The organism is Pseudomonas sp. 8BK (assembly GCF_902506475.1).
Classification (GTDB): Bacteria; Pseudomonadota; Gammaproteobacteria; order Pseudomonadales; family Pseudomonadaceae; genus Aquipseudomonas; species Aquipseudomonas anguilliseptica.
The window spans coordinates 2254413-2309685 of record NZ_LR733252.1 but is presented as its reverse complement, the minus strand read 5'-3'; the positions used below and the strand labels follow the sequence as shown (position 1 = coordinate 2309685).

The 55273-nt window shown below is 62.2% G+C and carries 50 protein-coding genes (1 of these 50 running past the window's edge); 26 read left to right on the top strand and 24 right to left on the bottom strand.

What is annotated here, in order from left to right; genetic code table 11:
• Positions 1-427: the 5' portion of a MarR family winged helix-turn-helix transcriptional regulator gene (locus ACIN8IBEIGE_RS10635; RefSeq protein ID WP_090387122.1), read on the bottom strand. It extends 17 nt beyond the left edge of the window; 427 of the gene's 444 nt are visible here — the first part of the coding sequence; its start codon is at positions 425-427; its stop codon lies off the left edge, out of view.
• A 111-nt stretch (positions 428-538) separates the two neighbouring features.
• On the opposite strand from ACIN8IBEIGE_RS10635, the gene ACIN8IBEIGE_RS10630 reads away from it, so the two are divergent.
• The 10 genes from ACIN8IBEIGE_RS10630 (at position 539) to ACIN8IBEIGE_RS10585 (ending at position 18277) form a co-directional block, all read left to right on the top strand.
• Positions 539-1696, top strand: a complete 1158-nt coding sequence (locus ACIN8IBEIGE_RS10630; protein ID WP_090387120.1) for a PLP-dependent aminotransferase family protein — start codon at positions 539-541, stop codon at positions 1694-1696.
• 34 nt (positions 1697-1730) lie between these two features.
• On the top strand, positions 1731-2333 hold the full coding sequence (locus ACIN8IBEIGE_RS10625; protein ID WP_160014591.1) for a glutathione S-transferase family protein: 603 nt from the start codon (positions 1731-1733) through the stop codon (positions 2331-2333).
• Positions 2334-2447: 114 nt separating this feature from the next.
• A complete protein-coding gene (locus ACIN8IBEIGE_RS10620) occupies positions 2448-4382 on the top strand; it encodes a DEAD/DEAH box helicase (RefSeq protein WP_160014590.1) in 1935 nt (644 codons plus the stop codon).
• A 273-nt stretch (positions 4383-4655) separates the two neighbouring features.
• Positions 4656-5828 (top strand): isochorismate synthase MenF, encoded by a 1173-nt coding sequence (locus tag ACIN8IBEIGE_RS10615; protein ID WP_218579703.1) that lies wholly within the window; start codon positions 4656-4658, stop codon positions 5826-5828.
• Positions 5825-7465: a (2,3-dihydroxybenzoyl)adenylate synthase gene (locus tag ACIN8IBEIGE_RS10610; RefSeq protein ID WP_160014588.1), complete on the top strand. Its 1641-nt coding sequence runs from the start codon at positions 5825-5827 to the stop codon at positions 7463-7465. Before ACIN8IBEIGE_RS10615 ends, ACIN8IBEIGE_RS10610 begins: the two co-directional genes overlap by 4 nt.
• Before the next feature lie 13 nt (positions 7466-7478).
• Positions 7479-8351, top strand: a complete 873-nt coding sequence (locus ACIN8IBEIGE_RS10605; protein WP_160014587.1) for an isochorismatase family protein — start codon at positions 7479-7481, stop codon at positions 8349-8351.
• Positions 8348-11449 carry a non-ribosomal peptide synthetase gene (locus ACIN8IBEIGE_RS10600; RefSeq protein WP_160014586.1) on the top strand — a complete coding sequence of 1034 codons (3102 nt, stop codon included), beginning with the start codon at positions 8348-8350 and terminating at the stop codon, positions 11447-11449. Before ACIN8IBEIGE_RS10605 ends, ACIN8IBEIGE_RS10600 begins: the two co-directional genes overlap by 4 nt.
• Before the next feature lie 9 nt (positions 11450-11458).
• Positions 11459-12223, top strand: coding sequence for a 2,3-dihydro-2,3-dihydroxybenzoate dehydrogenase (gene dhbA, locus ACIN8IBEIGE_RS10595; RefSeq protein ID WP_160014585.1), 765 nt, complete (start codon positions 11459-11461; stop codon positions 12221-12223).
• A gap of 10 nt (positions 12224-12233) precedes the next feature.
• A complete protein-coding gene (locus tag ACIN8IBEIGE_RS10590) occupies positions 12234-16796 on the top strand; it encodes a non-ribosomal peptide synthetase (RefSeq protein ID WP_160014584.1) in 4563 nt (1520 codons plus the stop codon).
• On the top strand, positions 16793-18277 hold the full coding sequence (locus ACIN8IBEIGE_RS10585; RefSeq protein WP_160014583.1) for an amino acid adenylation domain-containing protein: 1485 nt from the start codon (positions 16793-16795) through the stop codon (positions 18275-18277). Before ACIN8IBEIGE_RS10590 ends, ACIN8IBEIGE_RS10585 begins: the two co-directional genes overlap by 4 nt.
• Before the next feature lie 106 nt (positions 18278-18383).
• Here the strand turns inward: ACIN8IBEIGE_RS10585 and ACIN8IBEIGE_RS10580 are convergent, their stop codons facing one another.
• The 6 genes from ACIN8IBEIGE_RS10580 to ACIN8IBEIGE_RS10555 all read right to left on the bottom strand — a co-directional run bounded on the left by ACIN8IBEIGE_RS10580 (position 18384) and on the right by ACIN8IBEIGE_RS10555 (position 25539).
• Positions 18384-19325, bottom strand: coding sequence for an iron-siderophore ABC transporter substrate-binding protein (locus ACIN8IBEIGE_RS10580; RefSeq protein WP_306109728.1), 942 nt, complete (start codon positions 19323-19325; stop codon positions 18384-18386).
• 4 nt (positions 19326-19329) lie between these two features.
• On the bottom strand, positions 19330-20154 hold the full coding sequence (locus ACIN8IBEIGE_RS10575; RefSeq protein WP_160014582.1) for an ABC transporter ATP-binding protein: 825 nt from the start codon (positions 20152-20154) through the stop codon (positions 19330-19332).
• Positions 20154-21197 carry an iron chelate uptake ABC transporter family permease subunit gene (locus ACIN8IBEIGE_RS10570; protein ID WP_160014581.1) on the bottom strand — a complete coding sequence of 348 codons (1044 nt, stop codon included), beginning with the start codon at positions 21195-21197 and terminating at the stop codon, positions 20154-20156. The genes ACIN8IBEIGE_RS10575 and ACIN8IBEIGE_RS10570 overlap by 1 nt, the downstream gene beginning before the upstream one ends.
• A gap of 2 nt (positions 21198-21199) precedes the next feature.
• On the bottom strand, positions 21200-22237 hold the full coding sequence (locus tag ACIN8IBEIGE_RS10565) for an iron ABC transporter permease (RefSeq protein ID WP_160014580.1): 1038 nt from the start codon (positions 22235-22237) through the stop codon (positions 21200-21202).
• 58 nt (positions 22238-22295) lie between these two features.
• On the bottom strand, positions 22296-24257 hold the full coding sequence (locus ACIN8IBEIGE_RS10560; RefSeq protein WP_160014579.1) for a TonB-dependent receptor domain-containing protein: 1962 nt from the start codon (positions 24255-24257) through the stop codon (positions 22296-22298).
• 61 nt (positions 24258-24318) lie between these two features.
• Entirely contained in the window at positions 24319-25539 is a 1221-nt protein-coding gene (locus ACIN8IBEIGE_RS10555; protein WP_160014578.1) for an MFS transporter, read from the bottom strand.
• A 202-nt stretch (positions 25540-25741) separates the two neighbouring features.
• On the opposite strand from ACIN8IBEIGE_RS10555, the gene fhuF reads away from it, so the two are divergent.
• Entirely contained in the window at positions 25742-26488 is a 747-nt protein-coding gene (fhuF, locus tag ACIN8IBEIGE_RS10550; RefSeq protein ID WP_256665100.1) for a siderophore-iron reductase FhuF, read from the top strand.
• 41 nt (positions 26489-26529) lie between these two features.
• Here fhuF and ACIN8IBEIGE_RS10545 read toward each other — a convergent pair whose 3' ends face one another.
• From ACIN8IBEIGE_RS10545 to ACIN8IBEIGE_RS10530, 4 genes are all read right to left on the bottom strand, one after another.
• Positions 26530-27090 carry an NUDIX domain-containing protein gene (locus tag ACIN8IBEIGE_RS10545; protein WP_160014577.1) on the bottom strand — a complete coding sequence of 187 codons (561 nt, stop codon included), beginning with the start codon at positions 27088-27090 and terminating at the stop codon, positions 26530-26532.
• Between the two features lie 86 nt (positions 27091-27176).
• Complete coding sequence (locus tag ACIN8IBEIGE_RS10540) at positions 27177-27620, bottom strand: NUDIX hydrolase (protein WP_160014576.1); 444 nt, start codon at positions 27618-27620, stop codon at positions 27177-27179.
• 26 nt (positions 27621-27646) lie between these two features.
• Positions 27647-28192, bottom strand: a complete 546-nt coding sequence (locus ACIN8IBEIGE_RS10535) for an AAA family ATPase (RefSeq protein ID WP_160014575.1) — start codon at positions 28190-28192, stop codon at positions 27647-27649.
• Between the two features lie 134 nt (positions 28193-28326).
• Positions 28327-28728, bottom strand: a complete 402-nt coding sequence (locus ACIN8IBEIGE_RS10530; protein WP_160014574.1) for a hypothetical protein — start codon at positions 28726-28728, stop codon at positions 28327-28329.
• Between the two features lie 151 nt (positions 28729-28879).
• Here ACIN8IBEIGE_RS10530 and ACIN8IBEIGE_RS10525 point away from each other — a divergent pair, with 151 nt between their 5' ends.
• The 6 genes from ACIN8IBEIGE_RS10525 to ACIN8IBEIGE_RS10500 all read left to right on the top strand — a co-directional run bounded on the left by ACIN8IBEIGE_RS10525 (position 28880) and on the right by ACIN8IBEIGE_RS10500 (position 33505).
• A complete protein-coding gene (locus ACIN8IBEIGE_RS10525) occupies positions 28880-29257 on the top strand; it encodes a hypothetical protein (RefSeq protein WP_256665099.1) in 378 nt (125 codons plus the stop codon).
• A gap of 122 nt (positions 29258-29379) precedes the next feature.
• Complete coding sequence (locus ACIN8IBEIGE_RS10520; RefSeq protein ID WP_160014572.1) at positions 29380-29709, top strand: hypothetical protein; 330 nt, start codon at positions 29380-29382, stop codon at positions 29707-29709.
• Positions 29696-31111 carry a TolC family protein gene (locus ACIN8IBEIGE_RS10515; RefSeq protein WP_256665098.1) on the top strand — a complete coding sequence of 472 codons (1416 nt, stop codon included), beginning with the start codon at positions 29696-29698 and terminating at the stop codon, positions 31109-31111. The genes ACIN8IBEIGE_RS10520 and ACIN8IBEIGE_RS10515 overlap by 14 nt, the downstream gene beginning before the upstream one ends.
• Before the next feature lie 16 nt (positions 31112-31127).
• Positions 31128-32540 (top strand): multicopper oxidase family protein, encoded by a 1413-nt coding sequence (locus ACIN8IBEIGE_RS10510; protein WP_160014571.1) that lies wholly within the window; start codon positions 31128-31130, stop codon positions 32538-32540.
• 12 nt (positions 32541-32552) lie between these two features.
• Positions 32553-33053, top strand: a complete 501-nt coding sequence (locus ACIN8IBEIGE_RS10505; RefSeq protein ID WP_160014570.1) for a plastocyanin/azurin family copper-binding protein — start codon at positions 32553-32555, stop codon at positions 33051-33053.
• 119 nt (positions 33054-33172) lie between these two features.
• Positions 33173-33505 carry a copper-binding protein gene (locus ACIN8IBEIGE_RS10500; RefSeq protein ID WP_160014569.1) on the top strand — a complete coding sequence of 111 codons (333 nt, stop codon included), beginning with the start codon at positions 33173-33175 and terminating at the stop codon, positions 33503-33505.
• Between the two features lie 35 nt (positions 33506-33540).
• Here ACIN8IBEIGE_RS10500 and ACIN8IBEIGE_RS10495 read toward each other — a convergent pair whose 3' ends face one another.
• Positions 33541-33912, bottom strand: a complete 372-nt coding sequence (locus ACIN8IBEIGE_RS10495; RefSeq protein ID WP_160014568.1) for a glutaredoxin — start codon at positions 33910-33912, stop codon at positions 33541-33543.
• A 123-nt stretch (positions 33913-34035) separates the two neighbouring features.
• Here ACIN8IBEIGE_RS10495 and ACIN8IBEIGE_RS10490 point away from each other — a divergent pair, with 123 nt between their 5' ends.
• Positions 34036-34272 (top strand): DUF3820 family protein, encoded by a 237-nt coding sequence (locus ACIN8IBEIGE_RS10490; RefSeq protein WP_160014567.1) that lies wholly within the window; start codon positions 34036-34038, stop codon positions 34270-34272.
• Positions 34273-34400: 128 nt separating this feature from the next.
• Here ACIN8IBEIGE_RS10490 and mqo read toward each other — a convergent pair whose 3' ends face one another.
• The 6 genes from mqo to nhaD all read right to left on the bottom strand — a co-directional run bounded on the left by mqo (position 34401) and on the right by nhaD (position 40218).
• Entirely contained in the window at positions 34401-35996 is a 1596-nt protein-coding gene (gene mqo / locus ACIN8IBEIGE_RS10485) for a malate dehydrogenase (quinone) (protein WP_160014566.1), read from the bottom strand.
• Between the two features lie 385 nt (positions 35997-36381).
• A complete protein-coding gene (folE, locus tag ACIN8IBEIGE_RS10480; RefSeq protein ID WP_160014565.1) occupies positions 36382-36930 on the bottom strand; it encodes a GTP cyclohydrolase I FolE in 549 nt (182 codons plus the stop codon).
• 86 nt (positions 36931-37016) lie between these two features.
• Positions 37017-37574 (bottom strand): Smr/MutS family protein, encoded by a 558-nt coding sequence (locus ACIN8IBEIGE_RS10475; protein WP_160014564.1) that lies wholly within the window; start codon positions 37572-37574, stop codon positions 37017-37019.
• Positions 37575-37636: 62 nt separating this feature from the next.
• Positions 37637-37957, bottom strand: coding sequence for a hypothetical protein (locus tag ACIN8IBEIGE_RS10470; protein ID WP_160014563.1), 321 nt, complete (start codon positions 37955-37957; stop codon positions 37637-37639).
• A gap of 124 nt (positions 37958-38081) precedes the next feature.
• The gene (locus ACIN8IBEIGE_RS10465) at positions 38082-38678 is read right to left on the bottom strand and encodes a cysteine hydrolase family protein (RefSeq protein ID WP_160014562.1); all 597 of its coding nucleotides are present in this window, start codon (positions 38676-38678) and stop codon (positions 38082-38084) included.
• A 310-nt stretch (positions 38679-38988) separates the two neighbouring features.
• Positions 38989-40218: a sodium:proton antiporter NhaD gene (nhaD, locus tag ACIN8IBEIGE_RS10460; RefSeq protein WP_178124349.1), complete on the bottom strand. Its 1230-nt coding sequence runs from the start codon at positions 40216-40218 to the stop codon at positions 38989-38991.
• Between the two features lie 268 nt (positions 40219-40486).
• On the opposite strand from nhaD, the gene prmB reads away from it, so the two are divergent.
• Positions 40487-41413 (top strand): 50S ribosomal protein L3 N(5)-glutamine methyltransferase, encoded by a 927-nt coding sequence (prmB, locus tag ACIN8IBEIGE_RS10455; RefSeq protein ID WP_160014560.1) that lies wholly within the window; start codon positions 40487-40489, stop codon positions 41411-41413.
• Between the two features lie 138 nt (positions 41414-41551).
• On the opposite strand, the gene ACIN8IBEIGE_RS10450 is transcribed toward prmB, so the two are convergent.
• The gene (locus tag ACIN8IBEIGE_RS10450; protein ID WP_160014559.1) at positions 41552-45028 is read right to left on the bottom strand and encodes a PAS domain-containing hybrid sensor histidine kinase/response regulator; all 3477 of its coding nucleotides are present in this window, start codon (positions 45026-45028) and stop codon (positions 41552-41554) included.
• Between the two features lie 368 nt (positions 45029-45396).
• Between ACIN8IBEIGE_RS10450 and ACIN8IBEIGE_RS10445 the strand changes: the two genes are divergently transcribed.
• Positions 45397-45966, top strand: coding sequence for a GNAT family N-acetyltransferase (locus tag ACIN8IBEIGE_RS10445; protein ID WP_160014558.1), 570 nt, complete (start codon positions 45397-45399; stop codon positions 45964-45966).
• Between the two features lie 61 nt (positions 45967-46027).
• Entirely contained in the window at positions 46028-46804 is a 777-nt protein-coding gene (locus tag ACIN8IBEIGE_RS10440; RefSeq protein WP_256665097.1) for an AraC family transcriptional regulator, read from the top strand.
• Here ACIN8IBEIGE_RS10440 and ACIN8IBEIGE_RS10435 read toward each other — a convergent pair.
• Positions 46801-47592 carry a hypothetical protein gene (locus ACIN8IBEIGE_RS10435; protein WP_160014556.1) on the bottom strand — a complete coding sequence of 264 codons (792 nt, stop codon included), beginning with the start codon at positions 47590-47592 and terminating at the stop codon, positions 46801-46803. The genes ACIN8IBEIGE_RS10440 and ACIN8IBEIGE_RS10435 overlap by 4 nt on opposite strands.
• A 64-nt stretch (positions 47593-47656) precedes the next feature.
• A complete protein-coding gene (locus tag ACIN8IBEIGE_RS10430) occupies positions 47657-48652 on the bottom strand; it encodes an alpha/beta hydrolase (protein WP_160014555.1) in 996 nt (331 codons plus the stop codon).
• A 162-nt stretch (positions 48653-48814) separates the two neighbouring features.
• On the opposite strand from ACIN8IBEIGE_RS10430, the gene aroC reads away from it, so the two are divergent.
• The 5 genes from aroC to ACIN8IBEIGE_RS10405 all read left to right on the top strand — a co-directional run bounded on the left by aroC (position 48815) and on the right by ACIN8IBEIGE_RS10405 (position 52619).
• On the top strand, positions 48815-49906 hold the full coding sequence (gene aroC, locus ACIN8IBEIGE_RS10425) for a chorismate synthase (protein WP_160014554.1): 1092 nt from the start codon (positions 48815-48817) through the stop codon (positions 49904-49906).
• Between the two features lie 128 nt (positions 49907-50034).
• On the top strand, positions 50035-51186 hold the full coding sequence (locus ACIN8IBEIGE_RS10420) for an MFS transporter (protein ID WP_160014553.1): 1152 nt from the start codon (positions 50035-50037) through the stop codon (positions 51184-51186).
• Positions 51187-51226: 40 nt separating this feature from the next.
• A complete protein-coding gene (locus ACIN8IBEIGE_RS10415; RefSeq protein WP_160014552.1) occupies positions 51227-51775 on the top strand; it encodes an acireductone dioxygenase in 549 nt (182 codons plus the stop codon).
• A gap of 75 nt (positions 51776-51850) precedes the next feature.
• On the top strand, positions 51851-52042 hold the full coding sequence (locus ACIN8IBEIGE_RS10410; protein ID WP_090385447.1) for a PLDc N-terminal domain-containing protein: 192 nt from the start codon (positions 51851-51853) through the stop codon (positions 52040-52042).
• Between the two features lie 43 nt (positions 52043-52085).
• Positions 52086-52619 (top strand): histidine phosphatase family protein, encoded by a 534-nt coding sequence (locus ACIN8IBEIGE_RS10405; protein ID WP_160016358.1) that lies wholly within the window; start codon positions 52086-52088, stop codon positions 52617-52619.
• A gap of 1 nt (position 52620) precedes the next feature.
• Here the strand turns inward: ACIN8IBEIGE_RS10405 and ACIN8IBEIGE_RS10400 are convergent, their stop codons facing one another.
• From ACIN8IBEIGE_RS10400 to ACIN8IBEIGE_RS21205, 3 genes are all read right to left on the bottom strand, one after another.
• Positions 52621-53118 (bottom strand): methylated-DNA--[protein]-cysteine S-methyltransferase, encoded by a 498-nt coding sequence (locus ACIN8IBEIGE_RS10400; RefSeq protein WP_090385452.1) that lies wholly within the window; start codon positions 53116-53118, stop codon positions 52621-52623.
• Between the two features lie 4 nt (positions 53119-53122).
• Complete coding sequence (locus ACIN8IBEIGE_RS10395) at positions 53123-54007, bottom strand: DNA-3-methyladenine glycosylase (RefSeq protein WP_160014551.1); 885 nt, start codon at positions 54005-54007, stop codon at positions 53123-53125.
• A gap of 108 nt (positions 54008-54115) precedes the next feature.
• Positions 54116-54655 carry a methyl-accepting chemotaxis protein gene (locus ACIN8IBEIGE_RS21205; RefSeq protein ID WP_372240012.1) on the bottom strand — a complete coding sequence of 180 codons (540 nt, stop codon included), beginning with the start codon at positions 54653-54655 and terminating at the stop codon, positions 54116-54118.
• Positions 54656-55273: the final 618 nt, after the last annotated feature.

Here is a 55273-nt window from a genome sequence, read left to right as displayed (position 1 = left end):
TGTTGTGCAGGGTTTGGTTGACCTGCAACCAACCGCTGACGGCGGTTTCCCCGGCTTCGCTGAACGCTCGCTGCAGCAGCTTGGCCTGTTCACGGCGCAGGGCCTGTTCCAGCTTTGCGCCTTCGGCAGTAAAGCCGAGCAGGCGTTTACGCTTGTCGTCTTCGGCGGCAAGGCTCTGTACCAGGTTCATTTCCAGTAGTTGGCGCAGTGGGGTGTTGAGCGCCTGCTTGCTTACACCCAGATAGCCGAGCAGCTCTTTCATGCTCAGCCCTGGGTATTTGGCGATAAAAAACAGAATGCGGTGGTGCACCCGTGACAGCCCCCGGCGCGCCAGCATTTCATCAGCCTTGGCGGTAAACGCCTGGTAGCCGAAGAAGAAGGCTTCCATGGCGGTCTGCTGGGTGGTTGTGTTCTTGAGGTCAAGCATTAAGGTCAAGCCTATTGACGTATTCGGGTTGATCGTCGTAGTTTCAGGCAAACAGAATTTCGGTCAAACAGTTTGACCTATTTTTATTTGCCTTTGCTACTGGTGATATCCATGGCCTTCTCCGAACGTGTTGCCCGCCTGAAAAGCTCCCTGATCCGTGAAATCCTTGCTGCGGCGCAGCGTCCGGAAGTGATGTCGTTTGCTGGTGGCCTGCCGGCCGAGCCGATGTTGCCGAAGGTCGAGTGGGCCGAGATGCCGGCGAGCATGGGCCAGTACGGCATGAGCGAAGGCGAGCCGGCGTTGCGTGAGGCGATAGCTGCCGAGGCCCGTACCCTGGGCGTGCCGTGCGATGCCAGCCAGGTGCTGATCGTTAGCGGTTCGCAGCAGACGCTGGACTTGGCCAGCAAGCTGTTTATCGATCCGGGCACCGAGGTGCTGCTGGAGGCGCCGACCTACCTGGCCGCGCTACAGGCCTTCCAGCTGTTCGGCGCTGATTGCATCGCCGTGCCGCAGGAAGCTGACGGCCCGCAGATTGATGCCCTGCGTCAGCGTCTGCAGAACCACAAGCCGGCTTTTGCCTACCTGATCCCGACCTTCCAGAACCCTTCGGCGGTGCGTTACAGCGAAGCCAAGCGCGATGCAGTCGCGGCATTGTTGGACGAGTTCGGTGTGACCCTGATCGAAGACGAACCCTATCGCGAGCTGGTATTCGATGACGGCAGCGCCACGCCGATTGTCAGCCGCCTGCAAAAGGCCAGCTGGATCTACACTGGCACTGTGTCGAAAACCCTGCTGCCGGGCTTGCGAGTTGGCTACCTGATCGCCACTCCGGATCTGTTTCCTTACCTGCTGCGTCTCAAACAGTCAGCGGACCTGCACACCAATCGCATTGGCCAGTGGCAGGCCCTGCAGTGGTTGGGCAGCGAGAAATACCGTGGCCACCTGGCCGAGCTGCGCGACTTCTATCGCATCCGTCGTGATGCCATGCAAGCGGTGCTGGAAGAGCATTTCAGCGACCTGGCCGACTGGCAGGTGCCTCAGGGTGGCCTGTTCTTCTGGCTGACCCTCAAGCAGCCGCTGGATACGCGCACGTTGCTGGCGCCAGCGCTGGCGCAGAACGTCGCCTTTATGCCGGGCGAGCCGTTCTTTATCGACCCGGACGCCAATCCAGGGCATTTGCGGCTTAACTTCAGCCACGTCGCACCGGAGCGTCTGAGTGAAGGTCTCAAGCGTCTGGCCGAGGTGATTCGTCAGGCGCAGGCAAGCTAGTCAACGCGTTCAAGCAGGTTAGGAGGAGGGCGATATGTACAAGGTTTATGGCGATTACCGCTCGGGCAACTGCTACAAGGTCAAGCTGATGCTGCACCTGCTGGATCAGCCCTATGAGTGGATACCGGTCGATATCCTCAAGGGTGAGACCCAGAGCGATGCCTTTCTGGCCAAGAACCCCAACGGCAAGATCCCGGTGCTGGAGCTGGAAGACGGCACCTGCCTGTGGGAGTCCAATGCCATCCTCAACTTCCTCGCCGATGGCAGCGCGTTTCTGCCCAGTGAGCCGCGCCTGCGCACCCAGGTGCTGCAGTGGCAGTTCTTCGAGCAGTACAGTCACGAACCCTATGTCGCGGTGGCGCGTTTTATCCAGCTGTACCAAGGGCTGCCTGAAGCGCGCCGCAGCGAGTACGAGGAGTGCCATGTGCGCGGCCACAAGGCGCTCAAGGTGATGGAGAAGCAGCTGCAGCGCACGCCGTATCTGGTAGGCGAGCACTTCTCGATAGCCGATATCGCCCTGTATGCCTACACCCATGTGGCGGATGAGGGCGGCTTTGACTTGACGCCGTATCCGGCCATCCGCACCTGGCTGGCGCGGGTTGCCAGCCACCCGCGTTATGTCGGCATGCTCGATTGATAGTCGCCGGGTGAACTGAGTGGTGAGAGGCCCTGCGCTTTCTCACCGCTCAGTCGCCTGCTCGCCGTAAAAAGCACTTATCATTCAACGATCTATCTTCTGCCTGGGTCGCGAATGCCATCTGCTGTTCAGCGTTATAAGCGGCTCTTGTCTGCCGCTCTGGCGCGTTATTTCCCCCATACCACAGCCTATCTGCGCGCCGAGCGTGATGCGGCTGCGCAGCTCAGCAAGCCAGCACCTCGGGCGAAAAAAGCGCCTGCCAAGGGCCAATCGGCTAACACGAAGCGGCCCGCTAAACCGCGCCGCGCTGCGAGCAAGCCGTGCACTCAAGGCATCTACGGACCGGCCATGCTGACGGTCGAGGCCGCGCAGGTCCAGGCCATGCACGAGCAGGTGGCGCGGGCGGTGACGGCCGGGCTGCTCAGTGCGCCTTCGGAAGAGCAGTGGGCGATGATTCTTAGCCATCATCCGCTGACGCGCATCTTCGCCGGAGCCGGCTCGGGCAAGTCCACCACGCTGGTGTTGCGGGTGGCGTTTATGCTCTGCCATCAGGGCATCAAGCCCGAGCAGCTGACGGTGATTTCCTTTACCAATGCGTCCTGCGCCGAGCTGCGCGAGCAGCTGCTCAAGGTATTGGGCTTCTTCAACTACCCCTTCGATGCCGGCCAGGCGCGCCAGTGCGTGCGGACTTTCCATGCGGCCATGGGCAGCGTGGCCAAGAGCGTGCTGGATAATCCGCGCTGGTTCGAACAGCTGGATGACCCGCAGGCGGCGAGTCGCGAACTGGATAACCCGCTGAGCGCCGGGCGGCTGCGACCTGCCCAGCAGCGTCTGCTCAAGCAGGCCTACCAGCAGTGCTATGTCGAGCAGCCGGTGTTTCGCCAGCGGGTGCATAGCCTGCTGCAATTGCCCATGCCGCCAGCTGAGAGCAAGCGTCTGCCGAAGGCGCCGTTGGATGCTTACAAGCTGCCGGGCGAATTCAGTGCTGCGCCGCTGTATGAGGCGTTCTACGTCCAGGCCGGGTTTGCCGAGAACATCGGCATTAATGTTGCGGCCCTGCAGCCGCAGGCACTGACGGGCCCGGCTGCTGTTCGTGAGTTTAGCGAAGCGCTGCTGCTGTTCTGGCCGTACGTCGAGCGTTGCCTGCAGGCGCAGGGGTTGATGACCTTTAATGGCGCCTTTGCCCAGCTGACGGCGCGGCTGAATGCAGGTATGCAGGGCGTCCCGCCACAGCTGCTGGCGCCTTTTGGTCATTTGTTGATCGATGAGTTTCAGGACATTTCGCCGCAGATCGTGCAGTGGCTGCAGGCTGTACAGCGCACGCTGGCCGCGCAGGGGGCTGCGGTCAGCCTGATGGCCATTGGCGATGACTGGCAGTCGATCTACGGCTGGCGCGGCAGCTCGCCGGAACTGTTTATCGACTTCGACCGACACTTTCCCGGTAAAGGCAAAGCCAAGCACAGCGCCGTACTGACCCTGGCCAATAACTACCGCTCGATTGAGCCGATTATCCGTGACGCCGAAGCGCTGCTGGGCGGCGTGCAGCACAAGCAGGCGAAAGTCAGCCAGGCGATCAAGGCTACCCAGCTGGGCGAGCATGGTGTGCGCCTGGTTCAGCGTTTCGACAGTAAGGCGCGTTTGCCGGAGCTGCTCAAGCAGATCCGCGAGCAGTGCGCATACGCCGCCGAGCGCAACAGCCGTGAACGCAATGCCGTGCTGCTGCTCAGTCGGCGTAATGAGTCGTTGCAAGCCATCTCCGCGCAGCTGGACAAGAAACTGCCGGTCAAGGCTTACACCATTCACCGCGCCAAAGGCCTGCAGGCCGAAGTGGCGATCATCCTCGACGACTGTTACCCGCCAGAAGCGCATCCGCTGCGTAATGCGCTGTACGCCTACTCGGGCTTTTTCAGCAACAGCTACGACCAGGCCATGCAGGATGAAAGCCTGCGCCTGGCCTATGTGGCTGTCACCCGTGGCGTCAGCCGGGTGTTCTGGTACTGCCAGAAAACCCAGGGGGCAACGCGCATCCTGGCAGGGCGGGGTAAGTAGAAGTTCCCGATCGGTGTCAGCGCTGCGATGTCGTTGGCAGATTGGCAATATCACCTTTGCTCATTCGCTCAGACGGGATCGCTGCACTTGTCGACCAAAGCCGCACGCGAGCTGCAGGTTCGCTGCGGATGGCTGCAAATCCCATCATTTCGTCTCAGTAACCCTCGTGCTAGAGCCTTAGAAATAAATTGACGCAACTTCTGCGAGTGGTTAGTTTTGCCTCCTTTCTATAAATGCTAATTGTTCGTATTAGCGTTAAATATGGAGGTTGGAGTGAATGCATTGACGCGTGTCGCTCGTGGGGGCTCCCCGTGGGGCGATATCTATGCACCCACTTATAGGTTCTATTCACCCGAAGGCGGGGTTGAGGCCGGCGGTTGTTTCAAGGCCATCGAGACACCGGCTGGTGAGGATGGCCACGGCGTTGAGCGGGCGGTAGAGGCGGCCTTTGCCGAGGCCAAGGCGGCTGGCTTGAGCCAGCCAATGGTGGTCGGGGTGATTCCCTTCGACAAGCAGCAGCCGTCCAGTCTGTTTGTCCCGCGCCATGTTTCGCGCCTGTTGCCAGTCGCGCCGCCGACCCGGGTTTGCGGTTTGCCCTGCGGCAAGGCCCGGCAATGTATCGAGCAGCCGGACCAAGCAGGCTTCAAACAGGCTGTCGGCCGTGCGGTCGACGTATTGCGTAGCGGTCAGGTGAGCAAGGTGGTGCTGTCGCGCTTGTTGCAGCTCGAGTTCGACAACGCACCCTGCGCCGCCACGGTATTCCAGGGGTTGCGTCAGCAGAACCCCGAGGCCTACCACTTTTCCATGGACTTGCCGGGTGGCGGTGTACTGATCGGCGCAAGTCCTGAGCTGTTGCTGCGTCAGCAGGGGCGGCACTTTACCTCCAATCCGCTGGCCGGTTCGGCCAAACGGCTGGCTGACCCGGCTGCCGACAAGCAGGTGGCGCAGGCGCTGCTGCAATCGGCCAAGGACCTGCACGAGCATCGCCTGGTGATCCAGGAGCTGGATCGCCAGTTGCGCCCGCTGTGCCGCAGCCTGAGCGTGGCCGATGCGCCATCGCTGCTGCAGACCGCGCGACTCTGGCATCTGTCGACGCAGATCGCTGGTGAGCTGGATACGCCTGCTTCCGCCTTGAGCCTGGCTTGCCGGCTGCACCCGACGCCGGCGCTGTGCGGCTTTCCGACGGCGGCGGCCAAACGTCTGATCGCCGAACTGGAGCCGTTCGACCGCGGCGTGTTTGGCGGCATCGTCGGCTGGAGTGATGCCGATGGCAACGGCGAGTGGGCGGTGGTGATCCGCTGCGGAATCGTCGAGCACACACGGGTCCGTCTGTTTGCCGGCGCGGGGCTGGTTACCGCGTCTTGCCCGGAATCGGAGTGGCAGGAAACCGGCAACAAGCTCGGCACCATGCTCTCGGCCTTCGGCCTGGAACGGGAGGCGCTATGAGTCTGGTGCCGTTCACGCCCTGGCCAGCGGAATTTGCCGCGCGCTATCGCCAGGCCGGTTATTGGCGCGGTGAGCCGCTGACACAACTGCTTGAGGCTCGGGTGCAGGTGCAGCCCGAGGCAATTGCGCTGATCTGTGGCGAACGCCAGCTGAGTTATGCCGAGCTGGATCGGCAGGCCGCTCATCTGGCCCAGCGTCTGGCCAATCAGGGTTTTGCTCCCGGTGATCGGGCGTTGGTGCAGCTGGGTAATCAGGCTGAGTTCTATATCGTTTTCTTTGCTCTGCTCAAGGCGGGAATTGCGCCGGTCAACGCGCTGTTCAGCCATAGCCGCCTGGAGCTAATGGCCTACGCCGGGCAGGTGCGTCCACGGCTATTTATTGGCAGCCGTCAGCATCCGCTGTTTGTCGATGATAGTTTTCTCGATGAGTTGCAGGCCGTTATCCCTGAACTAGATACGCTGCTGCTCGAGGGCGATGCCGATCCTGCGCGGTCACTAAACGCCTGGCTGCAGCCGGCCGCCGCGCAAGGTGCTTATGCGCCGACGCCAGCCGATCAGGTGGCGTTCTTCCAGCTGTCCGGCGGCAGCACCGGTACGCCGAAGCTGATTCCGCGCACCCATGACGATTACGCCTACAGCGTGCGCCGCAGCGTCGAGGTCTGTGGTTTCGACCGCGACACCCGCTACCTCTGCGCGCTGCCGGCGGCGCATAACTTTCCCTTGAGTTCGCCCGGCGCGCTGGGCGTATTCCATGTCGGCGGCTGTGTGGTGCTGGCTGCCGACCCGGGGCCGGCGACCTGCTTTCCGTTGATCGCCCGCCATCAGGTGAATGTCAGTGCGCTGGTGCCGCCAGCACTGTCGCTATGGCTGCAGGCCGCAAGCGAACACAGGGCGGAGCTGGCCAGCCTGCAGCTGTTGCAGGTCGGCGGCGCGCGCTTGCCTGAGGCGCAGGCCCGGCGCATCGGCAGCGAGCTTGGCTGTCGCCTGCAACAGGTATTCGGCATGGCTGAAGGCCTGGTCAATTACACCCGCCTCGACGATGACGAGGCGCATGTCTACGGCACTCAGGGTTGCCCGATGAGCCCGGCCGATGAAGTGCGCGTGCTCGACCGCGCCGGCAACCCGGTGGCGGTCGGTGAGGTTGGCGCGCTGCTGACCCGCGGCCCGTACACCATTCGCGGTTATTTCCAGAGCCCCGAACACAACGCCCAGGCCTTCGATGCCGAGGGTTTCTACCGCTCCGGCGATCTGGTGCGGTTGCGCGCCGATGGCTACCTGGAGGTGGTCGGGCGGATCAAGGATCAGATCAATCGAGGTGGCGAGAAGATCGCCGCCGAAGAAGTGGAAAACCTGCTGATGGCGCACCCGGCAATCACCCACGCGGCGCTGGTGGCCATGCCTGACACGGCGCTGGGCGAGAAGAGCTGCGCCTTCGTGGTCAGTCGTGACCCGGCGCTCAAGAGCGTCGCCCTGCGCAAGTTTTTGCGCGGTTTGGGCCTGGCCGATTACAAGCTGCCCGACCGTTTTGAACACCTCGACAAGCTGCCCATGACTGCCGTCGGCAAAGTCGACAAGACCCGACTGCGCCAGCGCATTGCGGCGCATCTGGCTCCTACTGAATCAGCCCTTACTGAATAAGGAAATCCTCTCCATGGCTATCCCGGCTCTACAGCCCTACAACATGCCCAGCGAATGGACGCCCAACAAGGTCAAGTGGACGCTTGATCCGGCCCGTGCGGTGTTGTTGATTCACGATATGCAGGCGTACTTCGCCGACTTCTGGGAGGCCGACAGCGCCTTCGTTCAGGCTCTGGTCGAGCAGCTGGCAGCAGTGCGTGCGCAGTGCAAGGCCTTGGGCATTCCAGTGGTCTACACCGCCCAGCCTGGCGTGCAAAGCGACGTCGAGCGGGCCCTGCTCAACGACATGTGGGGGCCGGGCATTACCCAGCACCCTGAGCGCCAGGCGATCATCGCCGGGCTGGCCCCGGAGCCCGACGATACGGTGCTGGTGAAGTGGCGTTACAGCGCCTTTCAGCGCTCGCCGCTGGAGCACATGCTCAAGGAGTTGGGGCGCGATCAACTGATCATCGGCGGCATCTACGCCCATATCGGCTGCCTGATGACCGCCTGCGACGCCTTTATGCGCGACATCCAGCCGTTTCTGCTGGCCGATGGCGTGGCCGACTTCAATCAGGCCGACCACCAGATGGCGCTGAATTATGTGGCGACCCGCTGCGGCCAGGTGATTCGTTGCGCCGATGTGTTCAGTCTGGGGCGCGCCGCCGCGCCAGCCTTGACCCGCGCCGCCTTGCAGGCACGCCTGCTGAGCCTGCTGGACGAGCTGGACGAACCCTTCGACCCCGACGAGAACCTGCTCGACTACGGTCTGGATTCGATCCAGGTGATGGCGCTGCTCAGCGAGTGGCGCGCGCAGGGGCTGGAACTGAGCTTTACCGACCTGGCCAAGACGCCGACGCTGAATGGCTGGTGGAGCCTGATCGAACAGCATGGCGGTGCCGCATGAGGCGCTTGGGAGTCGCCCAGCAGGGCCTGTGGCACGGCTATGTGCTGAATGAAGATCGCGCGATGTTCAACACCGCCGAATGCATCGTCTTTGCCGGCAAGATCCAAGCCGCGCAGCTGATGGCCGCGCTGCGCCAGGCGGTCAGCGAATGCGAAGCGCTATCCGGGCATTTTGTGGTCGATGGCGAGCAGCTGTGGTTCAACCCTGCCGAACTGCCGCTCAGTGTGGCGCAGGTGCAAATACCGGTCGGGGTCGATGCCCAGGCCTGGGTGCAGCAGTGGGGCATGAGCGAGATTCGCCAGCCGTTCGATCTGGAACGCGAGCTGCCCTGCCGCTTCACTCTGCTGCAGGGCGAGCAGGTGGATTTTCTCTACGGCTGCATTCACCACATCGCCCTCGATGGTTATGGCAGCAACCTGCTTTATCAGCGCGTTGCTCAGTTGTATGGCGCGGCAACGCGCGGTGAACTGGCCGCACCTTGCGAGTTCGGTAACTACGCCGCAGTACTTGCCGAAGACGCCGAGCGTGAAAACCAGGGGCGCACGGCTGCGGCTCGCGATTACTGGCGTGAACAGCTCGGTGCGTTGCCTGAGGCAGTCAGCTTCAGCGAGCGTGTCGCGCCGATTTCGGCGACCTTCCTTCGTCATTCGGCGGCGTTCCCGCCGGCGCTGTGGCAGGCGCTGAATCAACTGGCCGAGGCCAATAGAATTGGCTGGCCGGATCTGCTGTTGGCCGCGTTATCGGCGCAGCTGCGTCAGGTCAGTGGCAGCGCCGCTCAGGTGCTCGGGTTGATGGTGATGAACCGTATGGGTTCGGCCTCCTTCAACGTGCCCTGCATGCAGATGAACATCGCGCCGCTGTGCCTCGATCTAAGCGATCAATCCAACCTGCTTGAGGCCGCGCAGAGCATCGGCAAGCTGCGTCGCAGCAGCCGCAAGCATCAGCATTACCGCTACGAATCGCTGCGTCGCGACCTCGGCCGGGTCGGCGGCGAGCAGCGTCTGTTCGGCCCGCTGATCAATATCATGCCGTTCGACCGGCCGCAGACCTTTGGCGACTGCCCGGCGCGAACCTTGAGCCTGAGCGCCGGCCCGGTGGAAGACCTGACCCTGGAAGTGCACCTGGGGGCTGATGGTGTGCCGCTGCTGGATTACGACGCCAACCCGGCGTGCTACAGCCAGGCGCAGGTGCGCGCGCTGCAGGAGGAGTTGTTCAGCCTGCTGGCCGTCTGGTTGCAGGCCCCGCAACAGCCGCGTGATGAGTTGCTCAGCGCCTGGAGCGCGCAGTACCGCGCGCAACATTTGCTCAGCGCGCCGATCGCCGAGCAGACCGCGATGGCCGAGGTCGGCAGCGTGCTGCTGGCCATTCGCGCCCAGGCCGAACGTCAGCCACAGCACCTGGCGCTGTGCCAGGGCGAGCGCAGGCTTACTTACGGTGAGTTGCAGGCACAGGCCGAAACCATCGCCGCTGCCTTGAGTGAACGTGGCGTGCAGCCGGGCGAGCGGGTTGGGGTGATGCTCAGCCGCAGCCCTGAGGCGATTGTCGTGCAGCTCGGCGTGCTGTTGGCCGGGGCGGTGTATGTGCCGCTCGATCCGGAGCAGCCTGGCGAGCGTCAGCGGCTGATCTGCGCCACCGCGCAGCTGGCTCTGGTGGTCACCGAGGCGGCGTTCCGCCATCGCCTGGCCGATAGCTACAGTGGTCCGATCGAACTGGCTGGCGTGCTGCACAGCGCCACGCGCCTCTGCGCACCACGTCAGGCCGAGGCCGCGGCCTACCTGATGTTCACCTCCGGCTCCACCGGTACGCCAAAGGGTGTGGAAATCAGCCACCGCGCGCTGGATCACTTTATCCAGGCGGCGCGCCTGCGCTATGGCGTGGCTGCCAGCGATCGCATGCTGCAGTTCGCCCCGTTCAACTTCGACGCCAGTATCGAGGAGGTGTTTGTCAGCCTCAGCGCCGGCGCAACCTTGGTGCTGCGTACCGATGCGTTGCTGGAGTCGATCAGCGCCTTTGTCGAAGGTCTGGAACAGCTGGCAATCAGCGTACTCGACCTGCCGACCGCGTTCTGGAATGAATGGGTGGTGGCCCTGCGTGCTGGCCTGGTGCAGGTGCCGAGTGGGCTGAAGAGCGTGATCATCGGTGGCGAGGCGGTCTATCCCGAACAACTGACGGCCTGGCAGCACATGGCACCGCCAGCGATTCGCCTGATCAACACCTATGGCCCCACCGAAACCACGGTAGTGGCGAGCACCTGCGACCTGCAGCAGCTGACAGCGGATGGCGACAGCCTGCCGATTGGTCAGCCGCTGGCTGGCGTCACGGCGCTGGTGCTGGGCCGTGGCGAACGTCCGGCCGAGGAGGGCGAGCTGGTGCTGTGTGGTGCGCAGTTGGCCAACGGCTACCTGGGCAGTGATTCGCAAGCCTTTGCCAGCCTGCTGATCGGCGCGCAGCAGACTCCGGCCTACCGCACTGGTGACCGGGTGCGGATAGAGGAAGGCCGTCTGGTTTACCTCGGCCGTCTGGATAACGAATTCAAGATCAGCGGCTATCGCATCCAGCCCGGCGAAGTCGAGTCGCGCCTGCTGGCCTTGAGCGGTGTCGATGAGGCCTGCGTGCAGGGCCTGGAACTGGGTGGCGGGCTGCGTCGGCAGGTGGCCTTTATCAGTGGCCCGCGGGATGACCTGCGCGGCATTCGCCAGGAGCTGAGCAAGCTGCTGCCAGCGGCCATGGTGCCGACCGACTACCGGCACTACCCGGCGTTGCCGCGCACCGCCAGCAACAAGCTCGACCGCAAGCGCCTACACACCGAGTACCTGCAGGGCTCGCGCGAGCAGGCGCTGGACGATGAGACCCAGCAACGGGTGCGCAGCATCTGGCAGCAGATTCTCGGCGTCAGTGCGATTCAGGCCGCTGACAACTTCTTCGAACTGGGCGGGCAGTCGCTGCAGACCATCCAGATCGTCAACCGTCTGGCCAGTGAGTTCGGCACGGCGGTGAAGGTTTCCGATGTCTTCGATCACCCGCGTCTGGCGGACTTCTGCCACTTCCTCGACAGCCGCGTGCTGCAGAGTGAAGCGCAGGTGGAACAGGTCTGGTAAGGAAGCGTCATGCCAATAAACAGACAAATGGATTTCAGCGGTCAGACCATCTGGGTCACCGGTGCCGGCCAGGGCATTGGTCGCAGTGTGGCGGAGGGGTTTGCCCAGTTGGGCGGGCAGGTGGTCGGCTTCGATCTGAGCTTCCCCGAGCAGAATTACGGCTTTATCCGCTATGTGCTGGATATCGGCGATGCCCAGGCGGTGCAGCAGGCCTGTCACGAGTTACTGGGTACCCATGGGGTGATCGATGTGCTGGCCAGTGTCGCCGGCGTGCTGCGTCTGGCACCGATTGAGGAGCTGGCGCTGGAGGACTGGGACGCCTGCCTGCGGGTCAACGTATCCGGGCCGTTCTATTTGCTGCGCCAGCTGATGCCGCGTTTCAAGGCCTGGCGGCGTGGCGCAGTAGTGGCGGTAAGTAGCAACGCGGCGCATGTGCCGCGCATGCAGATGGCCGCCTACAGCGCGTCCAAGGCAGCCCTGAGCAGCCTGATCCGTACTGCCGGCCTGGAGCTGGCGACCCATGGCGTGCGCTGCAACCTGGTGTCGCCGGGCTCCACCGACACGCCAATGCAGCGCGGCATGTGGCACAGCGCCGATGCAGCGACGCGCACCATCGCCGGCTTTCCCGAGCAGTTCAAGCTGGGCATCCCGCTGCAGAAGATCGCCACCCCGGAGGAGGTCGCCAGCGTCGTGCTGTTCCTGGCCTCCAGTCTGGCCAGCCACATCACCCTGCAAGACATCGTGGTTGACGGCGGCGCAAGCCTGACCGACTGAGAGGATACGCATGAGCACTAATATCATCGGCCTGCTGAACCAGCTGGCCCGCCAGGGCGTGCAGCTGAGTCTGAATGCCCAGGGCCAGCTGGTTTCCCAGTCGAGCAAGGACGCCATCACCCCGGAGTTGGGCCAGCAGATTCGCGCCAACCGCGACGCCATCGTCACCTGCCTGGCTGCCGCCAACGCCTTTGCCGCGCCGATCCAGGCGCAACACGCCGAGAGCGGCCCGCTGTCGTCGTCGCAGAGCGGTTTGTGGTTTATCGAGCAGTACGAAGAAAGCTCGCACCTGTACAACATGCCGGTGTATTTCCGCCTGACCGGCGAGCTGGATGTGCCGGCGCTGGCGTTCGCCTTCGATGCGCTGGCGCAGCGTCACGCCAGCCTGCGCACGCGCTTTGTGCGTAATGCCGAGGGCCGTGGCGAGCAGCAGATTTTGCCGCAGCGGCCGCTGCAACTGGGCGTTGAGGATTTGTCCGCACTCGAGCTACCAGCCCGTGAAGCTCAGGTGGCACAACGGGTGCGCGAGGAAATCAACCGGCCCTTCGACCTCACCACGGGTGAGCTGACCCGTGTACATCTGCTGCGCCTCGGTGCGCGTGAGCACGTGCTGCTGATCACCCAGCACCACATCATCTCCGACGGCTGGTCGGTGAAGAACATGTTTGCCGACCTCAAAACCGCGTTTCTGGCTTTCCAGAATCGCCAGCCATTGAACTGGCAAGCTCCGGCGCTGAACTACATCGACTATGCCAGCTGGTTCAATTCGCCGCTGTTCCGTGACTACCATGAGCAGTTCAAACCCTTCTGGGTCGAGCGCCTGCGCGGCATCGCCGATGTGCACAGCCTGCCACTGGACAAACCGCGCCCGGCGCATCAGGCCAGTGGGGGCGAGCTGGTGTTTTCGACTATCGACAACGGGCTATGGGCGCGCTTTAAACAGCTGTGCCAACAGCACAACACGTCGCCCTTTATCGGTCTGCATGCTGTGTTTGCGCTGCTGCTGGCGCGTCACAGCGGCGAGCGTGACATCGTGATCGGCACGCCGCTGGCCTACCGCGAGCGCGCGGATATCGAAGGCCTGGTGGGCTTTTTCGTCAACACCCTGGTGCTGCGCACGCAACTGCCCGAGCAACAGCGCTTCAGCGATTATCTGCAGGCTTGCCGCAAGGACGACCTGGAAGCCTTCGACCATCAGCTGTACCGCTTCGAGGCGCTTAGCGAGGCACTCGGCATGGATCGCCACACGGCGATCAACCCGATTTTCCAGATCATGCTGGTGTACCAGGCGCGGGTCGATTTCAACGACCTGATTCCCGGTTGCCAGGCGGTCGAGGAAACCTCGCCGGTGCTGCCGGCCAAGACCGATATCTCGGTCAAGGTCACCGAATTGATGGACTCGGTGCGGGTTGACTGGCTGTACGCCACGGCGCTGTTCGAGCACGCCACGGTCGAACGTTATGCCGAACGCCTGTTGTTGCTGCTACAGGCCGTGGTCGAACAACCCGAGATGGATATCTGGGCGTTGCCGCTGCTCGATCCGCCACTGGTGCAGCAAACCGCAGCGCGCCTGGCCGCGCTGCCCCGTGAGTATCCCAACCGGCGTACGGCGCTGGGCCTGTTCGAAGATATGGCGCGGCTGCATCCGCAGCGCCCGGCCCTGGGGGTTGGCCATAGCGCTGTCAGTTATGCCGAGCTGGATGCGCGGGCCAATCGCCTGGCGCACTGGCTGCTTAGTCAGGGCTGCGGCCCGGGTGCGCTGCTAGGCGTCCTGGCGCGCCGCGAGAATGCCTTCGCCGTGGCAGTGATGGCCATCTGGAAAATCAACGCCGCCTACGTGCCGCTGGACCCGGCCTACCCGCGTGAACGCTTGCAACACATCCTCGGCGATGCCGGCATCGAGTTGATCGTCGGCCAGGGCGAGCCGCCATTTGCATTGAACACTGGCGTGCGCTGGGTCGATCTGCAGGATGCCAGCCTGCAGGCGCAACTGGACGGCATGCTGCCGACCACCCCGGCGCTCGGCCATGATCCGCAGCAGCTTGCCCAGGTGATCTACACCTCCGGTTCTAGCGGTTTGCCCAAGGGCGTGATGGTCGAGCAGGGTGGCCTGGTCAACCTGCTGCAGGACCATGCCCAGCGCCTGCAGTTGAGCTGCGAGGCACGCATGTTCAACTGCATGTCGCTGTCCTTCGACGCCGGCAATATGTGTGCGCTGCTGCCGCTGACCCAGGGTGCGAGTCTGGTTTGGGGGGAGCCGGATGAAGATCTAGTCGAGCAGATTGAGCGCAGCGCCAGCAGCCATATGATTTTCCCCACCGCCTTGCTCGCGACCTTGCCGGACTCTGCGCTACCGACTGTGCAGGCGATGGGCTTTGGCGGTGAGGCCTGCCCGAGCGGGTTGGTCGAACGTTGGACCGGGCGGGTACGCCTGATCAATATGTACGGGCCGACTGAGGCCACGGTGACCGCGCTATGCAAACACTTAGAGCCGGGCAGCAGTCTGAGCATCGGCACACCCATCGACGGCATGCAGGCGCTGATCCTCGATGAGTTGGGCAACCTCTGTCCGGTCGGGGTGCCGGGCGAGCTGTGTCTGGCCGGCCTCGGCCTGGCGCGCGGCTATCTAAATCAGCCAGAGCGCACGGCGGCGGTGTTCCGCGAGCACTGTGTGGCCGGCGTGACGCTACGTCTGTACCACAGTGGCGACCGTGCGCGGTTGTTGGGTAATGGTGACTATGAATACCTCGGTCGGCTGGATGAGCAGATCAAGCTGCGCGGCTACCGCATTGAGCCGGGGGAGATCGAAACCCAGCTGAGCCTTAGCTGCCCGGCGCTGCAACAGGTCAAGGTGCTGGTGCTGCGCGATGGCCAGCGCCAGGCCCTGGTCGCCTACGCGGCGCTCAAGCCCGGTGCAGCTCAGCCTGCGGTCGAGGCGATCCTGCATGATGTGGCGCAGCGCCTGCCGGAATATATGGTGCCGAGCAGCCTGGTGCTGCTTGAACAGATGCCGCTGACGCCCAATGGCAAGCTCGACCTGCGTCAACTGCCGAAGATCGATCTGGCGGCTGGCGGCGAGCATACGCCGCCAGCCAACCCGCTCGAGGCCGAGATACTCGCCATCTGGCAGGCCGTGCTGAATCAGCCGCTCGGTGTGCAGAGCGACTTCTTCCAGCTGGGCGGCGATTCGATCCTGAGTATCCAGCTGACCACACGCCTGCGCGATGCCGGCTATGCCTGCTCGGTCAAGGAGGTGTTCGAGGCCAAGACCGTGCGCCGCCTGTGCCGGGTGCTGGGCAGCAAGCGCGAAGATATCGCGGTGCAGGCCGAGCAGGGCGTGCTGATCGGTGAGTTTCCCTTGCAGCCGATTCAACGCTGGTTCTACGAGCAGCCTCTGGCCACCCCGCAGCACTGGAACCAGGGCGTGCTGCTGCGCTTGCCCGAGGACGTTGGCGCACCGCAGTTGCGCAGCTATCTGCAACAGCTGCTGCAGCATCACGATGCCTTGCGCCTGGCGGTAACGGAAAGTGGCCAGCGTTATCTAGAGAACCTGCCGCTTGGCTCACCCGCGTTGCTGGACTACCGCGAGCTGGGCGAAACGGGTTTGCAATTAGCCTTAACCAAGTTGCAAAGCCACTTCGAGCCGATGTTGGGGCGCACGCTCTGCTGGGGGCTGGTGGAGAACCTGCCGCAGGGCCGCGCACTGTTTATCGCCTGCCATCACCTGGTGGTCGATGCGGTGTCCTGGCGCATTCTCGCCGATGACCTGGCGCGGTTGCACCGTGGCGAAGCGCTGCCGGCCAAGACCAGCAGCTACCGGCAATGGGGCCAGGGCCTGACCGCCTATGTGCTGCAAGCCGGTGCGCAGCTGCGCTTCTGGCGCGAACGCATGGCGGCGATGGATTACCGACTCGCGCCTGAATGGGTCAGCGCCGAGCCGACCCAGGTGCATCTGCTCGAGCTGGAACCAGTGCTGACCCAGCAACTGAGCCAGCACGCTACTCAGGTATTTGCCAGCGAGATGCGCAGCCTGCTGTTGGCCGCCTTGACCCGCACGCTGAGCGAGATGGGCCTCGGTCAGCGCCAGTGGATTCTGCTGGAAGGCCATGGCCGCGAGGTGATTGACCCGAGCCTGGATGTCAGCCGCACGCTGGGCTGGTTTACCAGCATGTACCCGCTGGTGCTGGATGATCAGGCGGACTGGGCGCAGCTGATTGCGCAGTGCGCCGAACAGCTGCGCCAGGTGCCGGACAACGGGGTCGGTTATATGCCGCTGCGCGCCAGCCTGACGGAACCCAACCCCTTGCCGCTGCCACCGGTGGCGTTGAACTACCTGGGCAGCGCGCGCAGTGGCCAGGGTGATTGGCAACCGTTGCCCATCGCGCCGGGGCGGCCGAGTGCAGCGGACAATCGTTCGGCAGAGCTGATCAGCCTGCACGGCGGGATCTTTGATGGCCGCCTGACCCTGCGGCAGATCGGCTGCCTGCGTGGTGATCTCAGCGAGCAGTTGCTGCAGCGCCTACGTCAGCACCTGAGTGAATTGGCCAGGTTGGCTATGGAGGTACAGCCATGACGGTGATGCAGCACAACCTCGGCGTGCCACTGCTGGGTCCGCACCTGGCGCAGGTATTCGCCGAACAGGCGGATGCCATGGCGCTGGGCTGGGCAGGTCAGCGTTACAGCTACGCGCGCCTGGCCGCGCGTACGGCGGCGATTGCCGCGCAACTGACGGCGCGGGGCGTGCCGCCTGGCGCGCGGGTCGGCCTGTACTTGCAACGCTCGGCCGATCTCTTGGCGGCGACGCTGGCCTGTCTGCATAACGGGTTGTGCTTTGTGCCGCTGGATCCAGAGTTCCCCCTCGAGCGCTTGCAGGGCATTGCCGACGACGCCGAACTGGCGCTGGTGCTGCAGGATGCCGAGGGCCTGGGCAGCTTTGCCATGCCGAGCCTGCACCTGCGCGAAGGTGAGGGCGGCGAGCTAAACTGGCCGGCGCTGGATGAGCAACAGCCGGCTTATATGATGTTTACCTCGGGCTCCACCGGGCGGCCCAAAGGTGTGGTGATCAGCCGCCGCGCCCTGGCCAATTTCCTCAGCGCCGCCAGCCGCCGACTGCAGTTGGGTAGCGCCGCTCGCTGGTTGTTTATCACTACCCCGGCCTTCGATATCTCCCTGCTGGAAATGCTCGGCCCGCTATGGGGCGGTGGCGCACTGGAAGTGGTCGGCAATTCGGCGCACAAGGACCCGGATGCGCTGCTCAGGCTCTTGGCCGAGCATCCGGAAATCAACACCCTGCAGGCCACCCCTGCATTCTGGCGCATGCTGCTCAAGGCCGGCTGGCCGGGCCGCGCCGGGCTGACTGCGTTGTGCGGCGGCGAGGCGCTGGATGCGCCTCTGGCCGAGCGCCTGGTGCCATTGGTTGGCCAACTGTGGAATTGCTATGGCCCCACCGAAGCCACGGTCTGGTCGCTGATGGCGCAGGTGCAATTGCCGCTCGGCGAGCAGGGCGTGCTGCTGCACCAGTCCCTCGATGGCTACCGCCACTGGGTGCTGGATGAGGCAGGCGAGGCGTTGCCTATCGGCGGCGAGGGCGAGCTGTGCATCGAAGGGCCGTCGTTGGCCAGCGGCTACTGGGCGCGTGATGACCTGACTGCACAGAGCTTTATTAGCTGGCAAGGCCGCCAGCTGTATCGCACCGGTGACCGCGTGCAGCGGGTCGGTGAAGACGCCTACCGCTATCTGGGGCGACGCGACGAGCAGATCAAACTGCGCGGCTTTCGCATCGAGTTGGGCGAGATCGAAGTCTGTCTAAGGCGCATCGACGGCGTGCAGGATGCGGCGGTGCGCTTGCATGGCAGCGGCGATGAGGCGTGTCTGGTGGCGTACGTGGAGCTGCGTGAAGGCGCTGGATTGGGCCGTATGAGCATTCGCCGCGCGCTGCAGCAACGGCTGCCGCACTACATGATCCCCGGGCGCATTCTGCTGCTCGACAGCCTGCCGAAAACCGCCAGTGGCAAGCTCGATCGCAAACGTTTGCCGGTACCAGAGGGCATTTAATAGCCGCAGTGGCTGCGTGAGGTGTGTAGGAGGGGCTTTAGCCGCGAGCTTTCTGAGCAGCATTCGCGGCTAAAGCCCCTCCCACATTGCTGACGTGTCTCGCTGTTCAGTTCTTCAGCGGCTGAGCGTCGGCCTTGCCGAGCAGCTGTTCGATATCGGCAATCACCTGCAAGGCGGCCTGTGGGCCGCCGAGCGAGGTCCATAGCGAACCATCGACGGCGCCAAAGCGCTTGCCCTGGATCGCCGAGAGTTGCTTGAACGCCGGAGTCTGTTCGGCCTGTTGCAGGGCTTCCACAGCTTCACCGCTGGTGCTCAGGGTGCCGATCACCAGCCAGTCGGCGTCCAGCAGTTGCAACGATTCCAGGCTCAGGGCCATGGAGTGGGTGTGGCCGGGGTCCTGCTGATAGCTCGGGCGAACCAGGCCGACGTCGCTGATCACGCTGCTGGCGAAGGCATCCTTGAACATGTAAGACGGGCCTTTGGGGTTCCAGCGCACAATGCTGAAAGTCTCGCCCTGGTGAGCCTTCAAGCGTTCGCGGGCTTCAGCGGCGCGGGCGTTGTAGCGTGCCAGCAGCGCATCGGCGGCAGCACTCTGGTTGAGTGCATTGGCGGTGCGTTGCAGGCTTTCCTGCCAGGGCTTGGCCCAGGCGAAGGTGATCACCGTGGGGGCAATTTCATTGAGGATTGCCAGTTGTTCCGGCTTTACCGGGCCGGTAAGGATCAGGTCGGGCTCCAGTTCCAGCAGGGTTTCCAGATTCGGGTTGTCGATATCGCCGACCACCTTGATCCCGGCCAGGGCTTTACTGTCGAGGTAGCGCGGCGGCGCTGCCTGGCCACGGCCGTTAATCGTTCCAACCGGAGTGATGCCCAGGGCCAGCGCCGCATCCAGATCCAATTCGCTCAAGGTAATTACCCGTTGCGGCGAGCTGGGCACGGTGACCGAGTTACCGAAGGCGTCTTCGATCTGACGGGTGTCGGCCACGGCGGCCGTGCTCAGCAGTTGGCTGACCAGCAGCAGGGGCAGGCTCCAGCGCAATACAGTAGTCATTGGGTTAGTCCTGTGCAGAGGGGGTGGGTTTGCGCCGGCGCGGCACCACCACCGGGGCGCCGTCATCGGGCGCCGCAAGGATGTCCACGTCGGTGTCATAGAGTTGGTCGATCAGGGCCTTGTTGATCACCTCACGGGCCGGGCCCATGGCAGCGATACGGCCGTTATCCAGGGCGATGATTTCATCGCAGTAGCGCGCGGCCACGCCCAGGTCGTGAATCACGATCAGCACGGTGCGACCCTCGCCGACAATATTCAGCACCGCCTCCATGACCTCGGCCTGGTGGCCGATATCCAGGGCGCTGGTAGGTTCATCGAGCAGCACCAGGTCGGTGTTCTGCGCCAGGATCATGCCCAGCCAGGCGCGTTGGGCCTGGCCACCGGACAGCGAGGAGGCGACCTGTTGCCAGATGTCCTGCAGTTGCATGGCGTCGCGAGCACGGGCGACCTGGCGGGCATCTTCCGCGCTCCACTGGTTGAACCAGCCCTGGTGCGGATGGCGGCCGTATTGCACCAACTGTTCGACGCGAATGCCTTCGGCCATTACCGGGCGCTGCGGGAGAAAGGCCAGCTCGCGGGCCAGGGCCTTCATCCCGTAGCGCTGCAGCGGCGTGCCATTGAGTTCGACCTGGCCATCCTGCAATGGCAGTTGTCGCGCCAGCAGCTTGAGAAGGGTGGATTTGCCGCTGCCATTGGGCCCGACAATGCCGATCAGCTTGCCTTTGGGCAGTTCGAACGATATGCCCTGCAACACGCGCTTGGCCTGGTAGGCAAAGCTCAGGTTGTGCGCGCGCAGTTGCGCAGGTGGCGGCGGGGGTAACAGGGTCATCAATCGGAGCCTTTGCGGTCTTTGAGCAACAGGATCAGCAACAGAACGCCGCCGAGCAGGCGGGTCATGATCCCGGTGGGAATTTCTTCGGGCTGCGCCAGCAGGCGTACCAGAGTGTCGCTGCCCACCAGCAGCACTGCGCCACATAACGCTGCCAGCCAGATCGGCGCAAGGTGATCGCGGGCCAGACAGGATGCGATGATCGGCGCGGCCATGGCGATAAAGATCACCGGGCCGCCGATGGCGGTGCCCAGCGCCGCCACCAGAATCGCCACGCCAAGCACCGCCAGTTGCAACGCCGCGACCTTGATGCCGAGGTTCTGTGCGGTCGCCTCGCCGAAGCGCAGCAGCGCCAGCGGGCGGTTAATCCAGGCCAGCAGTGGGATCAGTGCCAACAGGATCAGGCTGATGGGGGCAACCGTCTGGTAGCTGGCTCCGGCGAAGTGGCCCATGGTCCACAGGTAGATGCTGCCCAGATGCACCAGTGGGCGGGTGGCCATAAAAAAATCGCCGATGGCGCCGAGCAGCTCCGACAGGGCGATGCCAATCACGATAAACAGATAACCCTGCTCGCCAGGCCTGCGGCACAAGACGAATAGCGCCACCGCAGCCAGCGCCGCCCCCAGGGGTGAGGCCCACCAGGGCCAGCTGCCAAGGGTGAGATAGAGGGCAAAGCCGATCACCGCCAGCGATGCGCCTTCGTTGACCCCGACCATATCCGGGGTGGCCAGGCGGTTGCGCACCAGGGTCTGGATCAGGCAGCCAGCCATGCCCATGGCCAGCCCTGCGACCACCACCGCGGCGACGCGTGGCATGCGGATCTTGAACACCATGATGTCGTCGAGCTTGCTGCCCTGGCCGCTGAGTGTGGCCAGTACATCGAGCACGCCCATGCGCCCGGAGCCGAGGCTGATGGCCACGATCACCAGCGTCAGTAGCACCGCCAGCACCAACAGGCTGATCAGCCAGGTGCGCCGGTGCAGCAGCAGATTGAGTGTGCCCAGACGCAGATGCCAGAGCCCGGAGGGTTGATGGCTGGGCATGTTTATTTCACCGCCAATAGAGAACGGAAGCCGCCACGCAGAACGATGGCGATCAAGGCCGGCGCACCGAGCGCAGCCAGCAAAGTGCCGACAGGCAGCTCATAGGGTTGCACCAGCCAGCGCGCGAGGATGTCGGCGGCGAGCAGAAACAGCATGCCGAACAGGCTGGAGAACAGCAGCTGGCGTAGCAGCGCTACCGGTTCCAACAGGCGGGCGCAGTAGGCAGCGAGGAAACCGACAAAGCCGATTGGCCCGGCCAGGGCGATGGCGCAGGCGGTCAGCAGGGTGGCGGCGAGCAGCACGCCAACGCGCACCCAGGTGGTCGAGATGCCTAGGGCGCGGGCCTGGCTGTCGCCCATCTGCATCAGCGTCAGTTGCCGACAGAGCAGGGCGGCAAGCACCAGACCGAGCAATGCCAGTGGGCTGACCGTGGTCACTGCCGACAGCTCGGAGGCCGATAGCGAGCCGAGATTCCAGTAGCGGAACTGCTCCAGCGCCACCCGGGTGGAGAGCAACAGAAAGTTGGCGATGCCGCCAAACACCGCAGCCAGGGCCATGCCGGCGAGGATCAGTTTGAGCGGGCTGGCCTGGCCGAGCATGACGCCGATGCCGAGCACCAGCAGGTTACCCAGCAGCGCCCCGGCACCGGCCCAGAGCAGGTAGCCCTGGGTCGATTCGACGCCAAAGTAGATCAGCCCGACCACCAGGCCGAGCACCGCGCCGGCATTCACTCCGAGCAGGCCGGGTTCGGCCAGTGGGTTGCGCGTTGCGCTTTGCAGTAGGGTGGCGGCCAACGCCAGGCTGGCGCCGACCAGCAGCGCGGCGAGGGTGCGGGGCAGGCGTAGGCTGTTGACCACCATGGCCAGTTTGTCATCGGCCAGGCTGCCGGGGTTGCCCAGTAGAAAACCGAGCACATCCGCCGCGCCGTATTGCCCGGCACCGGTAGCCAGGGACAGCGCCAGCAAGCTGAGCAGCAACAGGCTGCCGGCGAGCAGGACGTGGCGTTGCTGGATATGGAAGGTGCGGGTTAGTTGGCTCATGGTTCTACTGGACAGAATTCGGGTAACCCCGGCGACAGGTGCCGCCGGGGTACGGGTGTTACAGGTCGTAGCTGAAGCCTACGTAGACGGTGCGTCCCATCAAAATGTGGTCGATGGACTGAGCGACGTCATCACGCTTGGTGTTGGTCAGATTGTTCAGACCAGCTTTGAGAGTGAGTTCTTTGGTTGCCTGGAAGTTGCTGCCCAAACTGAGGGTGGAGTAAGCGCCCGATTCGAAGCTGGCCGATTTGGCTGGTACGACCAGCATCTGGCTGCCGGTGTACTGGTAGTCCAGATTCAGACCCAGTTTTGGTAATGCCTGCCAGTCGAAGCCGATATTGGCGATGTGCTGCGGGCTGTAGTTGAGCGGCTTGCCGGTATCGCGATCTTCTGCGTCGGAGTAGGTGTAATTAGCACGCGCGGCCACGGTGTCGGTGAAGGCGTAGCGGCCTTGTAATTCGTAGCCTTGTACGCGCGCTTTGCTGACGTTGGTGTAGGTCATCACCTTAGGACGATACCCGGCGCGCCAGCTATCGCTGACGATCATGTCTTCAATCTCGTTGTTGAAGAACATGATGCCGGCTTGCAGGCGCTCATTCTGATACAGGGTGCCCAGCTCATAGCTGACCGATGTTTCCGGTTTCAGGTCCGGATTACCGACGATTTGGCACATGCCCCGGCAGGCCAGCACGCTGTAGCTTTCGTCGGATTGGGTGATGTCTGGCGCCTTGAACGCCTTGCCGGCGCCGCCCTTGAGTACCCAGTTATCAGTCAGGTTGTAGATGCCGTAGAGGCGCGGGCTAAATGCGCCGCCGAACACTTCATGGTCATCCCAGCGTGCGCCAAGGGTAATATCGAGTGCGCCGATGGAGAATTCATCCTGCAGGTAGATGGCTTTCTGATCGACTTCGGTTTCCTTGCCGAGGTTCTGGTTATGCTCCAGGGTGGTACGGCGCAGCTCGCTACCGGCGGTCAGCAGGTGGCTACCGAGGGTGGTGGAAATCTGCCCGTCGACAGTGTGGTTGTTCTGCTCCACCTCACCGACGCGTTTGCGCAGAGCGGTCATGATCTCTGAATCGTCGGTCAGCTCGACCTTTTCGTAGTAGTAGCGCACACGGGAGTTGAAGCTGTCCCAATTACCGTTGTGGGCCAGGCCGAACGTGGTGCGATCCATGTCTTGGATATTGGTGATCAATGCACCGTAGTTGTTCCAACGCGCTTTGCGTGCTTCTTCGCGGTGACTGATGTCCAGATCGATGCTTTGCTGTTCGTCGATCAGCCAGCTGAGAGAACCCAAGATATTGTTGCCTCGGCGTTTTTCCGCAGCATCGGTGCCTTTCAGGGTGAGTTGTTCGGACTGCCAGGCTTCCTGGTCGGTGGACTCGAGTATCAGATTGCCCAGTACGGTGTCCTCAATCAGCGCACCGCTGAGGTAGCCGCTGGTCTTAAGGCTGTCACCTTCATCGCCCTTGCGGGGGCTCTCATAGCTGGCGGCTACGCCAGCTTTGGTGCTGCTGGTTGGCTGACGCAGGATCACGTTGACCACGCCGCCCAGGGCATCAGCGCCATACAGCGAAGACATCGGGCCACGGATCACTTCGATACGCTCGACGGCGGCCATTGGGATCGAGGACAGGTCGAAGTCGTTGGCGTAATTAGAGGTCAGGGCGTCACGCGAGTTGATGCGGCGGCCGTTGACCAGCAGCAGGGTGTAGTCCGAATCCATGCCGCGCAGTTTGATCTCCTTGCGGCCATAGGCCGAGGAGGTATTGATATGTACGCCGGGCAGGCGTTTGACCGCGTCGGCCAGATCGTAAACCGGCATTTTGTCGAGTTCGGCGCGGGTCACGACTGACACGCTGGCCGGGGCGCTGAGCTGACTGTGCGCGGTCTGCGAGGCAGTGACGATGCTGTCTTCCAGGGTGACGCTGTTGTCGGCCAGCGCCGCGAAAGGCAGCAGACCACCCAGTACGCCCACCGAGATGGCGCGACGGTGATTGATGTTTCTGACAAAAGACATGACAGGTTCCATTTGAGTAGGTGTTGACGCGTTTACAGCTGATCACTGGTGATCGGCGGTTTCAGCCCGCCTGTGTTGTTATGCCTGCGGTGTGGCTGGCGGCGTCGCGTCGCCGGATACCGCGTTGGAGCAACCACATACCCACCCCCGTGAGTATTCCGACGACCACATAAAAGCCGCTTAATTGGTTGAAGCCCTGAAGCTGGTTGTCTGCGCCGGTGCTCAGGTAGAGCGCCGAAAACAGGCTGCCGAGCCCGGCGGCGACGTTGCTGACGGTGCCCTGAAACGCCATAAATGCGGCGCGCTGGTGCGGCGGTGGGATCGCGGCGGCGATGGTCATGCTGCTGTTGGTGCGCACCGCGCTGGCGGCCATAAACAGCACGAAGACCAGGTAAATCGACAGGCCAATCGGCGCGGCGAAACCCAGCAGCGTGGTCAGTGCCAGACCGAAGCTGCTGAGCAGAATCACCGTCAGCGCCTGGCCTCGATCAATCCAGATACCGCCCAGGCGCATGGCCGCGAGGCTGGCCAGGCCGCCGCAGAGAAACAGCAGGCCGATCTGCTCGCGGGGGAAATTCAGGTTGAACTGGAAGTAGTTGGAAAAATGCGGCACCAGCAGAAAGTGGCCGAATATCTGTAGCGCGGTGATCGCCAGTGCACCTAGGCACAGCGGCGATTTCAGCAGTGGCAATACCGAGCCGCTGGGCCGCGAAGCGCTGGTCTGAACGTGTAGCAGCAGGTGACACAGCAACGCCAGCGCCAGGCCCAGGCCGCCGAAGACGATAAAGGGCGCTTGCCAACTCCAACGCAGCGCCAGCTCCAGAGCCAGGGGTACCACCACAATGGCTGCCAGAGAAAAGCCCATGCCGATATAGGCGAGTTTTCTCCCGCGTTCGGCCGGCGGGATGATGTCGAGCATGCTTGCCATCAACAGCGCGCCCATGGGCCCGGCAACCAAACCGGAGAGTACAAACAGCAGAATCAGCTGCTCGGCGCTGCTGGTCAGGGCACAGGCCATCAGCAGGGCGAAACGCAGGGTCAGAAGGATTACCAGCGCCTGCTTGCGCGGCAGGCGATCCAGCCAGGGCGCCGCCAGAGCCATGCTCAGGGCAGAGGCGAGCGTGGCGCCGCCACTGATATAGCCGACATGGCTGGCCTGCATGCCGAGGTGACGAACCAGATCTGGACCCAGGGGCATCACCATCATCAGGCTGCCGATGGAAAGCAGGTTTATCAGCATCGCCAGATGCACGGCTGCTTTCGACTGTCCAACATCATCCATGTGCATAACCGCTCTAGATTGGGCGCGGGCTGCATCTTAAGTAATGAATCAGTATTTCGCAAACGCTAATCGTTAGCGTTATTATTGGTTCTTTTGATGGATGACGGCATTGCACGGCAAGGATATTTCTAGGAAGAACGCTGCTGCTGAGGCGCCGATTTTGCCTGCAACCGCTGCTCTAGCGACCTCAACGGATACCGCCGTGGAAGAAGAGATGTTGTCCGGGCTGGCCATGCTGTTCAGTGGCGATCTGGCGCGTTACCGCAATGTTTTTGTGGCGGCGGATGATCCGCGCGAGGCCATCAGTGGTTCGCAATTCCTCCAGCCGCAGACGCTGAGTACCTTGATGGCGCGCTTCCGCCCGCAATTCGCGACGGCCGACCAGCGCGGCTTGGCGTCGATCTGGGCCAATCAGTACTTTATGCGCCTGTTTCCGCCGGTAATCAGTGCGGCGCTGCTGCTGAACCAGCGCATGCCGCTGCGGATGGAGCAGTTGGCGATCATCGTTGATGACGAAGGCTTGCCGCTGGTGTTCAAGTTGCCTGGGCCTTGCGAGCAGTTGCCGCCGCCGCAAAATCCCTTTGAGCGTTTCGCCCATCTGCTTGATGACAATCTGCAGCCCTTTATCCAGGCGCTCTGCGCTCATACCGGAGTGTCGGCGAAGGTACTCTGGAGCAATGCTGGCAACTACTTCGAGGCCTGGCTTGGACAACTGCAAAAACGCAGCGAGCAAGCAGAGTTATTGCTCGATGGCCAGCGCCTACTGAGCGCCGCGCAACGCCCGGATGGTTCGCGCAACCCGCTGTATGCGCCAATCCGCTATATCGATATCGAGCACGCTGATGGCCAGATACGGCCTTGGCGGCAGCGCCGTTTGTGCTGTATCCGCTACGTGTTGCCAGGGGTGGAGTTGTGCCCCAATTGTCCACGGCTCAAGCAGCCTCAGTAACTCGTGCTATGCATCGCGCAGCAGGCTGTGGGTGTAGTGAGTCAGGTCGGTTTTTGGGTAGAGCGATGAGCTGCTGTGAGTATCTGTAAGGGCTTATGTGTGTCCGCGTTCGTGGCGTAAAGCCGATTTCTGATCTGTGCCCAGGCGGCCTGAAATAGCCTGTGGCAAGGCGTGGGAAAATCAGCACTCAACGGATGCCAGAAGAACTCAAAGACATGTCCGCCATCATCATCTGTGTTGAAGCGCCACTGGTGGGGTAGCGACTCTGCGACCTCACAAAGCTGAAACGACCAAATCTGTTGCTCGTATCCGGCATTCCAGCTGCCTAGATCCCTTACTGCCCGGGCATTACAAATGCCCGATTCTTCAGCAAGCTCGCGCACGGCTGCATGGGCAGGCCGCTCAGCCAATTCAATGGTGCCCTTCACCAGTTGGTAACCCGCTAGCGGATGCTTGAACACCAACAGGTACTCCAAGCCGTCAATCATCCGCACAACCACAGGGCATGCTTTGGTCGCAAGCAGGTTGGGGCCATAAGCATCTTCCAAGTCAGCCTCCACCAGGGCGGTAGTAATGGGCGCTTTCGCTACCCGGAATGCCATGTGCCTGACCCTTGAGTTTGAAAATTGCGCCGTATGCCAACATTGTCTTAATTGGCATACGGCCAGCCTCGGCTACCGATGGGCTGTCACAACAGCGATGCTCGCTTGAGCAGGTCGTAGAGCCCTTCCGGTACCAGCGGCGATGCCGGGGTGAAGCTGGCGCTGGAGTGCCACGCGGCCCTGAACGGCGCGCCATCGCTTTCATGGCCGTCTAGCCAGGGTTGTTCATAGACCTCTGCGTCGTCAAACCTTGCATCGTAGACCTGGACAATCTCGTGCCCTGGCTTGCCTGCGTAGGTGAAGATGCTTTCCAGCGTGCCAATCAGGCGAATATCGCTGATCGAGCGCCCCAGTTCTTCCTGTACTTCGCGGACGATGGCCTCGTGGCTCCTTTCGCCGAATTCAATGCCGCCGCCAATGGGGCGAAAAAGCGTCCGGTTCTCATCGGCATCGTTGAATTGGTTGACCAGTATTTTCCCCCGATGATGAAAAATGCACAGCGCGAGCGGGCGAATGAAGTGTTTTGCCACGAGTAATAATCCCTTTCTTCTGGTGGTCAATTGATCAAGCTGGGCCGGGTTGCAGGTGTTACGGGCAGCCGATCAAGGAAGGCGGCAATCTGTCGACCGCCTCGTAAATGTACTGTAGGCACCGTCGGGCCTATGGCCATGCGCACTGCGTCGATACCTTGGCGGTAGCCATGGTCGAACTGCCAGACGAATTTAAGAAACTCCAGAAATGCCCGATCGAGTTTTTCTCTACAGCCTGCAGGAAGGTCGGGGCGCGGTCGGTTCAAGACGCTACGAACGATGACGCGCCTCAGGCAGGTCAGTCGCGGCGTATCCAGCCAGATAATCAGGTCGGCGCTGGGCAGGCGCAGGTCGAAGGTGCGTCGGGCGTAGTTGCCTTCACAGACCCAGGCATCCGTGGTGAGCGCATCGCGGACCCTTTCACGGAACTGCCCCGCATCGGGCTCGACCCAGCCGGGCTCCCAGAACAGGGTATCGAGATGCACGACGGGTACGCCGAGACGCTTGCCCAAGGCCCGCGCCAGAGTGGACTTGCCGCTGCCGGCATTGCCCAAAATCACAATCCGTTGCACGAGGGACTTCCATCCGTGGAAAAGGGGCGGCGATTCTGCTGATTTTTACCGGTCTGTCAACCGCGCGGTTTTCGGCACATGAGGTCGCCTGGGTTTAGCCCTGTTTACCAGTTCATGACCCTCTCACCCAGCGTCTAAATATCGCGAAACAGGTCATGGGCGTTCAGCAGGTCGTAGGCGATCTGCGGGCGTTTTTCCAAACCGCGGCGGATGGCGGTGGGAATGGCCTGGCGGGTTTTACGACACAGCCCCGGCAATTCATCGATCTGAACCGCTATGCCGCGCATGCTGCGTACTTCGTTAAAGCCGGGGGCGACGGTGACGCGCACACCAAGCTGCTCATAGATGCGCCGCTGCAGTTTTTCCAGATCGGCCAGGCTTTCAAGGTTCTCTAGCCGCTCTAGCAGGCGTTTTTCCTCGCTGCGGGTGAGCAGCAGGATGCGCATGTCGCTGCCGGCATTCTCCAGCAGTTGTTCGCGCCCGCAATCGCAGGCACCGGGTGGGCAGGGTTGACGCAATGGCGGGGTATTGGTCATGGGCTCCGATCATAGCCAGCTGCGAGCGGTTTTGCCCATGCTCAGGTGTGGACAAATGGTGTATTGGGTGGATAATCCGCCCCATCAACCGTGCTGAAGACAAACTCGCACCATGTGTAAAACCCTGCGTACCGCTCTGATCTGGATGCTAATGCTCGCCCTCCCGGCGCAGAGCATGGCCGCCCTCAGCATGCAGTTATGCGCGGTCACCCAGCAGAGCGGGGCGCTGGCCCAGGTTGATCCGCAAATGGCCGCGCATCATCCCGGCGCGATGGTCATGGCTCAGCCTGTCGAGGCTTCTGCCTATGGCGAGCATCACGTCAGCGACAACTCCAGCCAGTCTGCGTCTGCGGCCGATAACAGCCTGTGCAGCCTCTGCGCCTTTTGTGTTGGTGCGGTAGCCCTGAGCACGGTGGTCGCCAGCAATTCCCCACTGCAAGCGGTCGAGCCGTCCCTGGCACGACTGGATCAGTTTGTCGGCTTTATCGCCGAAACCCCCGAAAGACCCCCACGCCTGTTTCTCGCCTAAGCCAAACCGTGCGTTGACGCATCTGGCGCAGTTGCTGCCCAGGTCCGCGTAACGCGTATTTAGCTATTGGTCGGTGTTTGCCTGCGCGGTGCAGGCAGCGCCGCTGCACGCGAGACTATTCGATGATGCGTTTTCTCTTTGCCCGCCGGCAGGCGTTTATCTGCCTATGGCTGCTACCCGTTGGCGCCTGGGCCGAGTTGCCCGATCCGCTGGACGCTCAGGCCGCCACGCCAGCTCTGCACTATCAATCGCCGCTCAAAGCCTACCAGGGCTTTAGCGAGCAACCGTTGCATAACTGGCGCGAGGCCAACGACCTGGTCGGTCGTATCGGCGGCTGGCGCACCTATTCCCAAGAACCGTATGCCCAGGAGCCCGATACCCAGACAACCCCGGCGCAGCAGCCCGCCAAGCCGTCGACCAAGCCAACGGAGCCGCATCATGGCCATCACTAAAGCGAGTGGCATGACGAGCCGCGTCGGGCTTTGCGCAATGGTTGTTCTACTGAGCGGCTGCGCCAGCTTTAGCCAGGATGGTGGTTTTACTCAGGTCGAACAGGCCAGCCAGGCGCAGCTGGACAAGCAGGTGACCTGGGTGAAAATCCCGGAGCAGCGCAGCCAGGTGGCCGAGCGAGTCGCCGAGTTGCTGGCCGAGCCGCTAACGGTGGATGCCGCAGTGCAGGTTGCCTTGCTGAATAACCGCGACTTGCAGGCGAGCTTCGATGCGCTGGGTATCAGCGAAGCCGAGCGCGTGCAGGCCGGGCGTATCCCTAATCCGGGCTTTTCCTTCGGGCGTTTGGAGAAGGGCAGCGAGGTGGAATACGAGCGCGGCCTGCATATCAATCTGGCGCGGCTGATTGCCATGCCGCTGACCTCCGGCATGGAGGCCAAGCGCTTCGAGCAGGTGCAGCGGCAGACCAGCCTGGCGTTGTTCGAGCTGGCCAGCCAGACGCGCAAGGCTTGGTACCGCGCGGTGGCCGTGCAGGAAAGCCTGGTTTATATGCAGCAGGTGATGCAGGCGGCTGAGGTTTCGGCTGAGCTGGCCCGGCGGTTGGCCGCAGTGGGCAACTACAGCACCTTGCAGCGCGCTCAGGAGCAGAGCTTCTATGCCGAGGCCGGGCTTAACCTGATCCGTGCCGAACAGACCCGGGTGCAGAGCCGCGAGCAGCTGACCCGCCTGCTCGGTCTGTGGGGCGAGCAGATCGATTTCCGCTTGCCCGAGCGCCTGCCCGAGTTGCCGGCTAAGCCTGAGCAGTTGCCGGATGTCGAGCGCCTGGCCATGGCTCAGCGTCTGGACATCCAGGCCGTGCGCCTGGATGCCGAGCGGCTGGCCAGCAACTTGGGGCTGAGCAAGACCACACGGTTTATCAACGTGCTGGAGCTGGGCGTGGTGAATAACCGCTCCAATGAGGAACCGACCCAGCGTGGCTACGAGATCAGCGTCGAGTTGCCGCTGTTCGACTGGAGTGGCGCCAAGGTGGCCAAGGCCGAGGCGCAGTACCGGCAGATGCTTAATCGCGCCGCCGCCACGGCAATCAACGCGCGATCCCAAGTGCGCGAGGCCTATCTGGGTTACCAGGCCAGCCATGACTTTGCCCGGCATTATCGCGACGAGGTACTGCCGCTGCGCGCGCGTATCGCCGAGGAAAACCTCCTGCAGTACAACGGCATGTTTATCAGCACCTTCGAGCTGCTGGCCGATGCACGCAAACAAATCCTCGCGGTCGATGGCTATCTGCAGGCGCAGCGCGACTTTTGGATCGCCAAGGCCGATCTGGATATGGCCCTGTTGGGCGCGCCCAGCCTGTCATCGAGCACACCGGCTATGGCCGCCACCGACGAGCCCGCCGGGCACTGATCAAGGACTATTTCCCATGGTTTCACGACGTGATTTCTTTCTCGGTGCCAGCGCGATTACTGCCGCTGTCGCCACCTCGGCGGTCAGCCGGGTATCCCTGGCCGGCGTGCCAGAGGCGGTGTCCCAGGGCAGCGCCGATACCCAGCCGCCGCTGCAGCCGCAGAACGGCCGGCCCTATAACCCGGTGGTCACCCTCAATGGCTGGACCCTGCCGTGGCGGATGAACAACGGCGTCAAGGAGTTCCACCTGGTCGCAGAGCCGGTGGTGCGCGAGCTGGCGCCGGGCTACAAGGCCCATCTGTGGGGCTATAACGGCCAGTCCCCGGGGCCGACCATCGAGGTGGTGGAGGGCGACCGGGTGCGCATCTTCGTTACCAACAAGCTGCCCGAACACACCAGCATCCACTGGCACGGTCAGCGCCTGCCCAATGGCATGGACGGCGTCGCTGGGCTGACCCAGCCGGCGATTCCGGTGGGCAAGACCTTCGTTTATGAGTTCGTCGCCCGCCGCCCCGGCACCTTTATGTACCACCCGCATGCCGACGAAATGACCCAGATGGCCATGGGCATGATGGGCTTCTGGGTCACCCATCCCAAGGCGCATCACCCGCTGATCAGCGAAGTGGATCGGGACTTCTGTTTTCTGCTTAACGCCTATGACATCGAGCCCGGGGCGGCCACGCCGAAGATCATGACCATGCCCGACTTCAACCTGTGGACCTTCAACAGCCGCATCTTCCCCGGTATCGACCCGCTGGTGGTGCGGCATAACGACAAGGTGCGCCTGCGCGTCGGCAACCTGACCATGACCAACCACCCGATCCATCTGCATGGCCATGAGTTCGAGGTGACCGGCACCGATGGCGGGCCGACGCCGGTGGGCTCGCGCTGGCCGGAGGTGACCACGGATATCGCGGTGGGGCAGATGCGTCAGGTTGAGTTCCTTGCCGATGAGGAGGGCGACTGGGCCTTCCACTGTCACAAGAGCCACCACACCATGAACGCCATGGGCCATGACGTGCCGACGCTGATTGGCGTCGATCACCGCGAGATGACGCGCAAGGTCGCCAAGCTGATCCCTGACTATATGGTGATGGGCGAACGCGGCATGGCCGATATGGCGGAAATGCAGATGCCGCTGCCGGACAACACCGCACCGATGATGACCGGCGACGGTCCCTTCGGCTCGGTGGAAATGGGCGGCATGTTTACTGTGCTCAAGGTGCGTAAGGATCAAGCGCCCGGCGATTACCGCGACCCGGGCTGGTTCAAACACCCGGCCGGCACTGCGGCCTATGAATGGAAAGGGGAGCTGGCCAAACCGGCGCGTTCGAGCGAGGCCGGCGGGCAGTCGATGTCGCTCAAACAGCCGCCTGGCGAGCCGGTCGAAATGCAGGTGCGTAAACCTAGCGGCCATGCAGGCCATTGAGGAGGTAGACCCATGCAACAGACAGCTTATTTGCCGTTGGCACTCGCCCTGGCGGGCATGCTGCTTAGCGGCCCCGTGCTGGCCCATAGCGAACAACACGCTGCGCAGCACAGCGCTGCCGTAGTCAAAGAGCAGAAACCCTGGGGTATTGCCGGTGACCTTGAGCAGGTCAGCCGCACCATCGAAATAGGCATGAGCGACCAGATGCGCTTTAGCCCCGACCAACTTGAGGTCAAGCAGGGCGAGACCATCCGCTTTGTACACCGCAACCAGGGCAAGTTGCTGCATGAGTTCGTCCTGGGTACTCAGGCGGATCTGGATGAGCACGCGGCGATGATGGTCAAGTTCCCCGGTATGGAGCATGACGAGCCCTATATGGTTCATGTCGGGCCTGGGCAGAGTGGCGAGATCATCTGGACCTTCAACCGTGCCGGCGACTTCGATTTCGCCTGCCTGATCGCCGGCCACTACCAGGCGGGAATGGTCGGCAAGGTGCGGGTTGTGGCGAACTGACAGAGGCGTGTGAACCCAGGTCAGCCCGTGCTGGCTTGGGTAATAGCGGCAGCGCACTTCTTGCGGGCCGATAAATGATTAGGGCGGCCGCTGGGTCGCCTGACTTGAGGAGCAAGACCATGAAACAACTACTGATTGCCTGCCTGCTGGGCAGCCTGGCGTTTAGCGTACAGGCCAGCGATGAACAAAGCGGCCATAAGGGCCACGAGGTCGCGCAGGCCAACACCAGCATGAGTCAGGGCGAGGTGCGCAAGATCGATGCAGCCAACCTGAAAATCACCCTGCGTCACGGGCCGTTGGCCAATATCGGCATGCCGCCGATGACCATGGTGTTTCAGGTGCAGGACGCTGCTCAACTGGAGGGGCTCAAGGTGGGTGACAAAGTGAGTTTTGTTGCGCAGCAACAGGGCAGCCAGTTTGTCGCGAGCGAATTGCAGGCTGTACAGCCTTGAGCTGTTGGGGCCGCTAGGCGGCCCCGATTGCCTAATCAGGCAGCCGCGAAGCGCTCGTCGAGATAAGCGATGATCGCCTTGGACTCATACAGCCAGGTGCTCTGGCCGTTTTCTTCGATGCGCAGGCACGGCACTTTGATCTTGCCGCCTTGTTGTTCCAGCTCGCTGCGCGCCTGGGCGTCGTTCTTCGCGTCGCGTAGGGCCACTGGCACATTGAGTTTGTGCAGGGTGCGGCGGGTTTTTACGCAGAATGGACAGGCGTGGAACTGGTACAGCGCGAGGTTGCTGGCGCTTTGCTCGACCGCCGCCTGAGCTTCTGCGGTGCGTTTGAGTTTGGCCGGACGGCTGATCCAGTCGAGGAAGATGATCAACTGGCCGAGGCCGATGCGCAGTGCCTTGATAATCATGCGGGGACAAACCTTGGGTCGATAAACAGGGGCGCGCAGCTTACCCGAGTTTTTCCGCCTTGGCCTGGCCCTGGGCTGAACGGCATAATCCGTGCTCGATTGCTGAACCCTGGCGAGCCTGCGATGAAACCTGAAGACCTGCTGTTGCTGGTAACCCGTGAGATGCCTTTCGGCAAACACAAAGGCCGCTTGCTCGCCGATCTGCCGGGCAATTACCTCAACTGGTTTGCCCGTGAAGGTTTCCCCCAGGGGGAAATCGGTCGGCTGCTGGCGCTGATGCAGGAGGTCGATCATAACGGCCTGTCGGGTCTGCTCGACCCGCTACGAACCAAACCGCGGGTGCCGTTCAAAGGGCAGTAGGCTTTTCACAGGACAATAAAAAACCGGCTTGTGGCCGGTTTTTTATTGCGTGCCATCCATGGCCGCAGGGGTGTCGCCGTAGCGACGGTAAACAGTGCTTCGGGCAATCTGCATTGCCCAGCAGGCGCTTACTGCGCCTGGCTGAGCTCTGGGGTGAGGGCCAGCGGTGGCACTTCAACGAACTCCAGTTGCAGGCGTTCGCTGCTCCAGGCGCGGGTCTGATTGGTCAGCGCCAGGTCGTCGTTCAGCTTTTGGCCGTAGGACGGGATGATTTCTTGCAGCTTGGCTTGCCACTCTGGGCTCTGCATCTTGTCCTTGAAGGTCTTTTCCAGCAGCGAAAGCATGATCGGCGCGGCCGTCGAGGCACCTGGCGAGGCGCCGAGCAGGGCGGCGAGGCTGCCATCGGCGGCGCTGACCACTTCGGTGCCGAACTGCAGAATGCCGCCATGTTCGGCGTCCTTCTTGATGATCTGCACGCGCTGGCCAGCCTGGATCAGCTCCCAATCCTCCGACTGGGCATTGGGGAAATACTCGCGCAGCGAAGCCATGCGGTCTTCCTGGCTGAGCATCAGCTGGCCCATCAGGTAGGTGCTGAGCGAGAAGTTGTCGATGCCAGCGTGGGTCATCGGCAGGATGTTGTCGGTGGTCAGGGCGCTGAAGGTATCGAGCAGCGAGCCATTTTTCAGGAACTTGGTGGAGAAGGTGGCGAACGGTCCGAATAGCAGTACCTTCTTGCCATCGATCACGCGGGTGTCCAGATGCGGCACGGACATCGGCGGCGAACCGACCGACGCCTTGCCATAGACTTTGGCCTGGTGCTGGGCGACGAGCTCCGGGTTGCTGGTGGCCAGGAACGAGCCGCCGACCGGGAAGCCTGCATAGCCTTCGCCTTCACTGATGCCGGACATCTGCAGCAGTTTCAGCGCCGCGCCGCCAGCGCCGATAAACACAAATTTGGCGTTGATGGTTTTTTCTGCGCCGCCGTTGGCCAGGTCGGCCACCCGCACGTTCCAGGTGTTGTCAGCGTTGCGCTCGATGCCGCGTACTTCATGCTGCAGGTTGAGGCTGACGTTGTCCTGCTGGCTCAGTGAGCCGAACAGCTGACGGGTGATTTCGCCGAAGTTGACGTCCGTGCCAATCGATACGCGGGTCGCGGCGAGCTTCTGCCCAGGTTCGCGGCCTTCCATCACCAGCGGCACCCACTGCTTGATCTGCTGCGGGTCTTCGGAATATTCCATGCCGCGGAACAGCGAACTGGCCTGCAGGGCGGCATGGCGCTTCTTGAGGAACTCGACGTTGTCATCGCCCCAGACAAAGCTCATGTGCGGCACATTGTTGATAAACGACGGCGGGTTGTTCAGCACCTTGCGCTCAACCTGGTAGGCCCAGAACTGCTTGGAAATCTCGAACGCCTCGTTGATCGCCACGGCCTTCTTGATATCGATGCTGCCGTCGGCCAGTTGCGGGGTGTAGTTCAGCTCGCAGAAGGCCGAGTGGCCGGTACCAGCGTTATTCCAGGCGTTGGAGCTTTCATCGGCAACCTGATCCAGGCGCTCGTAGATATCGATGCTCCAGCCCGGCTCCAGCTCGTTGAGGTAGGTGCCCAGGCTGGCACTCATGATGCCGCCGCCTATCAGCAGAACATCCACGGATTTTTCCGGCTCGGGGTGCTTGGCGCAGCCGATCACGCTCAGGCACAGCAGGGTCAACAGGAGCTTTTTCATTAAACCAACCATTTCAATCGGTGAAGTCAGAGTGACGGCCTGCGCCGACACGGGGTCAGGCGTGTGGCAATAGCGTGCTGGCCCGTCGGCAGGCGACAGGCGCGGGGCAGGGGGGCAGGGCGTCGTGTGCATAACGGCAGCGGCCCAAGGCGCGGCGACTGGCGTTGCCTGGAGCAATCGCAAGAAGCATGCCCGCCTTAGCAATGTCTCAGACCGCGGCGCTCTGCCGCAGTGCAGGAGCGTGATGTGTCGCTGGCTGGTGGCGTGATCTCGCCACTTTTAAGCCGGAGTCTTGGGCTTTTTGGCGGATTGCCGCCGTGGTCATTGGTGTGAATAGGCATAAAAAAACCGGCGCTAGGCCGGTTTCTTCTGCAGCAAGGCTTGATCAGTTATTGACCAGACTAAGGAACTCGCTGCGCGTGGCGGCGTTTTCGCGGAATTCGCCGAGCATCACCGAGGTAACCATCGAGGAGTTCTGCTTCTCCACGCCGCGCATCATCATGCACATGTGCTGCGCTTCGATCACCACGGCCACACCGAGGGCGCCGGTGACTTGCTGGATAGCTTCGGCGATCTGCCGGCTAAGGTTTTCCTGGATCTGCAGGCGGCGTGCATACATGTCGACGATGCGCGCAACCTTCGACAGGCCGAGCACCTTGCCGTTGGGGATGTAGGCGACATGGGCCTTGCCGATAAAGGGCAGCAGGTGGTGTTCACACAGCGAGTACAGCTCGATGTTCTTCACCAGCACCATTTCGCTGTTATCGGAGCTGAACAGCGCACCATTGGTAACTTCTTCGAGGGTCTGCTGGTAGCCCTTGCACAGGTACTGCATGGCTTTGGCGGCGCGCTTGGGCGTGTCGAGCAGGCCTTCGCGGGATACGTCTTCGCCAAGTTGGCCAAGGATCGCGGTGTAGTTCTGTTCCAGGGACATGGACAATCTCGTAGGTCTTTCTAAAGGGCGCAGGTTAGGCCGCGAGGGTCGGGCTGGCAAGTGCGTAACCCGCCAGTGGCATGAGCTTATTCGTCGCGGCCATCCATCATGGTGCGCTTGAGCATCACGTATACCGCGCCGGTGCCACCGTGTTTGGCCAGGCAGGAGGTGAAACCGAGTACCTGCGGATGCTGGCGCAGCCAGGTGTTGACGTGGCTTTTGATCATCGGTTTGCGGCCGTCCATGCGCACCGCCTTGCCATGGGTGACGCGCACGCAGCGGACTTCCAGTTTGTTGGCTTCGGCGATGAACTCCCACAGGGTGTCGCGGGCTTTTTCCACGCTCATGCCGTGCAGGTCGAGGCTGCCCTCGAAGCTGATCTGACCCAGCTTGAGCTTGCGCATCTGGCCTTCCTGCACGCCGTTGGCGTACCAATACAGCGGGTCTTCAGCACCGACATCGATCACGAACTGGTCGGACAGGCCGTCGACCTTGACCGACTCCACGCGTGCCGTGGCGGCCTGGCGTAGGGTGGCCAGTTGGACGCGGTTGGGTTTCGGTTTGCCGGTGTCCGCGCGGTCATGTTTGATCGGTTTGACGCCGCGCAATTCGGCTTTAAATAGAGAAAAATCGTCGTCTTGCATTTAGGCCTCCACGAAGGCCGCTAGTGTAACCAAGCTGCCAGATCCGTGTTGCCTGGAAGCACTCAGTCGCGCTTTTTCATCAGATGCGGGGACATGCTCAGGTCGCTGGGGCGGCGCAGGCGACGTCGACAGCGGCGCCAGAGCAGCACGCCGAAGGTCAGCAACAGCAGCCCGATCACGACCAATACGCTGGCGGCGGCTGGCGATTCGTTCAGTGGGCCGAGCGCAGCAGGTTGGCCGAGCAGAGTGGCGACGCCTGCCATGCTCAGCAGTACGCCGAGTGTGGCAAACAATGCGGCCAAGCCAGCGCCCAGGCGCAGGCGCCAGTTGCTGGTATTGCGTGGGCGCAGGCGGCGTGCATCGAAACCATCGGAGTGTTTCATTCCGATTTCCTCATGCCAATTTCCTCGGTGGTTATCGGCGGTATGACCGGCCTGGGCTGGCGGGGTTCAACTACGCCGCTCAGCCTCTGTGCAAGTTGCGAACTACTGCGCGGCTGGCGGTGGCTCAGATCAAGGCGCTGGCGCGCGGTACCACGGCAGCAAAATTGTCGGCCAGGGCAATCATCTCGGCGCGGTGCATCTCGGCGGCGCTGATCACCTGACCGTCGAGCGTTGGCAGGTCGCGGGTGGCGCAAGCGGCATCCACCACGGTGCAGCGATAACCATAGTCCTTGGTGGCGCGCACCGTGGTGCTGATACTCGAATGGGTCATAAAGCCGCAGACGATCAGGTCCAGATGGCCCAGGGCCTGTAAGCGATCATGCAGTTCGGTGCCATTGAAGGCGTTGGGCATGCGCTTTTCTACGATGATTTCGCCAGGCAGCGGCGCTGCTTCCGGCAGGTGTAGGCCGCGTGGGCCGCGTGGGTCGAGCAGGCCATCGGGGATGCCCAAGTGCTTGACGTGAACGATGGCGCTGCCCAAGTGGCGGGCGGCGGCCAGCAGTTTGGCGATTTCTTCCAGCGCGGCATCCAGCCCCGGTAATTGCAGTACGCCGCTGCGGTATTCCTCTTGCGCATCAATGATCAGCAAGGTCGCATTGCTCAGGCTGGCGGGCGCATGGCTGCGGCCAGTGAGGGCGAACATCGTTTTAGGGGTGGTCATGGCAGGAACTCCAGGCTGGCATGGACAGTCCACCCATTGTCCGCCTGTGCTGCGCTGCTGTGAACCTTTGTGGCCGATGATCTTGCGTGTCGTCTATACGGCGAGCAGAATCGAGTGGCTGCCGAGGAACGGCGATTTCAAGCAAAGGAGCTGCAATATGAATCTGATTGCACTGTTTTCTGAGCATTTCTGGCTGTTGTTCGCCGTGGCGATTTCCATCGCTGTGCTGCGCGAACTGCACCTTAAACGAGACTAGCGGCGGCGTGGGTCACCATCGACAAACGCCAGGGCATGCCCTGGCGTTTGCGTTTCAGTACAGGCCAAACAGTTCGAACTGCAGGTACCAGATACCTAGCGAACCGAAGAAATTGACCAGAATGGCCGGCAGAAACTTCAGGTGAACGGCGAAGCTGTAGGTCTTGTCCAACGACATCGCCATCACCCCGGCGGCTGAGCCGACCACCGTCAGTGAGCCGCCAATCCCCACCATCAGCGCATTCAGCGCCCACTGATTGAGCCCTAGCTGCGGGTTGGACATCAGCGCAGCCGCTTCCACGGGGACGTTGTCCATTACCCCGGACGCGACGCCGAGCACCATGTTGACCGCAGTGGGGTGCAGCACTTCGAACAGCCGCGAGATATACGACAGCCAGCCGACATGGTTGAGGCAGGCCACCGAGGTGATGATGCCGATAAAGAACAACAGGGCGTTCCACTCGACCTTTTGCAGTTGATCCTGCCAGGGCAGCTCGATGCCGCGGTGCATCAGCAGCCAGGCATACAGGGCGACAATGCCCAGGCCAATGCCGATGGCAAACTCGATGCTGATTTTCAGCACGATATTGCACAGCACTGCGCCAAATACCGCGAAGAAACCAACGATCGCCAGGCCCGCACCGCCGGGTTTGAGTGCAGATTCGGCCTGGTCAGCCACCTGAATCAGGCTCTGGCCATCGAGTTTGCGCAGGTAGAAGAAATGCAGCGTGGCGGCGAACAACAGCCAGCCGACCAACGCCGAGGGAATCAGCAACAGCAGGCCGGCGATGCTGATCTTGCCGGCCAGCACCACCATCAGGCTGGTCGAGGTGCCGAGAAACCAAACTCCGGAGTTGGAGGCAACCACGATGTTGCATAGCGAAATATGGGTGTAGCGCTGATTGGTCGAGATGTTCTTCACCGTCTTGCCGAAGATCATCGCCGTGGTGATGTTGTTGAGAAACGGCGAGAGCAGCGCCGACAGTGCGCCGGTGGCCCAGAACATGCCGCGCGCGCCGAGCCCCTTGCGCATCAGATAGCCATTGAGCGCGGTGAACACGTTCCGCTCATTGAGCAGCTCGACCACCATCCACATAAACGCCATAAAGGCGATCAGGCCGAACAGCTCTTCCTTGATCTCGCTCTGCGCATGCAGGAAGAACTGAAAGCCATTGGGGTCGTAAAACGCGTAGTGGGCACCGATAACGATCAGGCCGGACATCATGAACATCGCCGGCTTGAACTTATCCATCTCCAGTTGTGCTTCAAAAACGATTAGCGTCATGCCAATCAAAAATATCGCCAGCACGAGCAAGCCCGTGATCGAGAAGGGATCTATGACCATTTTTAGGGAAGTCTTGAGAAAGGGAGGGAAGGGTTAGAAATTGGTAACAAAATTATACTGATGCGCATGAGGCTTGGGCAGGCCTACTTTGTGACTGTGGCGGCCTTTGTGGTCAGTAATGCGTCGTGCCGCTAAACCAGCACTGCGCCCGGCGCGGGCAAGCACGGCAGGCTGCTAGAATGGCGCACTTTTTCTGCGGAGAGCTGCCGTGACTGACGCCACACATACCTACCCAACCCGCCTGCGCAGCGTGCGCGATTACATTCGCTGGGCGGTCAGTCGGTTTCATGGCGAGGAGCTGTTCTTCGGCCACGGCACCGACAACGCCTGGGATGAAGCTCGCCAGCTGGTACTCGGCGCCCTGCATCTGCCTTACGAAATTGCCGATAGCTACCTCGAATGCCGCCTGGAAGACGATGAGCATGCGCACCTGCATGCCTTGCTCGCACGACGCATCGACGAGCGCGTACCGACTGCTTACTTGTTGGGCGAGGCCTGGTTCTGTGGCATGCCGTTTATGGTCGATGAGCGTGTGCTGATTCCGCGCTCACCGATTGCCGAGCTGATCGAGCAGCACTTCGAACCCTGGCTGGCCATCGAACCGGCGCGGATTCTCGATCTGTGCACCGGCTCGGGCTGCATTGGTATCGCCTGCGCCTACGAGTTTCCCGAGGCCGAAGTGGTGCTCGGTGATCTGTCGTTTGAGGCGCTGGAAGTGGCCAATCAGAACATCGAGCGTCACGGCCTGGAAGAACGTGTTTACACCGTGCAGGGCGATGGTTTTGCCGGGTTGCCGGGGCAGCGGTTTGACCTGATCGTCTCCAACCCGCCCTATGTGGATGCCGAGGATTTCGCCGATATGCCGGCCGAATACCAGCACGAGCCTGAGCTGGGCCTTGCCTGTGGCGATGATGGCCTGGATCTGGTGCGGCGGATGCTCGCCGAGGCGGCAGATCATCTGACCGAGAAAGGCGTGCTGATTATCGAGGTCGGCAATAGCCAGGTGCATGTCGAGGCGCTGTACCCTGAAGTTGACTTCACCTGGCTTGAGTTCGAGCGCGGTGGGCACGGCGTATTCCTGCTCGCGGCTGCGCAATGCCGCGAGCACCAGGCATTGTTCCGTCAGCGCCTTTAAGCAGGCGGTTACAAACTACCTGCGTTGTCATCGCTGCGTTAAAAACAGGCTCAAAGTGCTCATTTACACTCGTAAACTCCGCTTTTTCGCCTGTTTTTGCCTTGCGCTGACTGCCTCGCCAACGTTTTTAACGGCCTGCTAACGCAGGACGAGATGGCGGCTCAGAAGGGCGCGCAAGGCGGCCGGTTTGACCGGCTTGGCCAGGTAATCGAGGCCGGCGGCATGTACCTGAGCGATCAGCTCGGGGCGGCCGTCGGCGCTGATCACCACACCCGGTAGCGGTTCACCCAAACGCGTGCGCAGCCAGGCCATCAGCTCGGTGCCGGTTTCACCGTCATCCAGGTGATAGTCCACCAGTGCCAGCTGCGGGCGTACGTTTTCACTCAGCAAGTGTTCGCACTCCAGGCGGTTGCGCGCCGTCCACACCTGACACCCCCAGCGTGACAGCAGGCTGTGCATACCGGCGAGGATGCTGTCCTCGTTGTCGATGCATAGCACCTGGATGCCGACCAGCGCCTCGCCATGGTGCTCGGGTTGGCTGAGCAGTACGGGTGGATCGGCGTGCAAGGCCAGGGGAATGGTGACGCTGAATACGCTGCCTTTGCCCGGCCAGGAACGCACTTCCAGCTGGTGGCCGAGTACTCGGCACAAGCCATCGGCAATCGCCAGGCCCAGGCCCAGGCCTTTTTCGGCGCGGGTCTGATGGCTGTCCAGGCGTTTGAACTCCTCGAAAATCACCTTGCGCTTGTCCTCGGGAATGCCCGGGCCGCGATCCCAGACTTCCAGGCGCAGGTGTTGGCCTCGACGGCGTACGCCGAGCAGTACACGGCCCTTGGCGTAGCGGAAGGCGTTGGTCAGGAAATTCTGCAGAATGCGCCGCAGCAGTTTGATGTCGCTGTCGACCCGCAGACGGCTGCCGCGCAGGCGAAAATCCATGCCCTGTTCGGCGGCCAGCACCCTGAACTCCGCCCCCAGGGTGTCGAACAAATTGTTCAGCACAAAGGCATGTCGGTCCGGAGAGATGCGGCCGTTTTCCAGGCGTGAGATATCCAGCAGGTCGCTGATCAGGTCTTCGGCCGAGCGCAACGAGCTGTCCAGGTGGCGCACCAGTTCACGGGCGTCGGCGGGCAGGGCATCGTCCTGGTGGGACAGGGCGGCGGAGAACAGCCGCGCGGCATTTAGTGGCTGCATCAGGTCATGACTGACGGCGGTGAGAAAGCGGGTTTTCGACTGGTTGGCGGCCTCGGCCACACCCTTGGCTTCGGTCAGCTCCAGATTCAGTTGCGACAGCTCCTGGGTGCGCTCGCTGACCCGCTGTTCCAGGCCTTCATTGGCGTCCTTGAGCGCGCGCTCGGCTTCGCGGAACTCGGTGATGTCGGTGAAACTCATAACGAAACCGCCACCGGGCATGGGGTTGCCGATCAGCTCGATCACCCGGCCGTTGGGGAACAGCCGCTCGGAGGTGTGCGCAGTGCCCTGGCGCATCCAGTACAGGCGCTTGCTGACGTGTTCCTCGATATCGCCGCCGCCAAGCAGGCCGCGTTCAGCGTTGAAACGGATCAGCTCGGCCACTGGGCGACCGACATACACCTGGCCGTCGGGGTAGTTGAACAGCTCGATATAACGGTGGTTCCAGGCCACCAGGCGCAGTGACTGGTCGACCACGCTGATGCCCTGGGTGATGTTTTCGATCGCGCCCTGCAGCAGTGCGCGGTTGAACTGCAGCACTTCCGAGGCTTCGTCGACAATGCGCACCACATCCTCGACCTGCATCTCGCGACCTTCGATGGCCGCCTTGACCACCGCGCGGGTTGATGAGGCGCCGAGTACACCGGCCAGCAGGCGTTCGGTGTGGGCGATCCATTCACTGTTGGCGGTCTGGTTGGGGTCGAAGCCTTTGCCCTGGCGGTAGGCGAAACGCATAAAGCTCTGCCGCGCACGGTCTTCACCGACAAAGCGGTTGGCCAGCAGCAGCAGGTCGCCGACCTGCACCGCGAGCATGCTGCGGTTGCTGGGTTTGTTGCCCAGGTCATGGCCGATAAAGCGCCCGGCCTGCCAATGCTCGGCCACCCGGGTGCGCGAGAAGTAGGAAACCCAGGCAAACAACAGGAAGTTGCCGGCCAGCGACAGCACCACCCCACGGGTCAGCGGGTCGACCTGAAAGCCGATCGGGCCGTACAGCAGGGTTTGCACGCCCGGCAAGGCATCCGCTGGCCAGCCCAGGCCGCGCGCCACCAGCGGCATAACCAGGGTGTAGAACCAGATCAGCGCGCCAAAGAACAGCCCGGCAAACACGCCCTGGCGGTTGGCCTGCTTCCACACCAGCGCGCCGAACATCGCCGGAGCCAGCTGGCCGATGGCCGCGAAGGAGACCTGGCCAATGGTTGCCAGGCTGGCGTTGGAGCCAAGCAGGCGATAACACACATAGGCCAACAGCAGGATGACCACAATGCTCACCCGGCGCGCGGTGAGCATCCAGTGGCGGAAGGCCTCGAACGGCCGCTCGGTATTCTGCCGGCGCAGCAGCCAGGGCAGCAGCATGTCGTTGGAAATCATGGTGGAGAGCGCCACCGAGGCGACAATCACCATGCCGGTAGCCGCAGATGCGCCGCCGATAAAGGCCAGCATGGCAAGTGCTGGATGGGCTTCGGCCAGCGGCAGGCTGATCACGAAGGAGTCCGGGGTAACGCCGGCCGGCAGCAGCATCTGTCCGGCCAGGGCGATGGGCACCACAAACAGCGCGGCGAGTATCAGGTAGGCAGGGAACACCCAGCGTGCCAGGCGCAGATCCTTGGGCTCGATGTTCTCCACCACGGTCACATGAAACTGCCGCGGCAAGGCGATGATGGCGATCATCGCCAGGCCCGTCTGGGTCATCATCGCTGGCCAATTGACGGTTTGTTCCCAGAATTTCTCCAGCCCGGCGTTGGCTTTGGCCTGATCGAACAGGTCGGCAAAGCCGTTGTACAGGCCGTAGGTCACAAACGCGCCGACGGCGAGGAAGGCCAGCAGTTTGACCAGCGATTCGAAGGCAATTGCCAGAACCATACCGCGGTGGTGCTCGGTGACATCCAGGTTGCGTGTGCCGAACAATATTGTGAACAGTGCCAGCACCAGCGAGACGATCAGCGCGGTGTCCTGGGCACCGGTGCCGTTGGCGCCTGCACCGGCACCGCTGAGCAGGTTGACCCCGAGCACGATGCCTTTGAGCTGCAGGGCGATATAGGGCAATACGCCGACCAGGCAGACCAGCGCTACTACCACCGCCAGCGCCTGGGATTTGCCATAGCGGGCGGCGATAAAGTCGGCAATCGAAGTGATGTTTTCCTGTTTGCTGATCATCACCATCTTCTGCAGCACCCAGGGTGTGAAGACCAGAATGATGATCGGCCCGAGGTAGATCGGCAGAAATGACCAGAGCTGTTCGGCGGCCTGGCCTACCGCGCCGAAAAACGTCCAGCTGGTGCAGTACACCGCCAGTGAAAGGCTGTATACCCAGGCGCGAATTTTCGGCGGCATGGGCGCAGCGCGGCGATCACCGTAGAAGGCGATGGCGAACAGAATGGCCATGTAAATCAGCGCAACCGCGGCGATCAGCCCGCTAGACAGGGTCATGCAAACTCCGAAAACAAACTGTAGGGGGCTGCCAGGGTCTTATCTGGTAGCGCAGCGGCTGCCAAAGAACCTGTCTCGGAACGCGCGAGCTAGTGCGAGACAAGGCAAGAGTGGCCGAGGAAGCGGAGTTTACTGCTGTAAATGAGCATTCCGAGGCCAGTCTTAACGCCGTATCGCCGAAGCGCAGCAGCTCCGAGACTGGTTCTGAGCCTACTGCATATGATTTGTCTTAGTCTCGCAGCAAAGTGACGGTGCGTCAGGCACGACCAAGGTCGCACTGGCGTAGAACTTGTTGCTGTTGTGGATTGTGCACACTTGCCGGCCCTGTTAGCGTGTCGCGCCTGCGACTCTGTCCGAGGAGGGACCCTATGTTCAAGCCGCAACTAATTACCCTGCAACGTGGCGGATTGCGTATCGAACCCATGGTCGATGCCGATATTCCCGCCTTGATCAGTCTGGCCGAAGCCAATCGCCAGGAGCTGATCTATATGAGTGGCAGCCAGCGCCTCGACTGGTATCGCCAGGGCTTGCTCGAGCAGCGTGAAGGGCGGGCCTTGCCCTTTGTTATTCGCCTGGGCGACCAGCTAGTGGGCACCACCCGTTTCGGCGACTTTATGAATACTTTGCCGGCGGCGGAGATCGGCTGGACCTGGCTGGATCGCAGCCAGCATGGCACGGGCCTCAACACCATCATCAAATACCTGATGCTCAAGCACGCTTTCGAACACTGGGGGCTGGTACGTGTACAACTAAAAACCGCTGCCAGTAATCTGCGTTCGCAGCGTGCCATCGAAAAGCTTGGAGCGCAGCGTGAAGGTGTGTTGCGTAACCACCGCCGCCTGGCTGACGGGCGCCTGGACGATAGCGTGCTCTACAGCATCACCGATCATGACTGGCCGGCGATCAAGCTGCAGCTGGAGGCGCGTTTTAGCGGTTGAGGCATGGCGCAGGCAGATACTGAGCAAACACACTTTTTGGCAATCACGTGAGTTGGACGGCGTGGAGTTGCTCCACGCACACTATATCGAGCAGCGCTTCTCGCCTCATGTGCACGAAGGCTTTGTTTTTGCCGTAATTGAGCAGGGTGCCCACCGTTTTCAGCATCGCGGCAGTGAGCATCTGGCTCCTGCCGGCAGCATGATCCTGATCAACCCGGACGAGTTGCACTCCTGCTCAAAGGCTCATGATCAGGGCTGGCAATACCGCGCTTTCTACCCCGAGATTGAGCAGGTTTGCGAGGTATTGGCTGAGCTGGAGCTGGAGCGCGGCGGCCTACCCAGTTTTGCCGGCAGTGTGTTGCATGATGCGCCGCTGGGTCGGACGTTTGCCGACTTGCATCGTCTGCTGGAGAGTCCGGCCAGCGCCTTGCAGCAGCAGAACGCCTGGCGTGAAGCGATTTTGCTGTTATTTCAACGTCATGGCCGCGTTCCTGCGGGCCTCACCCCTGGTCATGAGCCTCAGGCTGTGGCGCTGGCCAAGGAGATGCTGGCCAGTCAACTGGCGGCGCCACCGTCATTGGAAGAACTGGCGCAGGCGGTGGGCTTGTCGCCGTTTCATTTCGCCCGAGTGTTCCGCCGCGCAACCGGCCTGCCGCCACACAGCTGGCTGATGCAGCGCCGTCTGGAGCAGGCTCGGGCGTTATTAAGGAATGGTTGTGCGCCGCTGAGTGTGGCGATGCAGTTGGGTTTTGCCGACCAGAGCCATCTTAGTCGGCAGTTCAAACAGGCCTACGGCGTGGCGCCGGGGCAGTATCGCCTGGCCCGTGCCATTCGCTAGCGCGTAGCAATCCAGATCAGTAGCCCCGCCTGAAACACGCAGAACGCCACCAGGCAGGTGATGGTAAAGCGCAGACCGCCGTCTTCGCGTTTGAACACTTCGATGCGTTCTTCCAGTTTGCGCACTTTCACTTCCTGTTCGCGCAGGCTCTGGTCGGCCTGTTGCAGCATGCTGGCGGCGTCCAGTAATTCAACGATCTGCACCTTCTCCGTGTGCCAGTCGCCATGCAGCGAGCTGACCCGTGGCGCGCCGCATTGCGCCTTGATCTGCAGCGGATCGAGGTATTCGACCACAAAGCCCTGGGCCTGCAGGCAGTGGTCGCGCCGCGCACGGGCTTCCTCGGTAAAGGCATCCTTGCTTGGCAAGGGGCTGTGCTGCACTTGATAGTGGGCGAAGTGCTGACGCGCCCAGGCAATCCCTTGGGCCAGCATAAAGCGTCCCAAACCGCGGTTTTCCGGCTGCACGTGCAGGCCTTTGTCCGGGCCGAAGCGCACCAGGCGTTGCTCATGATCGGCCCAGACTTCGAGAATGTTCTGCTCCTTGCGTACACGCTGACCGGGGAGCTGCAAGGTCAGACGCAGCAGGCTCTGCTGCTTGCCTAGGCGCTCGACGCGGCCTAACTGGATAAAGCGCAAGGGCCGCGCCCCAGTGTGGCGGTCGGTAGGCAGAGCGGCCAGGCGCAATAGGCGAAAGTGTTCGGGCGGCAGATCGGCCCAGGGATGGGCTTGCTCGGCGACTTCCTGGGCGGCGGTGTCGGTAGCGGTTTGTGGTTGTGGGTTGTCAGTCATACACGGCGATCCTGTGCGCGACATCTTCAGGTGTCGCCTGATGCGCTTATCGGCCGCCGCTCGGCTAACTGGAGGCTGGCTTTTTGCCGTTGCGCTGGATGAACTGGGCGATCTGCTCGCCCAATCCCTGTGCCAACGGTAGCCGAGGATTGTTGTAACTGGCCAGTTGCGCCGGTAAATCCAGCGCGCTGATGCGCAGCATATGGTTCATGCCAGGGATGATCAGCAGCTCGGCATCCGGCTTGGCGGCCTGCAAGGCGTGGGCATCGGCGACACTGACCTGAATATCGTGGCTGCCTTGTACGATCAGCGCAGGAATCTGCAATCGGGCAAAGGCCTGGCCTGGGTTCTGCCGCAACAGCGAGATCAGATAGGGCTGTACGCTCGGACGAAACAGCACTTGCAACTGCTTGGGTACCTTGGGGCTGAATTGCCCGGCCAGCAGGCGGTCGAGCACTTGGTTGCTTTGCGCCAGCAAATGCGGTGGTAGGCGGGATGCGAGTTGTTCACGTAAGAGTTGATCAATCGGCCGTGAGCTGCCGGCAATTGCCACCAGGGCATCGGCCTGGGCCTGCTCGGCAGCCAGGCTGGCAATCAGCGCACCTTCGCTGTGGCCGATCAAAATCAGCCTGTCAAATGCCGGATCAGCCCTGAGCAGCCGTGCCCAGGCCACGGCATCGCTGACATAACCCTCGACACTCAGGTCGCGTTCATCCGGGGTGGCCGCACGGCTGGCGGCCACCCCGCGTTTGTCGTAACGCAGGCTGGCGATGCCCTGTCTGGCCAGGCTCTGCGCCAGGCGTTTGAGACTGTCGCTCTGGCCGCCTTCAGGGTTGTTGCCGTCCCGGTCGGTGGGGCCCGAGCCGGCAATCAGCAGCGCCACGGCCACCGGTTTGGTGCTGCTGGGCTTGAGCAGCGTGCCATGCAGCGTGCCCTGGTCGGTCTGCAGGCGCATGGGTTGCTGCATGCTGCTATGCGCGATGTTGCTCTGTGCGACGTCGGGGGCGGCTTGCAGCAGGGCGCTGCAGAGAAACAGGGGCAACAGCAGAGCTCGGGTCATGGAAAGGAACTGCCAAGGATGAGCCTATTGGACGTTTATCCGCCCTGAAGGTTCGAGGATGATCTGGGCGAACGCCACGGGTATACTCGCCGCCTTTACTCAAATGGGGTTTTGCGCCGGCTGGCGTAGCCTCGGAGCTGATTTTCGCGGAGCGTTTTGCACATGTCCGGCAATACCTACGGCAAGCTGTTCACTGTCACCACCGCTGGCGAGAGCCATGGCCCGGCGTTGGTCGCCATTGTCGATGGTTGCCCGCCAGGCCTGGAAATCAGCCTGGAAGACCTGCAACGTGATCTTGATCGGCGCAAACCTGGCACCAGCCGCCACACTACACAGCGCCAGGAAGCCGATGAGGTGGAAATTCTTGCCGGGGTGTTCGAGGGCAAGACCACCGGTTGCTCGATCGGCCTGCTGATCCGCAATACCGACCAGAAGTCCAAGGACTACTCTGCGATCAAGGATTCTTTCCGCCCGGCCCACGCCGATTACACCTATCACCACAAATACGGCATCCGCGACTACCGCGGTGGTGGCCGCAGTTCGGCGCGCGAGACGGCCATGCGCGTGGCCGCTGGCGCCATCGCCAAGAAGTACCTGGCCACTCAGGGCATCGTGATTCGCGGCTATATGAGCCAGCTGGGGCCGATTGAAATCCCGTTCAAGACCTGGGACAGCGTCGAGCAGAATGCCTTCTTCAGCCCCGATCCGGACAAGGTGCCGGAGCTGGAAGCCTATATGGACCAGCTGCGCCGTGATCAGGATTCGGTCGGCGCAAAAATCACCGTGGTCGCTGAAGGTGTGATGCCGGGGCTGGGCGAGCCAATTTTCGACCGCCTGGACGCCGAACTGGCCCACGCGTTGATGAGCATCAACGCGGTCAAGGGCGTGGAAATCGGTGCGGGTTTCGCCAGCGTGGCGCAGCGCGGCACCGAGCACCGTGACGAGATGACCCCGGAAGGTTTTCTCTCCAACAACGCCGGCGGCATCCTTGGCGGACTTTCCAGCGGCCAGCCGATTGTTGCGCACCTGGCGCTCAAACCGACCTCGAGCATCACCACGCCGGGGCGCTCGATCGATATCCACGGCAACCCGGTGGATATCATCACCAAGGGCCGTCACGACCCCTGTGTGGGCATCCGCGCCACGCCGATTGCCGAGGCGATGATGGCCATCGTGTTGATGGACCACCTGCTGCGCCATCGCGCGCAGAATGCCGATGTGCGGGTCAGCACGCCGGTGCTGCCACAGCTGTGACTGCCCGCGTAGGTTGGGTTGAGCGCAGCGAAGCCCAACGGCGGTCGACTCGGCAGCGCAGAAAGATGATTTATCGCGTGTTGGGCTTCGTCGCTGGCTCCTCAACCCAACCTACGTCTGGGTAAACCATGCCTTCTGTGTTGCCCTATTGGCGTCTGTCCGGTTTCTACTTCTTCTATTTCTCGCTGCTCGGCGCTACCGCGCCGTTTCTCGCGCTGTATTTCGATCACCTGGGGTTTTCTGCTGCGCGAATTGGCGAACTGATCGCCATTCCCATGCTGATGCGCTGCATTGCACCGAATATCTGGGGTTGGCTGGGCGATTACAGCGGGCAGCGGCTGGCTATCGTGCGCTTTGGCACGATCTGCACGCTGCTGTGCTTTGCTGGCATCTTTATCAGCCAGAGCTATGCCTGGCTGGCGCTGATCATGGCGCTGCATGCGTTCTTCTGGCATGCGGTATTGCCGCAGTTTGAGGTGATCACTTTTGCCCACCTCAAGGAGCAGGCCGCGCGCTACAGCCAGATCCGCCTGTGGGGCAGCATCGGCTTTATTGTCGCGGTGGTCGGTCTGGGCAAGTTGTTCGAGCTGCTCAGCCTGGACGCCTATCCCTGGGCGCTGATTCTGATCATGGGCGGCATCGTCCTGAGCAGCTGGTGGGTGCCCAATGCGCAGCCGCAGATGCGCCCCAACACTCTGGAGCAGGGCGGCTTTCTCCAGCAACTGCGGCGGCCGGGGATACTCGCTTTCTACCTTAGCGCCGGGCTGATGCAGTTGAGCAATGGCCCGTACTACACCTTCCTCAGTCTGCATCTGGAAGCACTCGGCTATTCGCGAGGGGTGATCGGCCAGCTGTGGGCGCTGGGTGTGCTGGCCGAGATCGTGCTGTTTATGTTTATGGCCCGCTTGCTGGCGCGCTATTCCCTGCGTACCGTGCTGCTGGCGAGCTTTCTGATTACCGCCGTGCGCTGGTTATTGCTGGGCAATCTGGCTGGGCATCTGCCGGTGCTGCTGTTTGCCCAGTTGATGCATGCCGCAACCTTTGGCAGTTTCCATGCGGCGGCCATGCATTTTGTTCAGCGCAGCTTTGCCGATCGCCAGCAGGGGCAAGGCCAGGCCTTGTATGCCGCGCTGGCTGGCGTCGGCGGGGCGCTGGGCGCACTGTATTCCGGCTACAGCTGGCACAGCCTCGGCGCGGCCTGGACCTTTGCCATCGCCAGCCTGATTGCCCTGGCGGCTGCGGTGATTACCGCGCGCTATCTGCGTGATGAGCGGCCCTAGACTTGATTATCTGAATTGAAACTGTACGAGAGCCTTGAGCATGAGCAGCCTGACCGTCTACCACCAGTCTTCGCCCGAGTACCCGAACAAGCTGCTGACTCACCTCGAGGACATTGCCAGCACTCTGGCTGCTGTTGGTGTGCAGTTCAGTCAGGTGCCGGTTCAACAGGCGGTCACGGCCGGTACAGTCAGTGATGAACTGCTGGCGGCCAATCGTGTGCAGATCGACCAACTGATGACCGCGCATAGCTACACCAGTGCCGAGGTGCTAAGCCTGTGTGATGAGCGCGGCGAGGGCAGTGAGCTGGCCCGTAGCCTGCGCGCGGAGCAACGCTGTCAGCCGGCTCACCTGCATTACTACTTGGCCGGACGTGGCCTGCTGGCGCTGCACATCGGCGAGTACGTCTACAGCCTGTTGTGCGAGAAGGGCGACCTGGTGCGGTTACCCGCCGGCACTGCGCATTGGTTCGACGGCGGCGAGCATCCGCGCTTTGCCGTTTTGCGCCTGTTTGACAGCCCCCAGGTGGCGGTTTTTACCCCACTAACCGGTGATTTTGCTGCCGCCTTTGCGGGGTTGGATGACTGCTGATAGGTAAAGCGCCTGAACTCTTTTGCCCAGCGTCTATCCTACGTAAGCGATCCCTTCGCATAGGAGCGACACCATATGGGTTCAATGTTCAACGGTTTACTGGGTTTGGTCATTCTGGCGCTGGATATCTGGGCGATTCTTAGCGTGATCAAAAGCAACGCCGAAACTGGCATTAAGGTGCTGTGGATATTGTTGATTGTCTTGCTGCCGGTGATCGGTCTGATCATCTGGGCGCTGATGGGGCCGCGTGGCACGGTCAAGTTCTAGCAGGCCGTTGAAAAACTACCTACGTTGGCGATACGGCGCGTGGTTGTTGGCGCTGTATCTGCTGAGCGGCGCGGTTCAGGCCAGCGATAAGTCCGCCTGGACCGCGTTGCGTGAAGGCCGCGCCGTGCTGCTGTTGCGCCATGCCACAGCGCCCGGCACGGGTGACCCGGCGAATTTCCAGCTAAGTGATTGCCGCACTCAGCGTAATCTCAATCAGCAAGGTCGTGAGCAGGCGCAGCGCTGGGGACAGTTGTTGCGTAGTCAGTGGATTGAACCACGTCTGCTTAGTAGCCGTTGGTGCCGAGCACAGGACACGGCCCGCGAAATGGGCATGGGCGCAGCAGAAACACTGCCAGCCCTGGACTCCTTCTTTCAAACACCCAATACCGCCCGTGAGCAGACCGCTGCGCTGATCGAACAGATCAATGCACAACCGCGTGGTGCGTCGCTGGTGCTGGTCTCCCATCAGGTCAATATCACCGCGCTGACCGGCATTTATCCGGCGTCTGGCGAAGGGTTGATTCTGGCGTTACCCCTAGAGGCTCCGGCGCGCGTGCTGGCGCGAGTTCAGCCCTAGGCTAAATGCTCAGCAACCGCTGTTCCGGCAGCTGCGCCCCTTCCAGTTTGAGCAACAGCGCTTTGCGCGGCAGGCCGCCGGCATAACCTGTGAGGCTGCCGTCACGGCCAATTACCCGATGACAGGGAATGATGATGGCTATCGGGTTGGCGCCATTGGCCGCACCAACGGCGCGCACGGCCTTGGGCCGCGCGATCTCGGCGGCGAGGTCGCTGTAGCAACGGGTATGACCAAACGGAATGGCCTGTAACGCTTGCCACACCGCCTGCTGAAATGCTGTGCCTTGCGGCGCCAGGCGTACTTCGAAGCGCCGCCGCCGCCCGGCGAAATACTCATCCAGTTGCCGGCACACTTCATCCAGTTCATCGGCAGCGCGGCTCCAGTGTTCGCCGATATCCCAGGGCTTGTCATCGATATCCATCAGCAGTTGCTGCAAGCCGGTTGCGTCAGCGACCAATAACAGACGGCCAATCGGGCTGTCGTGGTAGCGGTAGAACATTGGTTCAGCCCTCTGAATAGTTGTGCCACAGATGCGCGGCGGCATAGGCGCGCCACGGCCTCCAGGCTTCAGCGCGAGCCCTGAGCTGTTTGGCGTCGATGCCTTCTGGCCCCCACACCGGTGCCTTGAGTAGCCCCAGGTCACTGGCGGGAAAGGCATCGACCTCGCCGAAGGCGCGCAGCGCAATATATTCCGCCGTCCACGGGCCAATGCCGGGCAGGGCGCACAGCTGCTCAACAAAGGCCGTGTAGCCGTTCTGCAGATCCAGGCGCAGCGCGCCGCTGGCCACCTGCGCCGCGAAGTGCTGCAAGGTTTGCACGCGCTTGCCGGGCATGCCGATGCCGTCCAGGTTGGCTTCGGCGATAGCGCTCGGACTGGGGAACAGCCGTTGAATCGCTGGCGCATCGGCAAATTGCAGTGATTCACCCAAACGGGTAACCAGGCGGCCGGTGATGGTCACTGCCGCCTTGACCGTAACCTGTTGGCCAACAATGGCGCGCACCGCCTGCTCGAAGGGCTCGAAAGCGGTGGGCAAACGCAAACCGGGATGACGCGCAACCAGCGGGCCGAGCTGCGCATCGTTGGCAAAGTGCGCGGTGATCTGCTGCGGTTGGCAGTCCAGATCAAACATCTTGCGCACCCGCGCAATAAGCGTCGGCAGGCAGGGCTGCAGCGATTGGCTGTAGTGCAGTTGCAGCGCGTACTGATCATCCAGCGGTTGCACACGGAACCAACCGCGCACGCCGTCGAGCAGCACGCTGCGTGCGTAGCTGTGTGGCTGCAGGCTTTCCACCCCTGTCAGTGCGCGCAGGGCAAAGTGGCTATGGAACTGTTGCCACTGCCAGGGTGGTTGATAGCTCAGTAACAGGGTGTGAAGTGATTGGCTCATGGCCGAACAATAACCGCCGCTCGGCAGGCTGTCAGCGCAGAACTGACTTTCAAACTGGAAGGTCGAGGCTTTTACCCTCCCCTTGATGTAGGAGAGGGGCCTGCATAGTTAGGCGCTGGCGACCCGCTGATGCAATTGATGCGACAACTGCTCCAGTTGTTGGCCCAGCTGCACCAGTGACTCCTGGGCATCCAACAGTTCGGCACTGGCGGCGCGTTGGCGTTGGCTGGCGTCACGCTGTGCGGCACTGTTGTCGCGTACGTGCAGTAGCTGCTGGTGCGCCTGGGTAAGCGCCTGGCTGTGCTGCAGGATCGAGTTGGAGAGGTTGTCGGTCAACCCGGCGTTACTGCTTAGCGCACTGCTGACTTCACTGACCTGGGTCGCCCCGGTATCTATGATCTGCTGCGACTGACCGAGCACGTTCTGTACGGTGTCGGCGGTTTCGTTGCTGCGCTGTGAGAGGTTGCGCACCTCATCGGCCACCACGGCAAAGCCGCGGCCATGATCGCCGGCGCGGGCCGCTTCGATAGCGGCGTTAAGCGCCAGCAGGTTGGTCTGCTGGGCGATGGCGCTGATCATCTGCATGGATTCAGCGATGCGCTGGTTGCTCTGCTGGATGGCCTGCATGCTGGCTTGGGCATCTTCCATGCGCTGTGCGCAGGCATTCACCTGGCTGCTGCTGTGCTGGGTGTCCTGGCTGAGTTGCTGCATATGACCGGTGCTGTCAGAGAGGCTGTCCAACACGCCGTGCAGCGCCAGGTCCAGTTGATGCATGGTGTCGGCCTGCTGTTGCACATCGGTGTCGATGCTCTGGCAGCGCTGGCGAATGCCGCCAAGGGTCTGTTGCAGCTGACCGGCCATCTGCAGCAGGTCGCTGGCGGTGCTGCGCACTTCATTGACGATGCCGCCGAGCTGCTCCTGATTACGTGCGGCGCGTTGACCGAACTCGCGCGATTCGTTCAGGGCCTGTTCGGCATCGGCCAGGGCTTGGTTGCGCAGTTGCGCGCTGTACCACTGTGCCAGCCACACGGTCAGCACCGGCAGGATGTAGCCTGAGTAGGTGTTCACCGCAGCATCGCGCGGGCTCAGTTCAAATACCGGCAGGCTGGCGCCGTTGCGCTCCAGGCGAATAAGCCAGAACACGAACAGCACCTGCACCAGGCTCCAGACCATGGCGCTGCGGGCACCGGCCAGCAGATAGGCGAATACGATGATCACCGCCGGCCAGTAGATATGCGCCGAATGCAGGCCGCCCAGCTGATAGAT

Excerpts from the sequence above, each read along its gene's own strand:
- ACIN8IBEIGE_RS10630 (WP_090387120.1), top strand. The coding sequence starts at position 539 with ATGGCCTTCTCCGAACGTGTTGCCCGCCTGAAAAGCTCCCTGATCCGT.
- ACIN8IBEIGE_RS10625 (WP_160014591.1), top strand. The coding sequence starts at position 1,731 with ATGTACAAGGTTTATGGCGATTACCGCTCGGGCAACTGCTACAAGGTC.
- ACIN8IBEIGE_RS10620 (WP_160014590.1), top strand. The coding sequence starts at position 2,448 with ATGCCATCTGCTGTTCAGCGTTATAAGCGGCTCTTGTCTGCCGCTCTG.
- ACIN8IBEIGE_RS10610 (WP_160014588.1), top strand. The coding sequence starts at position 5,825 with ATGAGTCTGGTGCCGTTCACGCCCTGGCCAGCGGAATTTGCCGCGCGC.
- ACIN8IBEIGE_RS10605 (WP_160014587.1), top strand. The coding sequence starts at position 7,479 with ATGGCTATCCCGGCTCTACAGCCCTACAACATGCCCAGCGAATGGACG.
- ACIN8IBEIGE_RS10600 (WP_160014586.1), top strand. The coding sequence starts at position 8,348 with ATGAGGCGCTTGGGAGTCGCCCAGCAGGGCCTGTGGCACGGCTATGTG.
- dhbA (WP_160014585.1), top strand. The coding sequence starts at position 11,459 with ATGCCAATAAACAGACAAATGGATTTCAGCGGTCAGACCATCTGGGTC.
- ACIN8IBEIGE_RS10590 (WP_160014584.1), top strand. The coding sequence starts at position 12,234 with ATGAGCACTAATATCATCGGCCTGCTGAACCAGCTGGCCCGCCAGGGC.
- ACIN8IBEIGE_RS10585 (WP_160014583.1), top strand. The coding sequence starts at position 16,793 with ATGACGGTGATGCAGCACAACCTCGGCGTGCCACTGCTGGGTCCGCAC.
- ACIN8IBEIGE_RS10580 (WP_306109728.1), bottom strand. The coding sequence starts at position 19,325 with ATGACTACTGTATTGCGCTGGAGCCTGCCCCTGCTGCTGGTCAGCCAA.
- ACIN8IBEIGE_RS10575 (WP_160014582.1), bottom strand. The coding sequence starts at position 20,154 with ATGACCCTGTTACCCCCGCCGCCACCTGCGCAACTGCGCGCGCACAAC.
- ACIN8IBEIGE_RS10570 (WP_160014581.1), bottom strand. The coding sequence starts at position 21,197 with ATGCCCAGCCATCAACCCTCCGGGCTCTGGCATCTGCGTCTGGGCACA.
- ACIN8IBEIGE_RS10565 (WP_160014580.1), bottom strand. The coding sequence starts at position 22,237 with ATGAGCCAACTAACCCGCACCTTCCATATCCAGCAACGCCACGTCCTG.
- ACIN8IBEIGE_RS10560 (WP_160014579.1), bottom strand. The coding sequence starts at position 24,257 with ATGTCTTTTGTCAGAAACATCAATCACCGTCGCGCCATCTCGGTGGGC.
- ACIN8IBEIGE_RS10555 (WP_160014578.1), bottom strand. The coding sequence starts at position 25,539 with ATGGATGATGTTGGACAGTCGAAAGCAGCCGTGCATCTGGCGATGCTG.
- ACIN8IBEIGE_RS10545 (WP_160014577.1), bottom strand. The coding sequence starts at position 27,090 with ATGGCATTCCGGGTAGCGAAAGCGCCCATTACTACCGCCCTGGTGGAG.
- ACIN8IBEIGE_RS10530 (WP_160014574.1), bottom strand. The coding sequence starts at position 28,728 with ATGACCAATACCCCGCCATTGCGTCAACCCTGCCCACCCGGTGCCTGC.
- ACIN8IBEIGE_RS10525 (WP_256665099.1), top strand. The coding sequence starts at position 28,880 with ATGCTCGCCCTCCCGGCGCAGAGCATGGCCGCCCTCAGCATGCAGTTA.
- ACIN8IBEIGE_RS10520 (WP_160014572.1), top strand. The coding sequence starts at position 29,380 with ATGATGCGTTTTCTCTTTGCCCGCCGGCAGGCGTTTATCTGCCTATGG.
- ACIN8IBEIGE_RS10515 (WP_256665098.1), top strand. The coding sequence starts at position 29,696 with ATGGCCATCACTAAAGCGAGTGGCATGACGAGCCGCGTCGGGCTTTGC.
- ACIN8IBEIGE_RS10510 (WP_160014571.1), top strand. The coding sequence starts at position 31,128 with ATGGTTTCACGACGTGATTTCTTTCTCGGTGCCAGCGCGATTACTGCC.
- ACIN8IBEIGE_RS10505 (WP_160014570.1), top strand. The coding sequence starts at position 32,553 with ATGCAACAGACAGCTTATTTGCCGTTGGCACTCGCCCTGGCGGGCATG.
- ACIN8IBEIGE_RS10500 (WP_160014569.1), top strand. The coding sequence starts at position 33,173 with ATGAAACAACTACTGATTGCCTGCCTGCTGGGCAGCCTGGCGTTTAGC.
- ACIN8IBEIGE_RS10495 (WP_160014568.1), bottom strand. The coding sequence starts at position 33,912 with ATGATTATCAAGGCACTGCGCATCGGCCTCGGCCAGTTGATCATCTTC.
- ACIN8IBEIGE_RS10490 (WP_160014567.1), top strand. The coding sequence starts at position 34,036 with ATGAAACCTGAAGACCTGCTGTTGCTGGTAACCCGTGAGATGCCTTTC.
- mqo (WP_160014566.1), bottom strand. The coding sequence starts at position 35,996 with ATGAAAAAGCTCCTGTTGACCCTGCTGTGCCTGAGCGTGATCGGCTGC.
- folE (WP_160014565.1), bottom strand. The coding sequence starts at position 36,930 with ATGTCCCTGGAACAGAACTACACCGCGATCCTTGGCCAACTTGGCGAA.
- ACIN8IBEIGE_RS10475 (WP_160014564.1), bottom strand. The coding sequence starts at position 37,574 with ATGCAAGACGACGATTTTTCTCTATTTAAAGCCGAATTGCGCGGCGTC.
- ACIN8IBEIGE_RS10470 (WP_160014563.1), bottom strand. The coding sequence starts at position 37,957 with ATGAAACACTCCGATGGTTTCGATGCACGCCGCCTGCGCCCACGCAAT.
- ACIN8IBEIGE_RS10465 (WP_160014562.1), bottom strand. The coding sequence starts at position 38,678 with ATGACCACCCCTAAAACGATGTTCGCCCTCACTGGCCGCAGCCATGCG.
- nhaD (WP_178124349.1), bottom strand. The coding sequence starts at position 40,218 with ATGACGCTAATCGTTTTTGAAGCACAACTGGAGATGGATAAGTTCAAG.
- ACIN8IBEIGE_RS10450 (WP_160014559.1), bottom strand. The coding sequence starts at position 45,028 with ATGACCCTGTCTAGCGGGCTGATCGCCGCGGTTGCGCTGATTTACATG.
- ACIN8IBEIGE_RS10445 (WP_160014558.1), top strand. The coding sequence starts at position 45,397 with ATGTTCAAGCCGCAACTAATTACCCTGCAACGTGGCGGATTGCGTATC.
- ACIN8IBEIGE_RS10435 (WP_160014556.1), bottom strand. The coding sequence starts at position 47,592 with ATGACTGACAACCCACAACCACAAACCGCTACCGACACCGCCGCCCAG.
- ACIN8IBEIGE_RS10430 (WP_160014555.1), bottom strand. The coding sequence starts at position 48,652 with ATGACCCGAGCTCTGCTGTTGCCCCTGTTTCTCTGCAGCGCCCTGCTG.
- aroC (WP_160014554.1), top strand. The coding sequence starts at position 48,815 with ATGTCCGGCAATACCTACGGCAAGCTGTTCACTGTCACCACCGCTGGC.
- ACIN8IBEIGE_RS10420 (WP_160014553.1), top strand. The coding sequence starts at position 50,035 with ATGCCTTCTGTGTTGCCCTATTGGCGTCTGTCCGGTTTCTACTTCTTC.
- ACIN8IBEIGE_RS10415 (WP_160014552.1), top strand. The coding sequence starts at position 51,227 with ATGAGCAGCCTGACCGTCTACCACCAGTCTTCGCCCGAGTACCCGAAC.
- ACIN8IBEIGE_RS10410 (WP_090385447.1), top strand. The coding sequence starts at position 51,851 with ATGGGTTCAATGTTCAACGGTTTACTGGGTTTGGTCATTCTGGCGCTG.
- ACIN8IBEIGE_RS10400 (WP_090385452.1), bottom strand. The coding sequence starts at position 53,118 with ATGTTCTACCGCTACCACGACAGCCCGATTGGCCGTCTGTTATTGGTC.
- ACIN8IBEIGE_RS10395 (WP_160014551.1), bottom strand. The coding sequence starts at position 54,007 with ATGAGCCAATCACTTCACACCCTGTTACTGAGCTATCAACCACCCTGG.
- ACIN8IBEIGE_RS21205 (WP_372240012.1), bottom strand. The coding sequence starts at position 54,655 with ATGGAAGATGCCCAAGCCAGCATGCAGGCCATCCAGCAGAGCAACCAG.